Source organism: Paenibacillus anseongensis, from assembly GCF_009757995.1.
In the GTDB taxonomy this organism is placed as follows: Bacteria; Bacillota; Bacilli; order Paenibacillales; family NBRC-103111; genus Paenibacillus_E; species Paenibacillus_E chondroitinus.
Map to the genome: position 1 here is coordinate 403,700 of NZ_WSEM01000004.1, position 57,671 is coordinate 461,370.

Sequence of the window (57,671 nt, forward strand, 5' to 3'; positions counted from 1 at the left end):
AACCGAAGATTAAGGTCAACGGGAGGACGTTATTTTACCAAATCCCATGATATTGAAATCTCTTGGATGCAGTGGGAGACGTTTGGCCGTGAGGAAATTGAGAAAATCATTAAACATGAACTTTGCCATTATCATTTACATATATTAAAACGGGGTTATAAGCACCGCGATCATGATTTCAAAACACTGTTGGCGCAGGTTGGCGGGTCTCGCTTCTGTCAGTCGCTGCCTCAGGCACGTCAGAAAAGGGCTTATAAATACCGGCTGGAATGCGTCAATTGCAAAACGGAGTATTTCCGAAAGCGAAAAGTGGACGTCCGCAAGTATGCCTGTGGAAAATGTAAGGGAAAATTGAAATCGTATACACTTGACTTACAAGCCCCTTCATAATAAAATTATACTTATTCATTCCCTGATAGCTCAGTTGGTAGAGCACTCGACTGTTAATCGAGTTGTCACAGGTTCGAGTCCTGTTCGGGGAGCCATATCTTTGGAGAGATACCCAAGTGGCTATAAGGGGACCCTCTGCTAAGGGGTTAGACTGCGTAAGCGGTGCGAGGGTTCGAATCCCTCTCTCTCCGTATGAATTTGGAAATAAGCTCAGATGGCGTTTGCGCCGTTTGGGCTTATTTTTTTGTGAGTTTTGCTAACAATTGTTTAATACTTAATAAACGATTTTCCCTTATAGTGATGACAAACAACAGACAACTAGACGGGGGCTGAAGAGATGATGAAAGGTTTATCCATTCGAGTGCGTTTGATTTTATTGCTCTTAGTGCCTTCAATCCTGTATTTGGGGACAAGTATTTATTTAATGGAGCAAAACAAAAGCAATACAAGGGCGTTGGCGTCATCCCTATATGAAACAACGGACAAGAGTACTTCGCTCATTTTGAACGCGGACAGGGACATGTATCAGGCGCTAGTGGCCTACCAACTGCTAGTATCAGGCACATTGAATGCGGAGGACACAACGACGCAGCTCAAAGCGATGAAAGAGAATATTGAACAAGCGAATACCAGAGTTGAGCAGGCGGCAAACATTTTAAAAGCGAAGGGTCTTTATCAGGTGGTACACGCAGAAACGAAGCTGACGATCGAGCAGAATGTTGCCGGGTTTCATACCTCTTTTGATCAGTGGGCGAAGGAAGCAGATGCCGTGGTACAGTCTTTGGGAAAAGGGAAAAATGCCAGCAATGACCCTAAGCTTATGGTTACTTTCGAGAAAGGGCGCGAAGGAATGAACCAAATTGGTGAAATTTTGGACGTTTATGCGAATGCGAGTATCGATCAGATCGAGGATCAAAATCGTAAAACGGAGCAAACCGTGTATGCATCTGTCGCATTTATCGTCCTTTTGCTGGCCCTATCCGGTTGGATGATCATTCGTAAAATAATGAGGACGGTCCGGTCCATCATGAAGGTCACTTCTGAAGTGGCGGCTGGAGATTTGCGGCATGAGCCGGGCAACAAGTACGCGAAGGATGAGCTGGGGAAAATTACAGAGTCTGTCGATACGATGGTTATGAAAATAAAAGGCTTGATCGCTGTCATTGCCACCAATACGCAATTCGTCCATGACGCTTCAATCGAGCTCTCGGATAGCTCCAAGGAATCAGCTACGGCCGCCGAGCATGTCGCTACGAACATTCAAGATATGACGCATGACGTTGAGATTCAAGTCAGAAGCAGTGAAGAAACGAGCAGAACGATTGAGGAGATGGCGATTGGTATTCAAAAGGTGGCTGAAAACTCGAGCGTCATGGCGGACCACTCGTCGCTAACTTCTCACCATGCGGAGTTAGGCAATGAACTGCTAGGGAAGTTGCAGCAGCAAATCGCGAGCATCCTGAAATCGGTGGATCAACTCTCACAAACGGTTTTATCATTGACTCGCAAATCCGATGAAATCGGGTCAATTGCTTCGAGCATTACCTCTTTCGCTAATCAAACGAACCTGCTGTCGCTGAACGCTTCTATTGAGGCGGCCAGAGCAGGCGAGCACGGCAGAGGATTTAACGTTGTCGCCAACGAAATCCGCAAGCTGGCCTCGCAGTCCATCGCTTCTGCCGATGGGATTAATCAATTGATTCACGAGACGCGAGTGGAGATTGCAAGTGTGTCCGAGTCCATGCAAGTGACGAAGCAGGAGGCTGGTACGGGATCTGCGATGATGCAGGAAGTAAATCAAAGCTTCCATACGATCATGGCATCCGTCACGCACATTGTGACACAAATTCATGAGACTTCAGCCATCACGGAGCAAATGTCGGCGAGCTCGCAGGAAATTTCTGCGACGATGGAGCACTCGGCTGCGAGTTCGTCGCAGATTCTGATCAAATCGCAGAACGTTGCCGCTGCAACGGAAGAGCAGTTAGCCATGATGCAGAATATCGCTGCAGCTTCCGAGCAGCTTCGCTCGGTTGTGAATACACTTAATGAATCGGTTGCTTATTTTAAAATAGCATAAGGAAAAAAGGCACCCGGTGATTGTGGATATCACGGCGGGTGCCTTTCGTTTTTTGCACAATGCATAGTCAGAACCAATGTTTACGTTTAAAAAAGTACCACATCAAGACACCAATGCCAATCATCAGGATCCAGACATACAGATAGCCATAATCCCAACCTAGTTCGGGAATAATCTTGAAGTTCATGCCGTAGACGCCGACAATAAAGGTGAGCGGCAGAAAAATCGTACTGAAAATCGTTAATGTTTTCATAATTTCGTTCATGCGATCGGATTTCATACTCATTTGGAGCTCAAGCAGCCCAGTCAGCGACTCACGGAAAATATCCAGCGAATCTACGACGCGCGAAATATGGTCCATAACATCCATGAAATAGACATTATCTTCTTCCCGTGTGTACGGAAAAGAGTGGTGAGCAATAGCCGCCAGGGCAATTCGCTCATCGACAATGACGCGGCGGAGCTGGTGCATGATCCTTTTCAGCTGGAAAATATCCTGTGCGATGCGAATCGCGGGATTTAGATAGACGGACTGTTCCATATTGTCCAGGCGATCGTCCAGATGTTCCACGATGACGGTATAATCGTCGACACAGCGATCCAGGATGGCATGTAAAATGACGCCAGGATGGCTGATTCGCTCAGGCACTTCTTGGCATGTGAGGTAGAGCTGATCGATGAAAGGAAGCTTGTCTTTGTACACGGTGATAACAAAATTAGAGCCGATCACGATCGCAATTTCTTGGGGCTCCAGCCCCTCGGAGACAGCGAAGAAGGTCAGGAAGACGTGATTTTTATACGTATCCATCTTCGGCCGTTGGTTTAGCTTAATGGCATCCTCGACGAGGAGCGGGTGGCACTTGAATACATCGCCAAGGACATGCTTGACTTCATCGGGCGACGGGTTCTCCAATCGCACCCAAACAACTTCGTTTGGAGCTGGAATGCGTACCTCTTCCTCGTGGACGGTTGCCTGTGTAGATTCATATATGAGCATGGTTGACAAACCAAACACCTCGGTCAGGTTGAATTGGTTTCAGCATACCATATTTGTCCGGAAGTGATCCAGATTTTGCACTTGTCAATTGAGATATGATCCTTTATAATAACAATTGTCGTCAAAATGGGCTGCACAAGCTTCATGACTTTCGTGGCCCGTTGGTCAAGTGGTTAAGACACCTCCCTTTCACGGAGGTAACAGGGGTTCGAGTCCCCTACGGGTCAGTTTTTTATCCTCTTATGCGGTCGTGGTGGAACGGCAGACACACCATCTTGAGGGGGTGGCGCTCACAAGGCGTGAGGGTTCAAATCCCTCCGACCGCATCCCAGATTTCCAAGAAATTTATAAACCAAGGAGCTAAGCGAGTTGTTCTCGCTTAGCTCCTTGGTTTTTTGTATTACTTAAGGGATAGCAAGGTCTTCCTAAGAGTTTTCCAAGCCGTGTTTATTGGCAATTCGCTCGCTTTGGTTGGGCTGGCCCTTACCCTCCGTAATCAAGCTGCGTAGACTGCCGTTGATATAGGTGCCCCAGGAGTCCGAGCAAACGCTGTAGCACTCATATGATGGGACTAGACCTACGTGCGTAAAGCGAACTTCTGTTGTTCCGTCCTTCTCGGTGATTTCAAAGATAATGTCGGTATCCTTCCATTCGCTCTTGTCCACTACGAAGTTGAAGTAGTTGTCTATCACGTGCCAAACAACCTTCTTACCTGGAATAAGTTCGGTGATTGCGATGGTGCAGCGGTGAATGTCCTGGTAGTGGTGCTTAAATTCGCCAAGTTCGTCCGTTTTGCCTTCAATATCTTCGGACCACCATCCTCGGACGTTATTGATAGCGGCGAAGACTTCGTCGGGGCTTTGCTCCACATTAAAGGCCGTGGTGTAGTTTTGATTCATGCAAGCTATCTCCTCTCAATATTTGGTAATAGCACTCCTAGTATAAAATCATTACTTGCAAATTGCAAGTACAAATGGAGCGAATATGTTAACTTGTAAGATGCAAGTATGGATAGTATAATCGACTCATGAAAAAACGAACCCCTACAGTTTGTCCAATCGTCTATGCACTCGACATATGGGGCGATCCATGGAGCCTCATCATCCTTCGCGATGTCCTTATCCATAATAAGCGGCATTACCGCGAGTTCCTTGCTTCACGCGAGGGCATAGCAACCAATATTTTGAGCGCACGCCTTCAATCCCTCACGGATGCAGGCCTTCTTGTCAAAATAGAAGGCGCTTCAAGCCGCGCACAAACGATGTACCGGCCAACGCAGAAAGCACTTGATCTGTTTCCGGTCGTATTCGCCGTTATGCGCTGGGGCCTAAAATACAACCCCGATACCGATATGGAGATTCCGATTATGCAAGAACTGATATCAGACGAAAAAGGTCTGGAACGACGCCTTTTGCAGAATTTCGACGATGTTACTTCGTAGATGATGAATAGTCGAAGAGGACAACGTTCACCGGGAGTTAAGTAGGTATAAGCCGCTTAACTCCTTTTGCATTTGTCCAAATTGCTATTTATGTATTTTGAATAAACACATAATTCCGACTAAAAACACATGTGAATTTTTTGTAAGTGTTAATATAATGAAAACTATCATGGGCCCATGATAATAAAGTTTATAGAGAGGGGCTACTTCATTTGAAAGCACTTTCGAACAACTCCCGTTTCCTTCGCAAGCGGAGCGCTATCACGATAGTTGGAGCTTTGATGTCTGTTGTTATGCTAGCCGGCTGCGGCAATTCTTCTAATGATCCAAAAGCAACTTCCACTTCAGGTGCATCGGCTTCCGATCCCATTCATATTCTTCTGTCCCATTCCGAATTTGCCTATGCCAAACAAGCCAAAGAAGACGATATCTACAAGAAAGAACTGAACCGATTATCCGGTTTCAATGTGAAGTATGATTTCTTGGGACATAGCGATTATGCCCAGCAGTTATCCCTTCGGTTTGCATCCGGTGATCTGGCTGACTTGATCCGGACGGACAGTATTGTATCTACCATTCACAGCGGTGCTGTCGATCAAGGTGTTTTTCTCGAACTCGGTCCCCTCATTGATAAATACGCGCCTACGCTAAAAAAGAAAATACCCGCAGAATTCTGGAAAAGTCCCCGTATTTCCAAGGACGGTAAAATTTATGGCATACCCGTTACCCGTGGGGTACCGGCTGACCGTTCTATCTTTATCCGCCAGGATTGGCTGGATAAGCTGAAAATGGATACTCCTAAGACACTTGACGACTACTTAGCCTTTTTCGAAGCGGTTAAGAAAGAAGATATGAACGGCAACGGCGATCCAAATGATGAATATGGGTTAGGCATGTTCAACAATATTGTTTGGACGGATATTTTCACACCTGCATTCGGTGTTCATACGAACAAGTGGAGCCTCAAGAACGGGCAGCTCGTTCCGGATATTATCGACCCAAGGATGAAGGAAGCGATCGCTTTCTATAAGCAGTTATACGATAAAGGCTACATCAATCCCAATTTGTTTGTGAAAAAAGAAGATGAACAGAATGCTTCCATTGCCAAAGGGGAAGTTGGGGTATGGGGAGCTGCCGTTTATCAATACCTGGCTGGGTACGGCAAGGATAACGCAGCAAAAACGTTCCTTAACCAACCTAACGCTTCTGTTAGCATGATTGCACCCCCACAAGGTCCACGCGGTGATAAAGGCATGGCGCTGCAATCGGATGAGATTTATTTCGTCTGGGTGATTCCGGCCACAACCAAAAATCCAGAAAACATCATTAAATACCTGGAGTGGGCTTACAGCAGTCCTGACGCTGACCAATTTTTTGCATATGGAATCAAAGGACAAAACTTCACGGAAGAAAACGGACAGATTAAGTACGATATTAATCAGCCGATCAATGTAGAGAAAAATGCTTTCCAAATGTATCAGGTGTCCTTGAACCCGCGTGAGATCGGTTTCGCAGCTCCACTTGTGCTGAAGGCGCTGCCGGAATCCGAGAAGATTACCAAAGGGTATGCCACGTCCAAAGAAAGTCTAATCCCGAATGAAGCGAAATATATGCCTCGTTTGGAATCACTCGCAAGCCATCCGGAATTAAATATTGGCGCTGCTCAAGGCACGCTTTTCCTGGACATGTTTGCCAAAGTGCTTACAGGACGTGAACCACTGGATTCAGCGTTCGACAACTTTGTGGTTGAGTGGAAAAAGCGAGGCGGCGATGCCGCAATTAAAGAAGCGACAGAATGGTATAACAAATTCAATACGAAATAACGGATAGACCCGGTTAAGCGTGGATCGAGCTCAGCTCCGACTTGGACCTCCTGTTGCTCGATCCACATTATTTCACAAAGGGGGAGAACGCCCTGTTTGCACAGATCCGATCCAAAGAGTCCTGGGTGCTGATTCTTATGGCAATCCCCGGTTTACTCTACTTTTTTACTTTCAAATACATTCCTCTGGCAGGTAATCTCATCGCATTTCAGAATTACAACCTATTTCAAGGTTTTATGCACAGCAAATGGGTGGGGTTGGATCATTTTCTGACGTTGTTCCGATATGATGATTTCTGGATTATTATGCGCAACTCCTTAAAATTGGGGCTTTACTCCATTTTATTTGGTTTTCCGGCGCCTTTGATTCTAGCCTTATTGTTGAACGAATTACGGGCAATGTGGTTGAAACGTCCACTTCAGACGATGTTGTATTTGCCGCATTTCCTATCATGGGTCATTGTAGGCGGTATCTTTTCCAATCTGCTTGACGCTAAGGGCTGGATGAATCAATTGCTTCATTACGTTGGCCTCGGACCCTTTGACTTCCTGGGGAACTCGACAACTTTTCTAGGAACGATTATATCTATTAGCATTTGGAAGGAAATTGGATGGGGCACTATCATTTATTTGGCCGCGCTTGCCGGAATCAATCCGAGCTTATATGAAGCTGCCACTGTAGATGGGGCAAGTCGAATTAGGCAAATATGGTCGATTACGCTGCCATCGCTGATGCCGGCAATTATCGTTCTGCTGCTTCTTAGAGTAGGGAATCTATTGGATGCTAATATTGAGCAAATGCTAATGTTCTTAAACCCTCTTGTGCGAGATGTTGGTGAAGTGTTCGATACCTTTATTTATAGAGTTGGCTTGCTAGACAGCCAGTATAGTTACTCTACTGCAATTGGTGTGTTTAAATCCGTCATTGGGTTGATATTGTTGACGTTGGTGAATACGTTAAGCAAAAAGACAACAGGTGAAAGTGTTTATTAGAACAAACAGGAGGGGATTGACCTGAGAATCGCTCGTTCCTTTCAATGGTTTTCAGTTGTAAATATAGCTGTTTTAGTTATAACCAGTTTGAGTATGATCGCGCCATTAATTCACTTATTGGCCGTGTCGCTTAGCCTTCCGGAATATGCGAATGCCAAATTGGTAGGGCTTTGGCCTAAAGGCATGCAGTTTGATGTCTACGGATCTATTTTTGCGTTAGATGAGATTTGGAAAGCTATGGGAGTAAGCATTTATATTACTGTGGTCGGAACGCTTGTGACACTGCTCCTCTGTTCGCTCTTAGCCTACACGCTTACGAGGCCGAAGATGCCGGGGCGCACTATCATTTTGAAGCTTATTGTCGTTACGTTCGTATTTCCTGTCCCTTTAATTCCGAGTTATTTGCTAGTCAAACAGCTGGGCATGATTAATTCGCTTTGGTCTCTCATTATTCCTGGAGCGATGAGCGCATTTTATGTTCTGATTATTCGAACTTTTTTTAAAGCACTTCCTGGGGAATTGTTTGAAGCGGGCAAAATGGATGGTTGCGGGGAACTGCGCATCTATACGCGAATTGTTTTGCCATTATCTATGCCCGTATTGGCGACTATTACGTTATTTCATACCGTCAGTCAATGGAATTCCTATTTTTCAGCAACCATATACATTCGCTCACGGGACTTGTACCCACTTCAAGTTCTGCTGCGTAATCTCATCGTAGACAATGGTGCCAATACTGGAATGAGCGATTTCCAACTGAGTACGCAGTTTACGCCGGAAATGATGAAAGCGGGCATCGTGCTGGTCGCTACCTTGCCGATTCTCATCGTATATCCGCTTCTTCAAAAGCATTTCGTAAAAGGCGCGATGCTTGGTTCGGTCAAAGAATAGATAAGGGTTTCTTGATTCCGTAAAATACGTTATTTTTATAGTAGACAACCTAGAAGCACAGACGGAAGAAAAAGGGGAATGCAGTATGCGAATCAAGACGATGACGATTAAGTTAAAGCTGGTTCTGCTCTTCTTCGGCTTCTTCTGTTTGCCGTTTTTGATCCTCGGTAAGTTCTGGTACGATCGTTCCATGGAAACCATTGAGGATAATGCCATTAATAATAATCAACAGCTTATGCGCCAAATTAACTATAACCTTGATGTCTATTTTTCTGATATAAAAAAGGCGACACTTCCTCTGCTTGCCCATCCACTCGTACAGCAATTTGTCAAAATAGACCCTAATAATCAATATGACTATTATGATTTAAGCTCGCGTATCCGGGCGGATCTCATTCCCAACATGGTCTATAATCGAGATGATATTTATGGACTGTCCATTATTTCACTGAAGGGTCCTTATTATAGCAACATAGCTTTCTCAGATCGTGTTGATAGTTATAGAAAAGAATTTGCTGATAACAACAAGGACAATTTTCGGATTTTGGGCATCAGCATGACAGGAGACGGTACGGAGGTTATTACGGTCTTTCGAAGAATCATCGATAATGAAACGTATGTAACGGCAGGTTATCTGATCATTGACTTATCCTTGAACCGAACGACCGACATCATTAACCAAGCCCAACTGGGTAAAACAGGGATGATCTCCATCGTGAACACGGACGACAAGTACCTGTATCATCCTGATCCGCAAAAATGGCAGCAGCTACTGCCGGCAAAATATAAGAGTCATTTCGAAAACATAAATACGCCTTACTTTACAAATGGGGCAGGAGCAAGCAAGTCTATTGTTGTGTATAACCGCTCAGCATCAACTGGGCTAACAATCGTGTCGGAAGTTCCGCTGCGGGAACTGATGGAAGATTTGATTTATTTTCGAAATCTAACCCTAGGGTTTGTCTTGCTGCTCATTGTATTGGCTTTTGTGACGATTCTCAGTTTTTCACTCTCCATCACGCGTGCACTCTCGCACTTAATGAATTTAATGAAAAAAGTGGAGATGGGCGACCTGAGCATTCGCGCTCCTCTGCGTAAGGATGAAATCGGAAGTCTGAACAGAGGGTTTAATCTGATGTTAGAAGACTTGAATCGGCTGATCAAAATGATGCATACATCCCATCAGAAGGAAAAAGAAATGGCCATTCACCAAAGAGAATCCAAGATTCAGATGCTGCAAGCGAGAATTAACCCCCATTTTCTTTATAATACGTTGGGAGTTATCAATGCCTATGCCATCATCGCCAAGGTGAAACCGATCAGTCAGATGACGGTATGGTTGTCCGATATATTCCGCTACAGCATCGACAATCCGGAGGACACGGTATCGCTGGCTGAAGAAATCCAGCACATGTTCAACTATATTCACATTCAGAAGGAACGTTATCAAAGCTTGGAAGTAGACGTCGATTTGGACTTGAATGGTTTAAAGGATATTCATACACTTCGTCTCACGATCCAGCCGATAGTCGAAAATGCCTTTATTCATGGCTATGAGGATTATTCAATTAAGCCTACGTATATTGGTCTTCGAGCCAGCTTCGATGATGCCGGAATCAAACTTCTGATTATTGACAAAGGCAGGGGGATGCCACCGGATCTGGTGGAGACGTATAACCAAGCTTTTGCCTACATGTCGGAGGAACAAATGCTGCAAGCCAGCGCTCCATTCGGAGGGATCGGCATGTGGAACGTTCACAGCAGGTTGAGACTTGAGTTCGGTGAACCTTATGGCCTTTCCATTGTGTGCTCGGAAAACACAGGAACCATTGTCGAGATTAGAATGCCTTATCGGAAGGAGCGATCCGTATGATGACCGTCGTCGTTGTCGAAGACGAACCGATTGTAAGAATGGGGCTGATCGCTCTGATGGAGACGGAAGCCGAAGGATTCAAAATCGTAGGGGAAGCAGAGGATGGGCAGATGGCCCTCGCCCTGGCAAGGCAACATGTGCCGGACATCATTATTACGGATATTCGTATGCCTGTCATGGATGGAATAGCCTTAATGTCGGCTCTTAAACAGGAAGGCATTTCATCTTCGGTCATCGTAGTATCCGGTTATGGGGAATTTGAATACGCTCAGCAAGCTTTGCGTGCTGGTGCAGCGGATTATTTATTGAAACCGATTAATGAGGAGCATCTGCTGCCAACTTTACATGCCTTGCGTGAGAAGATACTGCTTGAGAAAGCACGCATTGTTCATGACAACAAAGAGCAGTTATGGTCATTCAAAACGAGTGCGAAGCAGCTGGCCCGCGATTTATGGGATCTCCGGGAACTGGAGATTGAGAAAGAGCTGAACTCGTTGCAGCATGAATTAATGAAAAACAAACTGAATACCTACGACATGGAAAGAAAATTGACGGGTTATATCGCTTTATTGGAAGATGAATTTCGCTCCGCTTCGGGTCAAGAGTTACCGTTTCCGCGAGGGTTGGATAAGATCACGCATCACTTCGACACCTTCATTGCCCATATTTATGCCGCTATGAAGACGATTCGAGTGACGAGGAACTGGGGATACGGCAAGGTGATTCAAGCGGGAATTGCCTATGTGGAGAAGCATTTTGGCGATCCTGAGCTTACATTAACGAAAATTGCCCAACAACTGGAAGTCAAACCGGCTAATTTCAGCCATATGTTTAAAACAGAGCTTGGCGTTCCCTTCAGCCAGTATCTGATTCGACTCAGAATGGATAAAGCCGCCAAACAGCTCTCGGATTCGGCTAATAAAGTTTACGAAGTTAGTGCGGCTGTTGGATTTTCGGATTATGTGCACTTTTCCAAAATGTTCAAGCGGCATATGGGCTATACACCCACGGAGTATCGTCAAAGTAAGTGGAAGTTGTAGCAGCTCAACAACTGTTTAAAAAGGAAACTAATCAAAGCCCGTTCAGCCCAATCCGCGCCAATCCGGCTGCGCTCGTTCTTTCCAACGCAAACGGATAGCCGCATAGTCATCAGCTGCCAGATTCCCTTGCTCCAACCACTTCGCATTTTCCTGCCATCTGCCCTGTTTGGCGGTACCTACAATAGCGGTATGCACCCCGGGGACGGATAAAGTGAAACGCAGTGCGTCCCCAATCGCATCGCTGGAGCCTACTTTCAGGAAGTCGTAATCTAATTGCTGAAGTCTGTTCCAATATTCTTGATGCCGATCATTCGCAATTTTCTCAGGTGCGATCCATACCGCGTTTGCAATAGGACGCTTGGCGACTACACCGATGCCTCGTCTGGCCGCTTCCGGAAGCGTCAGCTCGATAGCTTCTTGGTCGGCGATACTGACGGAGGTTTGCAGGGAGTGGAAAGCTCCGCATTCCACGGCATATTTGGCGGCAGCATGATCTCCGCTGTATCCCGCGAATCGAATCTTTCCTTTCTCCTTGGCCCTAAGGAGCACATCAATTACATCGCCTTGACGGAGAATCGCTTCCGAGCAGTTATGCAGATGCACCACATCGAGATAATCCGTTTGCAAGCGAGCGAGGCTCCTGTCGATCGTCTCTTCCAGCAGCGCCGGTTCCCAATCCGGCCGGTCATAACCGGCGACTTTCCCATGGCCGCACTTCGTGAACAAGTGGTAATCATTTCGGCGGTGTTTCACAGCTTTGCCGATTAACGTTTCACTGTCCCCATAACACTCACCTGTATCAATTAAATTGAGCCCTTCGTCCAGCGCACTTTCCAATAAATACGCAATATCCCCAGCATTAGCACCAATAAAACCGATCTCTGCTGCTCCAAAACCCAGAGCGCTGACTTGCATGCCCGTTCCGCCGAATTCACGTCTTTCCATTACCGTATCACTCCCTAGTCAATCGGATCTTTCATTCAATTCATTATCACATAGACAAAGCGGATCGACTGTAGAAAATCCCGACTTGTTTCAGCACAGTTTTCACAACAAAAGTGGTCGGATTTTTGAACAGTCACCATGGCTATTCGTAGACTATGCTGAAAAGGATATACGATGGAGGCGAATAACATGATGCCTGGAGATCACATTCCAGATTGGCAAAATCTAAGCATTCTAGAGAGAAATACAGAGCCGCCGCATGCGGATTTGATTCCATATGACGATTGGGAGAGTGCTCTCGCTAATGAAAGAGAACGCTCGCCCAATGTGCAGTCGCTGAATGGCGAATGGGATTTTACATACGGGGAATCTGTGGCGGAAGTGCCGGCTGATTTCTATATGCCAAGCTTTGAACCGAACGGCTGGGCTACAATACCGGTCCCCTCGAACTGGCAGTTACACGGATATGGGAGACCCCATTATAGCAGCTGTCCGTATCCTTTTCCGATCAATCCGCCCTATGTGCCTAATCATAATCCGGTCGGCTGCTACAGGACGCAGTTTCACTTCCAAGAGACAACGAACAATCGACGGGTCCATCTAGTTTTTGAAGGGGTGGATTCCGCCTTTCACGTTTGGATAAACGGCCATTTCGTCGGCTATAGCCAAGGCAGCCACTTTCATTCCGAGTTTTATGTAAGCCCTTACTTAAAGGAGGGGCAAAATGTCATTGCCGTACAAGTGTATCAATGGTGCGACGGCAGTTATCTGGAGAGCCAGGATAAATGGCGGATGAGCGGGATTTTTCGTGACGTTTATTTATTGTCCTCCCCGCAAGTGTCGGTGAGCGACGCCAGAGTCAGAACTCATTTGGATGAGGGTTATGCCAAAGCGAAGTTAGAGATTCGCGTTGCTTTTGCCGGCGTAACGGAGGCGTCCTTTTCCAAATCGGATTTCTTTCAACTCCGAACGACGCTGTTGGATGCGGATCGGCATATCGTCTGTGATCGGTACCATCATGTGCGGCAGGATGAACCTGTAGCAGAGCTAATTCATGAGGTGCTATCTCCTCGATTGTGGACGGCGGAAACGCCTTACTTATACACGTTACTACTCACCATGTACGACAAGAAACAGCAAATCGTAGAGGTTAAAAGCGTACACGTCGGTTTCCGGGACATTAGGATTGCGGAGGGACAACTGCTCGTTAACGGCAGTCCGATTATTATTAAGGGCGTTAATCGTAACGAATTCGATCCTGAGCTGGGCTATGTGACAACGAGGGAATCGATGCTGCGCGATATCACTTTAATGAAACAGCATAACATCAATTCGGTTCGCTTATCACATTATCCGAATGATTCACGATGGCTGGAGTTATGCGACCGTTATGGTTTATATGTCATCGATGAAACGGATCTGGAGACGCACGGATTTCACTTTTACGGGAATGAAGGGCATCTGGCTCAGCAGCCTGAGTGGGAAGAAGCGTTCGTCCAGCGGGCGAAACGAATGGTGGAAAGGGATAAAAATCATCCATCCATTATTATGTGGTCGCTTGGCAATGAGTCCGGCTACGGGGCCAATCACGATGCCATGGCAGCATGGATCAGGGAAGCCGATCCGACGCGTCCGATTCATTATGAACGTGCTTATGATGCACCCGTCGTTGATGTCGTCAGCTCGATGTATCCTGCGGTTGAAACCGTCATTCAAGAAGGCTGCAAGGACGATAAGCGCCCTTACCTCATGTGCGAATTCGGGCATGCCATGGGCAATGCCGTGGGGAATTTGCAAGAGTATTGGGAGGCGGTCTACACGTATCCACGGCTGCTTGGCGGTCTGATCTGGGAATGGGCGGACCAAGGCATCCGGCAGCAGACTGAGCGAGGGGAAGCCTGTTATGCGTATGGCGGCGATTTTGGCGAAGAGCCGCACAGCGGTCATTTTTGCCTGGATGGGCTGCTTTTCCCGGATCGGTCGATCAAAGCTTCTCTGTTGGAATACAAGAAAGCCATTGAACCGGTGAAAATCGAGGTTATGGATGCAGCGCTAGGCAAGCTGAGAGTCCGGAACAGGTATGATTTTGTGTCCTTATCTCATTTACAGGGATTATGGAGCTTGTGGCAGGATGGCGTCATGGTGGAAAAAGGGGAACTCGCGAGGCTGAACACCCCTGCAGGCCAGTCTGAGGACATCCATGTCCCTATCGATGTGCACAAGCTGAAAAACAAGGGTGAATATTGGCTTAACATTCATTTTATGCTGCGGGATCCGGTCGTATGGGCTGAAAAAGGTCATGAGATTGCCTGGGCGGATATTCCGGTGTTAAGCGTTCCTGAGGTACCTGATCCAAAGGATGCCGTTCAAGAGGCAACTCCTTTGACGCTGCAAGAAGGAGGCAATGAAATTACGCTTACGGGCCAAGATTTCATAGTGGTGTTTGATAGAAATAAAGGCGCAATGACAGCGTGGACGTACAAAGGAGTTTCCTTGCTGACGGCAGGACCCAAGCTCCATTTATGGCGTGCTCCGGTCGATAACGATGTCCACCTCGCCAAAGAGTGGGTGAAAGCCGGCTACAATCGGCTTGTTACGGATGTGCGTGACGTTGCCGTTGACCAGACGGAAGCGGGAGGCAGCCGGATAACGGTCAAGTCCGTTGTTGGGGCGCGAGGCGGGAAGATCGCTTTCGATTCCCGCATGGTCTATACCATCGCCGCAGACGGTGAAGTGACGCTGGACGTGCAGATTGAACCGAGGGAGGAGCTGCCGCCGCTGCCTCGATTCGGGGTAGAGCTTGTGATGCCGGACAGCTTCGACCAGCTGACGTGGTTTGGCCGTGGGCCGCACGAATGTTATGCGGATCGTAAAGAGAGCGGCAAGCTGGGCGTATACAGCGGATCAGTACAGGAGCAGTTTGTGCCGTATATCAAGCCGCAGGAGAATGGTAATAAAGCGGACGTAAGGTGGTCGTCCCTTCGGAATCAAGAAGGAGTCGGGCTGCTGTTCACAGGTGAGCCGACCTTCGACACGAGTGTTCATCACTACACGACGGAGGACTTGACAACAACGAAACATGTTCATCACCTCACAAAGGTGGACCAAACCATTGTCAAACTGGATGCCAGACAGAGCGGTCTAGGCAATCATAGCTGCGGCTATGCGCCTACGCTCGATAAGTATTTGATTAAAGCTGAGCGGATGAATTTTACGATACGTTTGAGACCTGTTTCACCATTAACAGCACAATAAATGGAGGGTTACCTAATGACGACAAGAGTAGCACATTGTAAAACCGAATATATGACGAATCCGATTGGCCTTGACGTCCTGAAGCCTCGGTTTTTCTGGCAGTTGGAAGCTGATAAACAAGAAGTCGTACAGAGCGCTTATCACATCATGGTGGCTTCTTCTCGGGAAAAGTTAGCGAATGATCAAGCGGATATGTGGGACAGCGGCAAAGTGAATTCGAATGCATCGACTCATGTCTCGTATGAGGGGCAACCTCTTCAATCTGAAGGGGAATATTATTGGAAAGTGCGCATCTGGGATCGAGCTGGCGTGGTTACGGAATGGAGCGAGACAGCGTTCTGGATGATGGGGATTTTGTCACGAGGCGATTGGAAAGCGCAATGGATCGGACGCAAATCCGAGCCGGACGCGCTCATGCAGCCTTCTCCATTTTTCAGAAAATCGTTTGAGGTCAAGAAAAAGGTGCGTCGGGCAATTGTGTACGCGACAGCATTAGGCGTCTATGACTTGCATGTGAATGGTGAGCGAATCGGTGACCGTTTTGCTCCGGGATGGACGGATTACAACATTCGCGTACAGGTTCAGGCCGTCGATATTACAGAGAAACTGAAGACTGGTGATAATGCGTTCGGCGTTATTTTGGGAGACGGCTGGTACGCGGGGACTGTAGGATTTCTCGGTGATAAAGTTTACGGAGAAAGACCGTTTTTCCTCATGCAGGTTAGCTTGGACTACGAGGATGGAACGAAGGAAAAAGTGATCACGGATCGTTCCTGGACGACGGCCAGAGGGCCGATTCAATATTCCGATATGATCAAAGGGGAAGCCTATGATGCGAGGGAGGAATTAACCGGTTGGCATGAGCCGGGTTATGTGGACGCAGCCTGGGAAGCGCCGGATGTGCGCTCAGGGTATAACGGACTTCTTGTGGCAGCGATTGAGCCGCCGATCCGCATCACCAAGACGATGAAACCGATCAGCGTGAAGAAAACGGCAACGGGTACTTATATCTATGATATGGGTCAAAACATGGTCGGTTGGACGGCTGTAACGGTGCAAGGTGAGCGCGGAACGATGATTACATTAAGTCATGCGGAGATATTGAATCCGGATGGCACACTATATGTGGATAACTTGCGAGAGGCCTGCCAGCAGGATCACTATATTTTAAAAGGAGAGGGACTGGAAAGCTACGAGCCCCACTTTACGTTCCACGGCTTCCGTTATGTGGAATTGATCGGCTACCCGAGAGAGCCTGATCTGGATACTATCACGGGAAAAGTTGTTCATTCCGATACACCGGTTACCGGGAAGCTGGAGACATCCGATGCGATGGTGAACCAGCTGTATTCGAACATTACATGGGGACAGCGCGGGAACTTCCTGTCGGTACCGACGGATTGCCCGCAGCGGGATGAGCGGCTTGGCTGGACGGGAGATGCGCAAATTTTTGCCCGTACAGCGGCATACAACATGGACGTCTCCCGATTTTTCAGCAAATATGTCTGGGACATGGTGGATTGCCAGCAGCCTTCAGGGGCATTCACGGATGTCGCTCCGGACGCGGGTTGGATTCGCCATAAAAACTGGAATACAAGGCTGAACTGGTTCGCCCCGGACAATTCCGGTTGGGGAGATGCCGGCGTCATTATCCCATGGACGATCTATCTCATGTACGGCGATGTGCGTATCCTCGAAACGCATTATGAGGCGATGGTCAAATGGGTGCACTACCTGAAAAACACCACTGAGGAGCTGGTGCGTCCGGGGTATGCCAATTACGCCGATTGGCTGTCCATCGGGGCTGACACGCCGAACGAAGTGCTCGCAACAACCTACTTCGCTTACAGCACGAAGCTGCTTGCTCAAATTGCCGGCGTATTAGGGAAAAACGAGGAAGCAGAGCAATATCAAGCCTTATTTGACGATATTGCTGCGGCATTCCGCAAAGCTTTTGTCGCTGAGGACGGGCGCATTCACGGCGATACGCAGACGGTTTACGTATTGGCGCTGCAGTTCGGGCTGCTAACGGAAGAACAGCGCGGGCAAGCACGGGAACGCCTGGTGGCGGACATTCAGGGGCGCGGCAACCGGTTATCAACGGGGTTCCTCGGCGTAGGCTACTTATTGCCGGCGCTGACGGATAATGGCTGCTTGGACGTCGCTTACAAGCTTTTGACGCAAGAAGCGTTCCCGTCTTGGATGTACTCCATCAACCACGGGGCAACCACGATCTGGGAGCGCTGGGATGGATGGACGGAGGAGCAAGGCTTTCAGACGCCGTCGATGAATTCCTTCAATCACTATTCCCTTGGCTCTGTTGGCGAATGGATGTTCCGGTATATGGCCGGCATTGAAGCAGATCCTGCGGCTCCAGGCTTTCAGCACGTCATCATACGGCCGAAGCCGGGCGGTAACTTGAGCTGGGTGAAGGCAAGTTATGAATCTCTTTACGGCGTAGTAACGGTAGAGTGGCATTTATCCGAGAATGGGGACTTCCATCTTCAAGTGAATGTGCCTGCGAATACGACAGCAACCATTCATGTCCCAGGGCCATCTGCAGCTGTGCACAAGGTAGGTTCAGGAAGTTATGTGTTTGAAAACGTTTCTATGCTAAACTAAAGGCAAGTCAAGCAGACCGGAATCGGATAGAGGGTGGGCGGGTAGCTCAGCCTTCTAGCCAATTCCGGCTGTTTTCGCATAGATAGAAAGGCGGGTCATCAAGATGCGTTGGATGGAAAGCTTAAGGAAGAGATTAGAGACCTTATTTCCTAGAATTCGTACGATGCTGTTATTGAGTTATTTCGTCATTATTCTTTTCTGCATTGCCTTGATTGGAACCGCTTCATTTTATATCTCCTACAATTCCATGGCGGAACGTGTAGAAACCGCCAGCTCGCAAATCGTCCGGCAGATCGAATTTAACATGGATAATGATTTTCATAATAAAAGAAATCTGCTCCTCGCTCCCTACTATACTCAGGAATATATTGACAACATTAATGCATACCCGACAATGGACAGCCAAAATAAATTTCTATTCCGCCAGAAGCTTGGGGATCTGTTTTTGAAAAGCTTCAACATTACGCCGATACCCGACTTTATCCGTTTTCAGATTTATTACAGCGATGGTGAACTGCTGAATTCCTCCGATAATACCTCCTTCGGCAGCCCGAGCCAGGTGTTGAACGCCGAATGGTTCAAGCAGACGATTGCCAAAGACGGGCTCGTGAATTTCTTCGCTTCCCCCCCGGTAAGTGGGCAGGAGGAAAGTCCGACAGCCTATTCGACTTCGATGCTTATTCGCGATTTCTCGAATCCGACTGGATTTATTGTGGTGCGCGCCGACTATAATTACGGTTTGTTTAAAGGCATTGGTCAGCGTGCAGACCTGACGAAGAACAGTCGCTTTCTCATCTTAAATGAGATTAATAATCCGATCTACGATTCCGCAGAGGGGCATGCAGCCGATATGGATCCAGAGGCTTTATCCCAGATTAAAGGGGACAGCGGTAAGTTTTGGACGGGCAACGGCGATCAGACGATGCTGGTTTCGTACACCCGCTCCCAATACTCCAATTGGAAAACCGTGCTCATCATGCCGAAAGAAGAAATATTCAGCCCGCTGGATTCCATCAAAACGACAGCTATCTGGACAGCTTTGGCCGCTTTTCTGGTGACTGCGATTCTATCGCTGTTGTTCGGAAGAAGCATTACCAATCCGATTCTGGATTTATATAAAACCGTTAATCACATTAAACGTGGCGATTTTTCCGTCAGAGTGGATATTAAACGCAAAGATGAAATCGGCCGAATCGCGATGAATTTCAACGCTATGCAGGATGAGTTGCAGAAACAGATCGAGACGAAGTATGTCTATCAAATTAAGCTGCAGCAGGTGGAGTTGGCAATGCTCTATTCGCAGATTAACCCGCATTTCCTGTACAACACGCTGGATAGCATCAAAGCTATGGCTGATTATCATCACGTAGAAGAGATTGGCCAAATGTCGCAATCGCTAGCCGATATGTTCCGTTATAACACGAAAAATACGGATGAAATCGTTACGTTGCAGGAAGAGCTCGTACAGATTGACGCGTATATCAACATTCAGAGCATTCGTTTTGAAGGCAAGATTGACTATCAATTAGAAATCGAAGATGACCTGTACCATTTTCCCATGTTAAAAATGACTCTGCAGCCACTGGTCGAAAACGCGGTTTTCCACGGGATTGAGCGCAAAAGAGGAAAAGGGACGATTCGCCTCAAGGCTTGGAGGGAAGCGGAATGGGTGTATATCCAAGTCAAAGACGACGGTGTCGGCATCTCGGAGAAACGGCTGGAGCAGATTCTGGCCTCGCTAAGACAACCGCTTTATCAGGAAGAATATAAGCTGTCTGCCGCAAGCGGAGGGATTGGCGTCCAGAACGTATATGCCAGGTACACGATTCGTTACGGCGAGCAGTTTCAATTCCAAATTGAAAGCAGAAAAGGAATAGGGACGGAAGTGACGCTGAAACTGCTTCAGCAACTTGGTTGAGATTAGGATGTAGGAATATTCAACATAGAAAGTCGTTATCGTGCATGGGTCGCAAGTAAGTGGTTGCAATATAATCTAATCTGTAAGGAATATTGAAGGAGGGGTACAGAAAATGAAGAAAATGAAAACGGTAACACTGTCTGCTTCGGTTGCGGCAGTTATGGCATTAACGGCTTGTGGAAGCGCAGGCACAAATACAATGAGCAGCACACCGGCAGCTGCAACGCCCGCTGCATCAACAGCCGCAGCAACAGCGGCTCCAGCGAAAAAAGATCCGGTCACACTGACGTTTGCGATCGCTAATACGGTTGATGCCACACCTTTTAATAAAATCTTCAAAGAGTTCGAAACGAAAACAGGCAATAAGGTCGAGCTGCAAGCACTGCCTGGCGGCGATTTCGACAACATGATGAAAACGCGCTTTTCCACGGGCGACTTCCCGGATCTCTTCCTCATGCAGCCAGGCCCTAAGCAGTACGTTAAGCTGAGAGCTTCTGAAACGCTTCGCGAGTGGTCGGGGGATCAGGCGGTATGGGATCGCATTATTCCGACGATGAAAGATTTTCAGGCGGATGCGAACAAGAAAATTTATGGTGTCCCTTTCGGTGCTACCGGCATGATGGGCATTTATTATAACAAGGATGTATTTAGCAAAGCGGGCATTCAGCCTCCCAAAAATTATGCGGATATGATCGAAGGTGCTAAGAAGATCAAGGCAGCAGGCATCACGCCTTTCTATGAAGGTGTCAAAGACGGCTGGCCGCCGCAAGTGTTCTACTTTACCGGTTGGGTATCGAATGTGGACCCGGCGATCGGGGATGCAGGGGTTCAAAATTTAGAGAAAAATGCGCTCAAGTTGGCCGATATTCCAGCACTCAAAGACCTTTTCGCCAAACAAAAGGAACTGAAAGATCTTGGATTGATTCAATCCAATCCGTTGGCCGGCACATTTGATGAGCTGCAAAATTTGATGGGTGAAGGCAAAGTCGGCATGGCTTTCATGCTTGACGGCATTATTCCGCAATTGGAGAAGAAATTCGGAAAAGAGTTCGTGACGAATAAAATTGGCTTCTTCCCGTTCCCGTCCGCTGCGGATGCAGGAACAGCAATGATCACGCCGCCGAACCAATTGATGATTCCGAATAAAGCGAAACATGCCGATGTGGCTGCTGAGCTGGTTAAATTCATGATTTCTCCTGAGATGGTGGATCTGTACTACCAAACGAGCCCAGGGATCCCGATTTTCCAAGGCGCTAAGAGCAGCTTGTATCCTGTACAGCAAACGGTAAAAGATCTGATCGATGCGAATAAAGCGAAAATTAACGTGCAAAATCGTCTGACACCAACCTTCGCTGATTTCCAAAAAACGCTGCAAACGTTCTTCATCGATGGAGACGTCGACAAAGCGCTGAAGGAATTCTCTGCGAACTATGAGAAAGATGGCAAAGCCAAGCTGCTTGACGGCTTCAAATAAGGAGATTTCGTTCCAAGTCTGTCTGTCCGGTCGGAGCTTGGTTCCGGCCGGAACACTTTATAAAGAAGGAGGGGAGACGAGATGGGAAAGACGAAATACCCGCTTTATTTTTCATTCCCGGCTCTCGCCGTGTTTCTACTGTTTTTCATTACCCCAACGCTCATTGGGTTTTATTACAGCTTTACGGACTGGAACATTAATGCGGTGCAGATTCGCTTTAACGGGCTGGACAACTATATTGAGCTGTTCAAAGAACCCAGATTGAAAACGGCTTTGATCAATACGTTGATTTTTGCGGCGGTTGTGACCTTGATGCAAAACTTTTTGGGATTAGGATTAGCTTTAATTTTGAATGAAGCACTTAAACTGCGAAATTTGCTGCGCATGATCTTTTTTCTGCCCTATGTGATTGCGCCGATTGTCATAGGTTATATTTTTCGAGCGATTTATCACCCTGAGCATGGCATTGTCAACACGGTGCTTGATGCAGTAGGGCTGCATGTAATGGCGCAGGACTGGTTGAATGACCCCAAATATGCTTTGTTTTCGATAATCTTGACCGATCTATGGCGTGTTGCCGGCTTCTCGATGGTTGTTTATTTGGCCGGCTTGCAGTTTATTCCGAAGGATCTGATTGAAAGCTCGTCCATGGATGGGGCGCAATATTGGCAGCGTTTCCGCTCCATTATATTCCCGTTGTTAGCTCCGGCACTTACCGTCAATGTCCTTCTCTCCATGATTGGTTCCATGAAAGTGTTTGAAATGGTCATGGTCCTGACAGAAGGTGGACCGGGTTATACCACAGAAGTATTTTATACCTACATTCGCGGGATGTTCAGCACAGGGTTATTCGGTTACGCGACGGCGGTTAACGTTGTTTTATTCGTCCTAGTCACCATTGTTGGCGTTCCGGTACTGATGGCGATGAAGAAGAGAGAGGTCGAGATGTGATGAGAAAAAAGTGGACACTTTGGATACTGGAAATCGTCGCAGTTTGCTTGGCCTGTCTGATTCTGATTCCCTTTCTGATGATTCTGGTCAATTCATTTAAAGGCATTCGGGAATCGGCGTTATTCGGCCTATCCCTTCCTTCCGAATGGCATTTTACCAATTACAAAGAAGTCTTTCAGCAGGCAAACATTTGGCGGGGCTTTAAAAATAGTATTCTTATTTCCGTCCTGGTTGTCGTCTGTGTGAATTTATTTGCCTCCATGGCTGCTTTTATCATTCAACGAAGAGACGATCGGTTTCTGCAAGGAGCTTATTACATGTTCATTATGGGGCTGATTGTTCCGGTCTCCATTGTGCCTACGATTAAGCTGTTAGGTGATCTTCATATTAAAGGTACGTATTTCAGTTTGATTATGTATTATACGGCGGTGCTGCTGCCATTTGCTGTGTTTTTGCTTGTAGGCTTTATGAAATCGATCCCGAGAGAATTGGATGAAGCGGCTTTGCTAGAAGGCTGCAGCTATTTCCGATTGTATTGGCAGATGATTTTACCGCTATTGCTTACCGTGCTTGTAACCGTATCCATTGTGGTAATGGTGTCGGTTTGGAACGATTTCTTCGGACCTTTCTATCTGATGACAGATAGCACGAAGTGGACGATTGTCCTGCAAATCTTTAATTTTGTCACGATGTACAGCACGAATTGGGGCGTTGTGTTTGCCTTCATGGTGCTTGTCATTGCACCGATTCTGATCATTTATTTATTGCTGCAAAGATACATTATTGACGGGCTGACAGCGGGTTCCATGAAAGGTTGAGTCAAGCGAAATCTAAGTCTTTGAGGAGGTACAGGAAATGCGAAGAGTCATCATTGTAGACGATGAAAAGTGGATACGAAGAGGATTAATTCAGTCTATTTCCTGGAACGAATGGGGCTTGGAGCTTGTTGGCGAAGCAAGTGACGGGGGAGAAGGCTATGAGATGGCTTTGGACAAAAAGCCGGACCTGCTCTTCCTGGATATGCGGATGCCGGGCCTCGACGGTAAACAGCTGCTGGGCATGCTCAGCCAAGAGCTCCCGGACTTGCTGACGATTGTGATCAGTGGATATTCGGATTTCGAATATACGAAGGAAGCCATCCGCCACAAAGCATTTGACTACTTGCTTAAGCCGGTGAAAAAGGAAGAGCTTGCTGCGGTGGTGGAGAAGGCCCTTCTCGAGTTGGATCGACGCGAAGCGGAGAAACGCAAAGCCTCCCGCGTCCAGGGAGAGGATTGGCTGCGGCAGCTTCTGCTGCATGCCGAGGAAGGAGAGGATGCCTTCGTTCCTTCCAGTTGGCAAGCCGGTGAATATGCCGTGATGCTCGGTCACACGGACACCTTCCAAGAGCACTGCGATCATGCTCGTCTGCTGCCGGTGATTCATGAGCAATTAAACCGAATGAAGCCGTTCCTTTTCGGGGGGCGATGGGAGTACGAGGTTACGACGCTGCACGATAGCAGCCGGGAGATTGCGATTGCGCTTTGCGGGGCTCGGTTGGACGCCAAAGATTTTAGCCGGCTGCACACAAGTGTGTTAGCTGCCATTAAGCAGGCGGGGAGCGATAGCATCAGCTTTGGCATGAGCACTAAGAAGCTGGAGGCTGTCAAGCTGGGGGAGGCTTATCACGAAGCGAGAAAAGCTTTGTCCGGGAAACTCCTGTCAGCGGTGAACGCCTTGCTTTTTGCAGAGAACAAAGCGGCGCCTTTATCCGGCATGTATCCGCAGGACCAAGAGAATTCGTTCTTATGGGTGCTTCAATCCGGGAATAAGCAGGCTGTGGAGCAAGAATTCGAGCGGTTGTTTGCGGCATTCGTAAGTGACGTTACGACGGTGGGACATTTGCAGTGGAGTGCGGATTTACTCCTTCATGCGGTGGAGAAGCAGCTTCAGGCGAAGGATGTTCGATTAGAGGAGATCTGCGGCAAAAATACGCACATGTATTCGGAGTTGATTCACCAACGTAACGACGTAGACGCGATGAAAAAGATTTTCAAAGATGACCTGCTGCCTGCTGTGCTCTGTTTCTACGGCCAATCCGGGGAAAAGCAGGGAGAGAAGGTCGTCAGCGAGCTGAAAAAATGGATGGAGAGCAATTACGATCAGTCTCTCTCCTTGCATCAAATTGCTAGCAGCTATTATTTAAATGCAGACTATTTAAGTCGGATTTTCAAGAAAATGACGGGGAAAAATTTCGTCGATTATTTAACCGATATCCGTTTGCACAAGGCCAAAGAGTTGATGAATAAATCGAAATACAAAAACTACGAAGTCGCGCAAAAGGTGGGCTATGAGGATTACCGGTATTTCAGCCAAATTTTCAAAAGAAAAATCGGCATGACCATCGGTGAATACCGCAAAGCCATCGGTCAAGCGGACCAATAAGGAGAGAACACGTATGTCGAAACGTTTAATTCCCGATACGCTTATGCTCGAAGAACGCGCCGCACACGCCATCAATGCCATGATCGGCATGGCGGATCGCGACCATAACTATATTCCTTTTTTTGCAGCTGATTTGATGCACAAACCTGCCTTTATGACGCATGGAGATTGGGACTACGGTTCCTCGCACGGACGGATGATCGATGGATTAATTCTTGCCCGCCACATGTCGGGAGAAGAGTTCGGCAAAGAAGTTGAGGAGCGTTATCGTGCCAACCTGTTGTCTTTTTTCAAAGAAGACGGGATGAGCTATAGACAGATCAATCCAACCCGCAATTGGGAGCCGAATGCGAACCTGATTGACCAGCGGGCGGTTATTTTATCTTTGACGACTTGGTTCATGGAATCAGGGGACCCGAAGGTTAAAGAAGCGGCCGACCGCCACGTGGCGGCTTTGAAACGAATCGCGATCAAAGAGCGCGATGTTTGGTATTATCCGGCTTCGGAATACAAAGAAACGGGCTGGCCGTCGAATAACGCGATCCAACTGCGTTTGGCGCCCGATCCGGCAGCTTTCTGCGGCCGTTTGGTCATGCCTTTGTTGAAATATCATGAGCTGACGGGCAATCAGGATGCTTATGAACTATGCCAATTTTTTACGGCATTAATTATGGAGCGCAGCGGTGTATTCAATCAAGACGGCAGCTTCAACGACTCGCTGGCTTATCGGAGCGGGCACTTCCATACGCGGATTGGCACGCTTGATGCTATCGCGAGGTTCGGCGTCTACACGGGAGATGCGGCTATGCTCGCTTGGGTCAAGAAATGCTACGATTGGGCGCTGACTAAATGCACGAACTTCGGCTGGACGCCGGGCGATCTGCACGAGCAAGCTTATGAGCATGAAACATGCTCCTTGGTTGATTTAATCGCGACAGGCATTACCTTGGCACAAAGCGGCTATGTGGAATATTGGGGAACGGTGGAACGGTTTTTGCGCAACCATCTGGCGGAATCGCAGCTGCTGGATCTGGATTGGGTGGAGGAAGCGGATGACAAGTCAGCGGACATTCCTGCGAATAAAAGCTTCTATAAAGTAGCGGAGCGGACACGGGGTTCTTTTGCAGGCTATTCGGCGCCAAATGATTTCGTTTGCGATGTGAATGAGGGACGCGGTCATACGAACGATTTGCAGATTTGCTGCCTAGGCTCAGGCACACGCGGGCTCTTCATGGGTTGGAGTAACACGATTACAGAGAAAAAAGGGACGATTAGCGTCAATTTCCTTTTGAACCGCGGCTCCAAATGGTTGGATGTCAGCTCCTACCTGCCGCATGAAGGCAAAGTCGTGCTCGATATTCACACGGATATTTCTCGCCTGCAGATCCGAATCCCGGAGTGGGCCGGCTTTACGAAAATCAAGTTTGTGCGTGAACGCAATGGAGAAGTGATGGAAGGCAAAGGCAGCGAAGCGAGCAGTTGGGTGAACAAGCACTTCCTCTTGCTGGGGGCTGCTGTCGCAGGTGAGAAAATTACGGTGACCTTCCCGCTGAGCTTCCGCAAGACGTTGGAGAATGCGGTAGGTCAAACCTTTGAGACGGAATGGCGTGGGGATGATGTTGTAAATATTACGCCGAAGGGTACGAAGAAACCTTTGTACAGCGGGCGGCAGGTATTTGAGGAGGCTCCTATGCGGACTGGGGAGTATCGCCGGTTGGATAAGGAATTTGTTTGGTAAGTGTGTGAATGCATAGATGAGTGAATGAGTGAATGAGTGAATGAGTGAATGAGTGAATGAACAAATGAGCAAATGAGTGAAAGACAATCCGCTTCCACGTGAAAGCGACTAGGAGGAGTTCCATGCAAACCGTTGTTGCGATTTATACAGGTCAGGGCTTGGCCGATCCTTTGAAAAAGGTGTTTCAAGAGATGCTGCCGGATATTCGGCTCGTGAATATTATCGATGACAGCCTGATTGGCGATGTCGTGCGTGCCGGGCACATACCCGAAGTCGTGTCCCGCCATTTGGTACAGTATTATCGGCACGCGGAAGAGCTGGGGGCTGATGTGATTCTTAACACATGTTCCTCCGTTGGCGATGTGGCGGATGAAGCTGTGGAGGCCATCGGCATTCCGATCGTGCGAATCGACGAATGGATGGCGGCCAAAGCGGTAGCCGGCTACACGCGGATTGCCGTGCTGGCAACACTGCCATCTACCTTGGAGCCAACCTTGCGGCTCATTCAGCGCAAGGCGGATGAAGCCGGTCGAGAGGTGCAGCTTGTGAGCGGGCTCGCGGAGGGCGCCTTTGATGCCTTGATCAGCGGCAAGCCGGAAGAGCACGACCGTTTGCTGCTGGAAACGGCGAAACGGGCAACAGATGCCGCCGATGTGCTGGTATTGGCGCAAGGCTCCATGGCGCGCATGGAGCAAGCGTTGGCGGAAGCAACAGGCAAGCCAGTGCTTTCATCCCCAAGATCCGGCGTAGAACATGTGAAGGCTGTTCTTGAAGCAGCCAAAGAAACGAAGACAGGGTCCTAAAGCGATTTGGCATAGAGGAAGGAGAGAAACCATATGGATCAAGATCGTGTTACAGCCGTCTATCTGGTGGAAACGGCATATTCGCTGGAGCGGGCTGCCGCATCCATCGCCGGCGAGCAGTCCACGGGGACGTTCACAGCTGTCCCTGGAGAGACGGATGCCGTGAAGGAGCGGCATGGCGCAAGAGTGGAGCGTATCGAGCCGTTGGACGATACGGATACTCCGTCCTTGCCGGGAGCGAAGACGCCGCCGGGTCATGACGGCAAATATCGGCGTGGGCGAGTGACGGTATCGTTTCCTCTTCATAATTTTGGGCCATCCATACCGAATTTAATGTCTGCTGTTGCTGGCAATTTATATGAGCTTCAAGAATTGTCGGGGCTGAGGCTTTTGGATTTGGAGCTGCCGGAGGCATTTACGGTGCGGTACCCTGGCCCGAAATTCGGGATAGAGGGGACACGGAAGCTGACGGGCGTGTATGACCGGCCGATCCTTGGGACGATCGTGAAGCCCAGCGTAGGTTTATCCATGGAGGAGCTGTCGGCTTTGGTGGAGAAGCTGGGGAGAGCGGGCATGGATTTCATCAAAGACGATGAATTGAATGCGAATCCCCCTTATGCGCCATTAGCGGACAAAGTAAAGGCCGTCATGGAGGCGGTTGAGCGAGCGGCAGATGCGACGGGTAAGAAGCTGATGTACGCTTTTAACATCACAGGGGATTATGACGAACTGCACAGGAACCATGATTTGGTTGTAAAAGCCGGCGGAACCTGCGTGATGGTTAGCATACTTAGCGTCGGGCTGTCGGGACTGACGTATTTGAACCAATTCAGCGAGGTTCCCATTCACGGGCATCGCAATCAATGGGGGATGCTGACGCGGTCTCCGCTGCTGGGTATTGAATTCACGGCTTATCAGAAGCTATGCCGATTAGCCGGGGCCGATCATCTGCACGTTAACGGGTTAAATAGCAAGTTTTATGAAAGCAACGAATCGGTGGTTCGGTCGATTGCGGCTTGCACGTCTCCGCTGCTCGGCGGCTACAAAGCGATGCCTGTCGTTTCCTCAGCCCAGTGGGCGGGGATGGCTCCGGCTACCTATGCGGCAACAGGGACCGTAGATGTGATGCACTTGGCCGGCGGAGGCATGCTGGCTCATCCCGATGGCCCTGCGGCCGGCTTCGAGAGCATGAAGCTGGGCTGGGAAGCGGCGGTTCAGGGAATACCGCTGGACGCCTATGCGGCGCAGCATCCTTCCCTGCAAAGGGCGATCGAGAAATACGGGAAGGGGTGAAGGTCGATGGAAGATACCCCTTTTAAGCAAGTATCGGCCTCTGGGCGAACCGCCAGAAGACCGCTCTGTTACTACGGTGATGATTTTACCGGGTCTACGGATGTATTGGAGTCGCTGTTTCAGGCAGGTCTGAAAACCGTCCTGTTTCTGGAGCCTCCCACGCCCGAGGTGCTACAGGAGCAGTTTCAAGACGTCGATTGTTTCGGCGTCGCCGGTGTGGGACGCTCCTTAACGCCCGAGGAGATGGAGCGGGAGCTGCGTCCGCTTTTTATGACGCTAAAAGTTGCCGGAGCCGCCGTCGTGCATTATAAAATATGCTCGACCTTCGACTCCTCGCCTGGCACGGGCAGCATCGGCAAAGCGGCGGAAATCGGGCGCGAGGTATTTGGCGGCCGGTACATTCCGCTGCTTGTCGGCGTTCCTTATCTGGGCCGGTATACGCTGTTTGGCAACCATTTTGCAGCTGGCGGCGCGGGAGGAACGGTGCATCGCTTGGATCGCCATCCAACGATGTCCAAGCATCCGGTTACGCCCATGGCGGAGTCTGATCTTCGCAAGCATTTGGCGCAGCAGACAGCGCTGAAAACGGCTTTGCTGGATATTAAGGCGCTAGACGGCTCGTATGCGGATGTTCGGGAGCGCTTGGAGACGGTTATCCGCCAAGAGCAGCCGGATCTGCTGCTATTTGACGTATTGGATGAGCAGCGCTTGGAAGCGGCCGGGAGAATGATTTGGGAAGAGGCGGCGGAGCATGATGGACTGTTCGTCATCGGTTCTTCCGGTGTAGAATACGCGCTCGGAGCTGTATGGCGAAAAGATGCAGGGAATTCGGATGCCGCAGCGGACAGCCGCAGGTTACGAGCGGAGGCATCACAGGCTGGGCCACTGTTGGTGGTTTCAGGCAGCTGTTCGCCTATAACCGAGGTTCAGATCGGACATGCGCTGCAAGCCGGTTTCGCAGGCATTCGCGTTCCGATGGAAGCTCTGCTTAGCCCAGAAACGCGGGAATCGGCAAAGATTGCCTTGCAGCAAGAAGCTCAGCACTGGTTGGCTGGCGGCAGGAGCGTCATCGTATACTCGGCAACGGGGCCGAACGATGAAAGCATTGGACGCATGCGAGAGGTGCTGTGCACCCGGGGGATCAGAGCGGAAGACAGCAGCCGTCTGCTTGGCCAGGCGCTAGGGGAGTTGACCAAAGAGCTTGTTCGTCAGCTTGGTATTTCGCGTGTTTTGATAGCGGGAGGAGATACCTCGGGGTATGTGACTAGAGAGCTTGGCGTCTACGCACTAGAGTGCATTTCCATTCTTGACCCTGGCGGACCGCTATGCCGGGCTTATGCCAATGAGCCTTCGTTTGACGGTCTGGAGCTTGTGCTCAAGGGCGGCCAAGTTGGCGGCGTGGATTTTTTTGAGCGGGTCGCCGGGTATAGGTACGGGGGTTGACTTCGGTTAGCTGATTTCTAAGCATGAAGACTATTTTCTGCAGCGTTGCAGGGATAGTCTTTTTCTGCTTCCCCGGCTTTGGGATGTCATCTAAATGGGCTATAATAGAAGTTGAAATTCACAATAGGGAGAACTAACATGACTCAATATAAAAGAAATAAATTGGTTGAAGTGAGCGGGAAGTTGGCTAAAGTCGCTATGGGCAGCGCTTATGCGGATGTTGTCATTAAGAACGGCACACTGGTCAATGTGTATTCAGGGGAATTAATTGCGCATATGGATGTCGCTGTGGCCGAGGGACGAGTGGCATTTGTCGGGAACGCCGACCACACGATTGGCAATCAAACGATTGTTATTGATGCAGCTGGGAAATACATAGCTCCAGGATTCCTGGATGGCCATATGCATGTTGAAAGCACGATGCTTTCTGTAACGGAGTTTGCGAAAGCGGCTCTGCCCAAAGGAACAACGGGGATCTTCATGGACCCTCATGAGATTGCCAATGTGTTCGGTTCCGAAGGAGTAAAGCTGATGCATGAAGAGGGGCAGCAGCTGCCGCTCAAAGTGTTCACGACGTTTCCATCTTGCGTGCCTGCGACAACAGACTTGGAAGATGCGGGTGCCAGCTTGGAAGTGAAGGATATTGAAGAAGGATTGCAGTGGGAAAATGTAGTCGGACTTGGTGAAGTGATGAACTTCCCTGGTGTCGTCTACGGGGATCCGAAAATGTGCGGAGAAATTGAAGCGACGATTAACAGCGGCAAAGCCGTCACGGGGCATTTCCCAAGCGAAGATGACCGTATGCTGCAAGCTTATATCGCGTCCGGCGTGACCTCCGATCACGAAACCGTAACACGCGAGCAAGGGCTGCACAAAGTCCGCATGGGCATGCATTTGATGATTCGCGAAGGCTCCGCTTGGCATGATGTCAAAGAGGTCATCAAGGTGGTTACCGAAGATAAAGTGAACACCTCTAACATCTCCCTTGTCACGGATGACGTCAGTCCGCAAACATTGGTGGAAAAAGGACATCTTAATCATGTGGTGCGCCGTGCGATTGAAGAGGGCGTCGATCCTGTTACCGCGATTCAAATGGTGACCATTAATGTGGCACGCTATTTTAACCTGGAGAAGGATCTAGGCAGCATTACACCAGGTAAATGTGCAGACATTTTACTGCTTGATGATTTGCAAAAGGTTGAGCCTGTCACTGTCATGACGGACGGGAACATTATCTTTGACCAGGGCCAAATTGTTGCAGATTTCCCTACGTATGTGTATCCGTCGCATATTCGCAGCTCCATGAATGTGAAGCGGGAGCTGACGGCGCAGGACTTTCAGCTTGCAAGCCGCGGTAACGATGAGCGAACAAGCGTCAATGTCATTCAGGTGATTGAAAATAGTGCAAGAACAGCGAAAATGACAGCCACGCTAAGTGTCGAGGATGGCATTATTCAACCGGATATCCAGCAGGACGTTGTCCGTCTGGCTTGTATTGAGCGTCACCGCGGCACAGGTGAAATTTCGCTTGGTTTCACGAGCGGATTTCAATTGAAATCCGGCGCTGTAGCGTCTACCGTTGCGCATGACAGCCATAATTTGATTGTTATGGGCATTGATGAGCAGGATATGGCTTTAGCCGCAAATGAGCTGATCAAGTTGGGAGGCGGCACTATCGTCGTAGAGAACGGCCGTGTGCTGGCTCAAGTGCCGTTAACGATAGCAGGCCTTATGTCCGAAAAATCTCTGCTTGAAGTCGTTGACGAAGTTGCCCAGCTCGAAGGAGCATGGAAACAAATCGGCTGTCCGTTAAACGCACCGTTTATGACTTTTTCATTGATCGCACTGCCGGTTATCCCTGAAATTCGGATTTCAAACCGTGGACTAGTCGATGTAACTCAGTTTAAGCTTATTGACGTGGAACTGGTTTAGGTTATTGAAAGGTGCCCCTTAGGGTGCCTTTTCTTATTTAAGGGAGGGAACTATAGGCAACTATTCCCCAGAAAAGGGGCATTTCCCACATGTAGAGGGAATGACGGTCCACTATTCTGCCGATTTCACCCGGAAAACCTGCCATGAAGGCAGAATAAGGCCCTGTAGTTCCGCTCGGAGAGGAATCAGCTCGTTTTCCTCACAATAGTGGCCTCCAGTTCCCCTAGCGGTGTTCTCGCTGGGTTTTGAAAATTAGCAGAAGACCGTCAGGGCTCAGGGCCTTGGCGGTCTTCATGTTTTTTTAGCGTAAATAAGGAAAATACGGAATTGGGATGGGCGCACTGTTCGTATTGGCAGGTTTAATCGTGATGTCCGTCGGAACGGTTTTCCCGGGTGGCAATTGAATGATACCGCTTCCATCATAATACACAGGTTTATTCGATTCTGCCGCCATTCCTGTTTCCTCCTACAAAGGGGATTTTTTTGGACTTCTGCCGATACATTAATGTATGACGGTAAAGGGAATTAAACAACGGTTTTCTTCCAGAAATTGTTTGACAAAAGATAGGCGCCGAGTTACGATAAAATGGAATGAGTAATAGTTAGTAAATTATTTTTAATAAGTTATTACTTAGGAGGCGTAACTTTTATGGCCAAGTCAAAATGGGCAGTAGATGCAAGTCACAGCAGTATTGACTTCTCCGTCAGGCACATGATGATTGCTAAGGTTAAAGGCACATTCCACTCGTTCGAAGCACAGATTGAAGCGGATGCGACGGATCTCTCGTCGGCCGATATTCACTTTCAGGTGGAGATAAGCAGCATTGATACTCGCAATACGGATCGAGACGCACATCTGCGTTCAGCTGATTTTTTTGATAGCGAGAAGCACCCTACGATGACATTCCAATCCACTCAAGTTACAAAAACTGGAGATGGAGAATACGCGCTAACCGGCGATTTGACGATACGCGGCGTTACGAGGCCTGAGACGTTCGACGTTACATTTGAAGGTACGGGCAAAGATCCCTGGGGAAATGAGAAAGCTGGTTTCAGTGCGGTGGGAAGCATCAAACGTGCTGATTTCGGCTTAACCTATAATGCCGCATTGGAAACTGGCGGAGTCTTGATTGGCGACGAGGTCAAAATTTCAATTGAAATTGAGGCTGTTGGGCAGCCTTCATAAAATAAAAAGCAGGTCGGGAAACTTCCCGATCTGCTTTTTTGTATGGTAGAAAGGAGCCGCTGCTAAACGTCGACCGTCGGCAGCTTAAAGCTGAAGATGGAGCCTAGGCCAATGGCGCTTTTCACTTCCAGCGAGCCGCCGTGATCAACGGCGATCTTTTGGCAAATGGAGAGGCCCAGACCTGTCCCGTTTTCTTTGGTGGTATAAAAAGGATTGAAGATTTGCTCCATTTCGCTTTCGGACATGCCTTCACCGGAATCTTCGATTTCAATGATCGCGAGTTCATTTTCCTGTTTTATGCGCACGTGAACATCGCCGGGATGCTTCATCGCTTCGAATGCATTTTGGATCAAATTCAGCAGGACTTGTACAATTTTATCCCGATCGATGAAGATATAAAGAGCCTCTTTCGTATCCTCGAAAATGATGGTGTGTCCGCGATAAAGCGCATCCGATTCCGCTAATGATAGAACCCGATCCAGACACTCCGTGATGGACTCCGGCTTCATGTTGCTGATATGCGGTTTGGAGAATTGCAGGAATTCCGCGGTCAGCTCATTCATTCTACGGATTTCACTCATAATTAATTCATGCCATGGCTGGATATTGTATTGGCTTTTGGTCGCGATTTGCATGAAGCCTTTGATCGTTGTAAGTGGGTTTCGAATTTCATGCGCCATCCCTGCCGCCAATTCGCCAATCATCTTCATTTTCTCGGAGCGGAATAAATGCTCCTCTCGTTTGAGCCATATTTCCCGTTTGCTTTTGAACAAGCGCTCCTCGGCCAAGGAGATGAGTTCTTCCTTCGTTGCAGCCTCAAGAGGGTGCTCGGCAAAGCTGTAAGTCACTTGAAAGCCTAAAATATTCGAATTCAAGGATTCGCTAATATTAGAAATAAGGTTCTCTTTCGCTGGTAAAATGATGGCAAACCGGTCTCCCGCGTAACGGGATATGGCATAAGAATCATAGAAGATGCTGCCCAGCAATAACGCGATCTGATTCAAGGTTTCATTTCCGTTATGGATATTCTCGTAATTGACCGACTTGAAATCCTGAAAGTCCAACAGTACCAAAACAAAACTGAAGCGCTTAACCATTAAGTTTTCAACGGTGGTTACGTAGCCTTCGTAGTTCAATAGCCCTGTCAGCGGGTCATGCGTCGTGAGATAATCCTTTTCTTCGCGTAAACGCTTCTTTTCTGACTCAGATCTAATCACATATTGGACAAGCAGCACGAACATAATGGCGCTTGCAATATCGTAGATCGAAACTAAGAGATTGTAAGTGGTAAATGGCACATAGGATAAACGTATGCACGTATATAAACCGATGTACATGAGTGCTTTCTGCATGGTGTAGGTATACTTCTGCCCATTTTGTATAGAAAAGCCGATCAGCATATAATACAGCAGCAAACACCAATTCAGATGACTGGACCAATGAAACAGCGCGAGGAAGATAAACTGGATGTTGGGTAAAAAAGGGAGCTTTCGCTCGAGGGCGATGCTGAGGTAAAAAGCGCAGCCTAATAGGATGACTGCTGTGGTATTTGGTGCATTCCCCATTGCTATGGATGATACCATGGTCAAGCAACAAATAAAGGGGATACCTATATGTTTGATTATCTTGATGACCAACGGATAACACTCCCGACTCTTGTATAGAATTGGCAATCTTCATATTTTTAGATTATAAACGAAGTTGGATTCAATATATGTCGGTTTATGTCACGAATTTCGTTAATTTTTGATGATTTTTTTTAGCGTTTTTTAAGCGTTTGAGAGAAGGATGTCGATTTAACGACACCCTTGTTACCGGTGATTCCGATACTCCTTGGGAGACATTTGAAATTGCTGCTTGAATACGTTGGTAAAATAGTTCGGCTCGTCGAAGCCAATGGCGCAAGCGATTTCGAATATTTTCATATCCGTGTTCCGCAGCAGCAGGGCGGCTTTATCCATGCGCAGACGGGTCACAAAGCGAGTAAAGCTTTCCCCGGTTGCTTTCTTAAACAGCACGCTAAAATAGCTGGAGTTGAGGTGAAGATGAGCGGCTACATCCGTTAGACGGCACTCCTCGTTGTAGTGCTCCTCGATGTACTTTGTAGCTTTCTCAATAACGTTGTCGCTCTTGGACGCTTGCCAGTTATTGAACAGAAGCAGGAAGTTGTTCACCTGTGCGTCTGCCCAGCGAAGGACTTCCTCCACCGTCCAATGGGCTTGCGGCATATCGGTCGGTATTCTTGCCGTCGCTTCATGACCGTCGGGATCAAACTGTTTCTGAATGGTTCCCAGCAAAGCAATCGAGAGCGTTAACGCCTGAATTTTCATATCTTCAGGCGGCTGATGGGACAGATCGGCAAGCAGCTGATTGAGAAGCTGCTGCAGCGCGTTTTCCTGCGGGATCAGAATAGCGGACATCAGCTTCATTTCCAACTCATTGACTTTCGCCTGATTTAAGGAGAGTGTCATGCCTGAGCCTGTACCCGCTTCTTTATCGATTCGTTCGCCGTCAGAATCCGAGGGGGACTCACTACTCTTGAACTGGCCATAGAATTCAGCCAGCTGCTTATAAGGGGGAGCCGCACCCATAGGTTGAACGTTCACACGAATGTTCAAGTATTCGAGAGAAGCATCCTGCACAGCTTGGATGAAGCTTTCGTCCGGCCCAGGATGGTCGGCAACCACGACGAAACGATCATGTTCAACCAAGAGGAGCCTGGCGGGAAGGCCGGCGCCCTTCAACAGCTCCTCGGCGATATTGGAGAAGGCGAATTGGATTAAGCTAAGGTCTGCTTTGCCATAGTTTTTGAGGGCCAAGTCTTCGCTGTTCAGCTGAAGCAGCCACAGCTCCTTCGTCAGAAGAACCTCATCCATGTTTTTCATGGCTGCGTAAGACGAAGGCAGATCTAATAAAGCTGCACGCAGCTCTTGGTCCTGCTGCAATTTGCGCTGGGCGAGAAGTTGCTGCTGTTGCGCGTATTTCTCATAGTACCGCTCGGAAGCCTTATTCATGACCTGCATGACATCTTGCTCCGTGCAAGGCTTGATCAGCAGATCGAGGGCTCCGAGTCTGACGGCTGCCTGGGCGTACTCAAAATTTTTGTAGCCTGTAAGAATGATGACCAGCAGATCCGGATAATGCTTCCTTAGGTGCCCTACAAATTCGATCCCATCCATGACAGGCATGCGAATGTCCGTAAGCACGAGATCAGGCTTGACCCGATCTACCAAGGCCAGCGCGTCTTGCCCATTGCTGGCCTCCCCGACAACGTTCCAGCCAACTTGCCCTTCTTCGAACATTTTGATCAAGCCCCTACGGAAGTTGGGCTGATCTTCCACGATGACCACGTTACCCTTCAGCATGCTGGCTCAGCTCCTTTTTAGTTGGGTGATTAGGCAGGATGAGGCGCATCGTCGTTCCGCTATTCACAACGCTCTCAACTTCGAGCCGGTAAGGCTGCCCGTGAACGAGCTCCAGCCGTCTAACAACACTGCGAACGCCAAGGTGTTCCCGTCCATCCGAGCGCTGAGGCAGAGAAGTCCCCTTCGGCCCCAGCAGGATTGCGATCGCGGATTCATCCATACCGCAGCCGTTATCGGTCACTTCAATTTCCAAATGTTCAAGATGCTGACTAGCTCGAATAACCAAGATTTTATGTGACACCTTATTCCGAAAGGCATGTACGAATACATTTTCTACGAGAGGCTGGAGAAGGAAACGCATCATCTCGTTGTCCAGCACTTGCTCATCCGCTTGGATAATCGTTTCCAAATCAGGTTCGAATAGTTCGGTTTGCAGCTTCACATAATTGCGAATTTGTTGAAATTCTTCCTGCACGGTTGTCAGTGTCCGAACGGGCATCAGGGAGTACTTGAGCATTTCCGAAATGGTGGCGATTAAGGCAGCGGTGTCCTTTTCATTTTGCAAATAAAGCTTCCAATAAATTTCATTGAACATATTGTGTAGAAAATGAGGGTTAAGCTGAACCTGCAGCGCTTTGAGCTCTGCTTCTCTTTCGCTTAGCTGCGTGAGATAGACTTCCGTAATCAGCCTGCCGACCTGCTCAGCCATGGCATTGAAGCTCTCGCCCATATAGGCGAGTTCATCTTTGGTACGGATTTCAATGCGGGCGCTGAAGTCACCGGAACGTACTTTGCGAAGCCCAAGCAGCAGATCCTTGATTGGTCTCAAGAGTTTGCCTGTTGAGATGACGATAAGGATGCTCGTTAACAAAATACTGATGAAGCCGGTATACGCAATACGTTTGGATAAAATTTTATTTTTAACTTGAATGTCGGAAAGGGAGGTTGAGCTGACAAGCTTGAAGGATGTCGCTTTGGATATCCCCTGTACATAGAGATGATTGTTCATCACACGGGTTTCGCTCATATCCTGCAGCATCTGGGCTTTCTCCGCTGTTTCAAGCGTGGAATTGCTGTAGAGCAATTCCTTGTTTTCGTTGTACAAATAGACTTCGCCTGTACCGTCTTTGATTAACTCTTTCAATATCCCGGCAAAAAAGGATTCATCCACCGCCATGACGAGAACACCATAGGTTTGCAAAGCGCTATTTTTCATCAGCCTGGCGATAATAATGGTTTGCCTGAAGCCGCTCGGTTCAATGGAGCTGGGCAGAGGCATGCTCATCCAGGCCAGATTCCCATAGGTATCGTTTAGTTTGGACTGGATCGTTTGAAAGGTTGGATCATCCAAGTTTTTAATCGCAGAAGTCGTATAGCTGAAATAAGAAGGATTTCCGTTTAAGTCATACAGATACATCCCTGTAATATAAGGCGCGTCTGATTTGATTTGGAAAATCTGCTCTTCAATTTGCTTTTTATCATAATACAGATTAAAGGCATCGGCATCCTCTTGGGAATTGATGCGTTTGATGAGCATTTCAATTTGCGGATTGAATACTACGGTCTGGGATACGCGCACAATTTCCTGAACCTTCATCTCAATTTTGGCCAAAGCCTCTTCATTCGTGCGGGAAAACTGCTTGCTGATCTCCTCTTCGAATAATTTCAGATTATACTGATAAGTCAAATAACCGGTAATCCCGAAGGCAAGTAAAATGATGGCGGACAGGCTAATAATGAGTCTGATTCGAAAGCTGCGGTTGATACCTATGAGTAGTTGTCGCCAGATTTGCATCTCAGATTCCCCAATTTGCTTATAGTTTGCAAGCCATAACGTTGCTGAGGACATTATACAATATTTCTGTCATTTAAAAATCGCTTTCAAACATGACCAAATGAATTTATAGAATCTTCTATAATTTTTTAAGGGTTTTGATACACGAACCCGGGTATGATAGGATGCATACCAACGAATTAGGGAGTGAGCAAGCATGAGCAGTCGAATCGGAGAACCCCCTGTCACTTCATCATCAGTGAACCTGCACAAGACAGCTTCTTTAAAGCGGAGCAGGCGATTGAAACAAAATATTCCTTTGTTCATCATGCTGATTCCAGTTATCGCTTATTATGTGATATTCAAATATTGGCCTATGGGCGGACTTGTTATCGCTTTCAAAACCTATAACTTTACAGATGGCATCTGGAATAGCCCTTGGGTGGGACTAAAGAATTTTAACCTGTTGTTTTCCAGTTCCAACACGCTCCAAATCATTTGGAACACATTTTGGCTGAGCTTTCTAAGCTTGGTGCTCGGATTCCCGGTTCCCATTTTCCTCGCTGTTTTGCTCAATGAGGTCCGGAAGTCGTGGTTCAAAAAATGGGTGCAAACGATCATTTATTTACCGCACTTCTTCTCTTGGGTCATTGTGTCAGGTATCGTATTATCGTTATTTGCAACCGATTATGGTTCCATCAATAAGGTGCTCAAGCTGTTCGATTTGGAACCCATTACTTTTTTATATGAGTCGCATTCATGGATAAGCATTTTTATCGGATCTGGCATTTGGAAGGAAATGGGCTTCAGTACCATCATCTACTTGGCTGCTCTAACGACCATTGATCCGTCGCTTTATGAATCAGCCTGTATGGATGGAGCTACCAAGTGGCGTCAGATGTGGCATGTAACGCTTCCCGGCATTCGGCACACCATTATTTTATTGCTAATATTAGCGATGGGCAAAATTATGGAAGTTGGATTTGATCAGGTCTATAACTTACAGAACGCTGCCGTTGCGGACGTGTCGGAGGTTATCAGTACTTACATTTATAAAATAGGGCTAGGCAGCTCGCAATTTAGCTTAACGACGGCGATGGGACTATTCGAATCGGTCATTAGCTGCAGTCTCGTGTTGATCGCTAACCGGATTGCCAAAAAATTTGATCAAGCCCTGTTCTAGAGAGGAGGACATGTAGTGAAAGCGACAAGAGGAGAAAAGATTTTCTATACAGTTAATTACGTACTGCTTGCACTCATTGCCTTAACTTGCATCCTGCCGTTTATTCATATCATAGCGTTATCGCTCAGCGATCGGTCATCTGTAGATTCAGGTCATGTCTTCCTTTGGCCGGTAGGACTGCAGTTCACGGCCTATAAAATTTTCTTCATCGCAAGCCCGGCTTTCAACGCCTTCAAAAATAGCATCTTCATCACCGTGGTTGGCGTGGTATTAAGTTTATTGGGCACCATTTTAGCGGCTTATCCGTTGTCCAGATCCTATTTGTTCGCTCGTCGCTATCTGGTTCTCGGCATGGTATTTACGATGCTATTCGCCGGTGGTTTAATTCCAACTTATCTCGTTGTTAAAAACATGCATCTCATCGATTCCTATTGGTCCTTATGGCTGACAGGATTCATTAGCACTTACAACATGCTGCTGATGAAAAGCTATTTTGAGAATATTCCTTATGAAGTACAGGAAGCTGCGCGCATTGACGGATGCAGTGACACCGCACTGCTCATTCGCGTCATTTTACCCTTATCCTTGCCGATGTTGGCGACTCTGGCATTATTTTATGGCATTAACTATTGGAACGCGTTCATGAGTGTTCTAATGTATATCAATAAAAGCGATATGATGAATTTGACGGTCGTTGTGCAAGCCATGCTGCAAAAAAACGATTTGTTGAACTCTCCTTCCCTGAATACAGAGGAGCAAGCAGCGGTTGCTACAGAGATGGTGAAAGCCGTGGGTGTTGTTGTGATGGTTGTGCCGATGCTGGTGATTTATCCTTTCTTGCAGAAGTATTTTGTCAAAGGCGTCATGCTTGGATCCGTAAAGGGGTAAAAATCGTTGGTGTTCCCGTTTAACAAAACTTCACTATAAAATTTTGCAGGGGGAAAATGCGCATGAAAAACTTGAAACTGTGGCTTGGAATCACCGTAGGGGTTGTCGCGCTTGGTGCAACGTTAGTTGGCTGCAGCAGTGACAAAAAAGAAGGGACAGCAGCGACGACAAGCAGCAAACCGGGTGAAGAGAAACCGGCTAAGCGTGGTGATGTGACGGTATCCATGTACGATCGGGGTGCGGTACCTGCATCCGAAGGATCGTATGAAGAGAATCGCTGGAGTAAATGGATTAATCAAAACGGACCTGTCAACGTGAAGTATGTTCCTATCCTCCGCAGTGATTCAACCAAGAAATTGAACGTTCTGTTTGCGTCGGGTTCCGCTCCGGATATCGTCAACGAGTACAACACACCGTTTCGAGGAAGTTTGTACGATCAGAAACAACTGCTTCCTATTGATAACATTTTGCAATATATGCCTGAATACAAGAAACTGCTGGATCAATATCCGCAATTGAAAAAAGCGGGGACGAAACCTGACGGGAAGCTGTACGAGATCGGTAAGGTGAAAGAGGCGGTTCCGGCCCATATTTTGCTGATTCGGACCGATTGGTTGAAGAAATTGAATCTGGCGATGCCGACGACAACGGATGAGTTATTGAAAGTGGCTAAGGCATTCGCTGACCAAGATCCTGATGGGAATGGTAAAAAAGATACGTATGGCCTGAATATGAGCACGTATTCCGAGCAAGCCATCAATGAGATGTTCGGCGAGAGCTCCTCGAGCTCGCTGCTGGCTTGGGATCTGAAGGATGGCAAAGTTGTCCGTGCGTGGGACAAAGAGCTTGCTTCTCTCACCTTCAAGAAGCAGCTCTACGATGAAGGCCTGATCGACAAAGACTATATCAACGATAAAGATGGCGCCAAGGCGAAACAGGACTTTTTGAATGGGAAGATCGGCATTTATGTGAAGTTTACAGGCGGCTGGTATGACTTTATCATGAACGATCTTACGACACTGCAGAAAAACGCGCCTGGGGCGGAAGTAGCTCCATTAGGTTATCCGAAGTCACCGCTTGGGACATTTACTGGCGCCATTGATAACCCTGTTCAAATGACAACCGTTGTGAACGCTAAAGCGAAAGATCCGGAAGCCGTTGGCCGCTATCTTGACTTTATTATGAAGCCGGAAACCGCTAATAAAATTGTCAATGGAGACGAAGGCACACACTGGAAGAAAGCTCCCAATGGTTGTCCGCAAGCGATAGATCCTGCAAAGTCCAAGAACGAAGTCAGCTATGCGTACGACTATACCATGTTCTTCTCATCGGGCGTTGATAAATGTACGTATGTACTGAATGGTTTCAATGCTGAAGTACCAGCGCAAAAAGCAGGAATGGATATGTATAAAGAAGTGCAGAAGCTCTATTTTGATCCGCAAAGAGAATATCCGGGAATTGCTTTAGGCGACCACATGCCGGTGTACAGCGCAGATCTGCAAGTCATTAACACCACGATATTGAAAGAAAAAGGCGACATATTCGTGAAAGCCATTCTTAGCGGTGCTAAGTACACGCCGGAGCAAGCAATCAAAGACTCACAAGCGGCTTGGGCGAAAGCAGGCGGTCAACAGCTCGAGGATTTCATGAACAAATGGTACCAAGAGAATAAAGATACAGCATTCCTGGCTAAGGATGCGATGATTATCGCGAAACAACAGATGGAGACAGTTAAGTAAGTCATTCTTGAAGAAGGGCTGGATACCGATGAAGCTGCCTGCGCGTTCAGGCCTCTCATCGGTGTCCAGCATCTTGCATCATGGGGGAAATTATAATGAACAAAGTTAAAGTAGCTATCATCGGTTGTGGCGGTATCGCAACGGGGAAACATTTGCCTAGCTTGAGCAAGGTTGCGGAAGCGGAAATCATCGGTTTTTTCGACATCTTCCCGGCAAGCGCACACCAAGCAGCAGCGAAATTTGGCGCTCCCGGTGCTAAAGTATACGACGATTACCGCGAATTATTGGCAGATCAAGCGATTGATGTTGTACATATTTGTACGCCGAATGATACGCATGCGGAAATCTCGATTGCTGCTTTGGAAGCAGGCAAGCATGTCATGTGCGAAAAGCCGATGGCGAAAACAGCTGCGGATGCCCGCCGTATGGTGGAAGCTGCCAAGCGGACAGGCAAAAAATTAACGATTGGCTACAACAATCGTTTCCGCGCAGACAGTCAGTATTTGAAACGGGTCGTTGAAAACGGAGATTTGGGCGAGATTTATTTCGCGAAAGCTCATGCCGTTCGCAGACGCGGCGTCCCTACTTGGGGTGTTTTCCTGGATGAAGATAAACAAGGTGGAGGGCCGCTGATCGATATCGGTACGCATGCTCTTGATTTAACCCTTTGGTTGATGAATAACTACGAACCTAAAGTGGTGCTTGGCACTGCTTATCATAAATTGTCACGCAAAGAGAACGCCGCTAATGCATGGGGACCGTGGGACCCGAATAAATTCAAGGTTGAGGATTCGGCATTCGCTATGATTGTCATGAAAAATGGGGCGACCATTATGGTGGAGGCCAGTTGGGCGCTCAATACGCTCGATACCAAGGAAGCGAAGTGTACGCTTTGCGGTACCGAAGGGGGAGCGGATATGCAGGACGGGTTGCGCATTAATGGCGAGAACCATAGCCGTCTATATGTGAACCAGTTGCAGTTTGAGGCCAAGGGCGCAGACTTCTACGAAGGCAAGAAAGAAAGCATGCAGGATAAGGAAATTCGTCTATGGATTGATGCCATTATGCATGATAAAGAGCCGATCGTAACGCCAGAGCAGTCCTGCATCGTATCGGAAATACTTGAAGCGATATATGAATCGAATCGAACTGGAAAAGCCGTATATTTTGACTAAATGATCGAAAAAAGATCGGAAAAGGAGTCTCAAACGATGATTAGAGTTGCGATGTTGAGCTTTTGGCATGTTCATGCCAAAGATTACGCACGTATGGCAAGTCAGCATCCCGACACCGAAATCGTGGCTGTTTGGGATGAAGATGCGCAGCGTGGCAGAGAGAATGCCAATGAGTTCAGCGTCAGGTTTTATGAGAAACTGGAGGAGCTCTTGGCAAATCCTGAGATCAATGCGGTTATTGTGGATACACCCACAACGGCGCACCGCGATGTAATTATCGCCGCGGCTCGTGCGGGTAAGCATGTTTTTACAGAAAAGGTTGTTGCCACTACAACAAAGGAATGCAAAGAAATACTAGCGGCGGTTGAAGCTGCTGGGGTGAAGCTCACCGTCTCTTTGCCGCGGTTATACACCGGGTTTACCCAAAGCATCATGAAGGCTATTCATGAAAGCCATCTTGGCACGATCTCAACGGTGCGCATCCGGCTTGCTCATAATGGCGCACTCCCGACAGAGAAAAATCCGAATGGCTCGTTGCCTTCGTACTTCTTCGATTTGAAGTCATGCGGGGGAGGAGCCTTGATGGACCTTGGCTGCCATCCGATGTACTTAACCCGCTTATTTCTGGGTTTGCCGGAAAGCGTCAGCGCAAGCTTCGGCTACATCACGGGGCGCGAAGTAGAGGATAGTGCTGTAGCTACGTTGCGTTATCCAAGCGGAGCACTAGGGATTGTTGAAGCGGGATTTGTAAATAGCTACTCGCAATTCGACATTGAGGTGCAGGGGACCGAGGGAAGCATAAAGTATTCTCGCGCCGATGATCGGGTCTATATCCGCAGCTCCAAGTTATCAGGTGAGGCAGCAGCAGAATGGCAAGTGGCCAAGGAACTTCCGGCGAGTCCGCCGACTCCGTTCGAGCAGTGGGTGTCACATATACAGAACCAAACAACAGCTTCAGAGAACATTCAATTAGCGCTTGATTTAACACGTTTAATGGAAGCATCGACGCAATCGGCACAGACGGGCACAGCTATTTATTTGCGAGATCTTACCGAATAAGGCGGCATTTCCGCAGAAAGGCCAGTTCATCCCCTGCATATGGAAGAAGGGTGATCTGGTCTTTGCCATAATAGAAGGAGGCATAAGGATGATCGACAAAGGGGAATATTCATTTTCAACGTGCTGGAATATTAAGAAACATACCGTTGGCCGGGAGATGGTGGAGGAAATTAAGGGGCTCGGCTTTCGATATGTAGAATTGAATTACAATGTGACTGAAGAGATGATGAAAACCATTGAACCCATGATTGAAAAAGGGGAAATAGGCGTTTCGAGTGTGCACAATGTATTTCCGTTCATCGACGATAAGGATTATGATACCGATTCCGTGATGTTGGGCTTTGATGACGAAGAGAAGCGCAAACGCTCTGTTGAGCTGCTCATTCGATCCATGGAGTATGCTAACCGCTATGGAGCGAAAGCTGTAGTCGTACATCCTGGCGAAGTCCCTTTTGAGTATAATATTGATCTGGATTTGAAGAAGCTTTATCAGGAGCATGGAAGGGCGTCGGCGGAGTATCAAGGGCTGTGGCAGAATATGCTGGAAAGGCGCGAGAGGCTCAGTCCTCGGTATACGAAACGGATTCAGGAAAGCTTGGACGAAGTGAGTGATTATGCAGCGAAAAAAGGATGGAATATCGCGATTGGCATCGAAACGCGCTCGAGATCGTATCAGATGCCGACGCTGATGGAAGCCAAGACGATTTGTGACAACCTGGGGGGAAGTCCCGTTCGCCTTTGGTACGATATCGGTCACGCCATGATGATGGATCGAATGGGTTTGTACGACAATTTGAAGGAGCTGGAGGAAGTTAAGCCGTATATTTACGGTGTTCATATTCATGAAACACTCGGGCTTTCCGATCATTGGTGCCCTTATGTACATAGCAAAGATCTGCATTTCTTTGACCATTTCCTTGAGGCTATCGACATTGCCAAGGTTAAAGTGTACGAGTTGAAGGCTGTATGTCAACCAGATGAGATTGAGGAGAGCCACAGACTGATCACAAGTAAAATAGCGGCCGGGAAAGGGCAATAGGTGATACACATGGACTTCATATATAAGCGGTTGGTGGAAAATAACGACGATCTGGCAGCATCTGCGCTTCAAAGCCAAGTGCTTGATCCAGCATCCAAGTATTACGGCGGAATTATTGATGAGACGGGCATTGCGCGTGCTAGTCATCATAGTACACCTGTCTATATTGCTGCCTGGGCAGCGGCCTTGGTGAATCCAGACTCCCGATTCTACCATAGCGAGACATTAGCAGCTTCCTTGGAACTAGCAGCAGCGTTCATGCTGAACAGGCAGCATCCGGACGGGACGATTTCGCTGGGGTCAACCAATTACAACTCTCCGCCTGACACCGGTTTCGTAATTGGCGGCGTAGCGCAGATTTATCAGCTGCTCGCTGGTCATGATTGGTCGGTCCTGCAGCCAATAGCGGACAAATTAAAGCTATTTCTTGAGCGAACAATACCAGCCATGCTGACGGGCGGCTGCCATACGCCGAATCATCGATGGGTGCTTACGGCTGCCTTAGCCCAGTTGTATGATATTTTCAAAAAGCCCGAGCTCCTCGCACGAGCGGATGAATGGCTCGCAGAAGGCCTGGACATTACGGCAGATGGCGAATGGACGGAGCGGAGCAACGGCATTTATAATGCCGTCAGCAATGTTGCGCTGTATCATACGGCTCGCGTCTTGCATCGTCCCGAATTGTTGGACAGCGTGCGCCGGAATCTGCGGATGATGGTCTACCTCATCCATCCGTCAGGTGAAGTGGTAACCGACTATTCGGGCCGGCAGGATTTTGGCCAAACCTATGATATGGCTACCTATTATACGATTTATCTCTTAATGGCTGCACATGACAAGGACCCGCTCTTCGCCGCCATGTGCGATTATGCCGCTGGTTTCGTCAAGCGTCCTGACGGCGTAAATAATAACGCTCTGCTGCACGTGCTGCTTTACCCGGAAGTAGAAGAAACCATCCGTGACTTGGAACGCGTCGAACTTCCCGATCAATATGCTTATATGCTGAATCAGCATCATCCTATGAATGAGCACCTGGGCTTAATTGATGCTGTCGGCCATCATCTGAAAATTCAGCACAGCTCTATGCATCTAGCATTCGGAGCACCGGTGGTGCGTATTCGCGAGAAGGAGAAGAGCATAACGATTATGCCGCAAACACCGTCCTTTTTCTCGCTTCGTCATGGGAAAGTCAGGCTGCTGGGCATTAAGCTGTCCACGTCCTTTTCTCCGGGTATCGTTAAATTTGATCAGCTAACCGCCCAAGATGGCGTCTATCGGCTAAGTGTCGTTATGGAAAAAGGCTACAATGGACCTATTCCACAGCAGCATCTTCCCCTTTCAGCGAAAGGGCCGGTAAGTCCGTGGTATTTGCTACCGCATCAGCACCGGCCGATGACGCATCTGCAAACCCATGAGCTGCAGGTGGAAATTAAACAAAATTCGTCCGACTGGACGGTGCGCATACATTCCGATGAGCGGGAAGACATTTTTACGCAGCTAACCTTTATTCTGGGCAATGAAGGAGCAGTAGAAGGAGAAGATCTGCATGAAGCAGGCGACGGGAAATATTTCCTCAAAAGCGGATCTGTGACCTATCGGGTGGAGGAAGACAGCATTGAAATATCTTCAGGAGCTTTCGAACACTTATTGCCTATCCTTCGTGAAGATCAGCACCCGGCAGGCTGCCAATATGTCCATGTGAACTTGGTGACGCCGTTTGACCGAACCTTCACAGTAAGACTGCTGTAGAAAGGAGTGTGGAGAGATGACCACCTATTTCAATGAACAAGAGAGCATCCAGTCCCGTTTAGGCCAAGATGAAAAACGCACGCTGAAAGTGCTTGCTGATCGCTATATCGGAGCCAATCCGCCTGTACCGTTTGCCTTTAGGGCGTTCAACCGAGCAGGTATTCTGCAAAATGACGAGGGCTTATTCGATCTCAATCTTCGTCACAGATTCCCAGAAGCAAAACAGGGGCAAATTTCTTATGCTTACTCGCTAGTATGGAGTGATAGTGACCGGAATCTGGACGTGTTGATGCGTTGTTTGGGTCCGATTCAGTTTTACTTTAATGATGAGCTATCCTACCGTTCAAACGTTATAGATGAGCTGAAACCGGATGCGACCGTCAAGTTGAATCTCAATTTCGTCAAAGGCTGGAATCGTCTTTTCATAAAAGCGAGGGTGACGGCAGCGGGATTCGGATGTCTATTCGGATCGGATGAAGCCAAAGTTAGAATTTTGAATGTGCGTTCTCCTTTTGCCGAAAGAGCGGGCCAGGCAGGGTGGGTATATTCCGTTCCGATCGATGCTGACCTGTTCGAGGAAATTCCGCTGCCGGCAGCGATCTCTTCCGAGAAGGAGCAGGGCGTCAAGTGGCTTCCGGAATCCGACTGGAGGGAAGAGGAACTGGCTGTACAGGTTTGCGAGCGCTTATTCGGCCTTCAGCCAGGCAAGCGGGCTTACGCTTGGACCCAGTTGAACGCTACCGCCATCGGCAAAGCTCCTTATGTGTTAAAAGGGAGCACAAGCGGACCGCTGACGGTTTGGCTGAATGGCCATCAGGTCACTTCAGTTCAGACGGCGGGCAGCTTCGAAGTGGAAGTGCCGCTTGCCTTCGGCAAACACGATATGGTCATCCGCAGCGAGTGCGAACAGGCGTCGCGCTCGTGGGGCTTCACCGTGCAGGCCTATGCAGGCGGAGAGCAGGTACCGTTCCATGCGCCTGTGGACGTGCATGGCTCGGATGAGGTTTGGCTCTATTTGGGTCCTTTTGAAGCCAATGTGGAACTGAACGAGAATGAAATCGCTACGACGAAGCGAGTTTTTGCAGGCAATTATTGGCGCTTAGACCGTCCGGAGACGTGGATTCGTCCCTATTATGAGAACGCCATGCTGAGCAATAAATGGACCGTTGGCAATGTGACTAACTTTGCCCGCTGGGACTATCCGCTCGGGGTGACCATCTACGGGCTGCTGCAAACCGGCCGTTTACTGGAACGGCCAGATATTCTCTCGTACGCGTTGGAGCATGTTCAAAGCTGTACGGATATGTTTGAGTACTCGCTATGGGACCGCGAGCAGTACGGGTTCCCGGCCATCAATCAGCAGCTGGTCATGATGAAAATGCTCGACAACTGCGGATCATTCGGATCGGCCATGTTGGAATCGTATAAAGAAGATCAGCATGCGAGTTACCTGCCGATTGCCCACAGGATTGCCGAGTTCATGCTTCAGCAGCTGGAGCGGAAAGAAGACGGAGCCTTTTATCGGGTGTGTCAGGATGAGTATTCGGAGAATACCATGTGGGCGGACGACCTCTATATGAGCACGCCGTTCCTGTGCCGCTATGCGGCGGTAACGGGAAATCGCGAAGCGCTGGATGAGGCGGCGAAGCAGTTCCTGTTATTCCGGAACTACTTATTTATGCCGGAGCAGCGGATCATGTCCCACGTATTTGATTTCAAATACGGGATGCCGACAAGGATTCCGTGGGGGCGCGGCAACGGATGGACCTTATTCTCCCTGACCGAGGTGCTGGAGGCTTTGCCGGCAGATCATGCGCTTCGCGCTGAGCTTGTCCGCTTCTTTAACGAGCTGTGCGCAGGCTATGCCGAGCTGCAGGCAGCAAGCGGACTGTGGCATCAGGTGTTGAATGACCCTGATGCGTATCAAGAGGCTTCTTGTACGGCGATGTTTGCGTATTCGTTTGCCAGAGGCGTCCGCTTTGGCTGGCTTGCCGAGCCGCAGCGGTACATCCAGGCTGCGCTTAAAGCCTGGGACGGCTTAACGCGGTATGCCATTGACGCGCAGGGTAACGTGCACGGCGTTTGCAGCGGCTCACGGTACGCTTTTACAGCGGATTATTACAAAAAGGATCTGCTTACCGTTACGAACGATAATCACGGGGTAGGCATTATGATGCTGGCGGGCACGGAGATCGTTAAGCTGAAGGGCTGGTTAAGGGAGTCAGCAAGATGGGATTGAAGACGTCCTGTCACGGCGGATTTTATATTCAAAAAGTTCTATTTTCTTTGTCGATTTCTGACAGGAAATAGCTCTCGAGAGAGATTCTCTCGATGTATTAGAGGTTTTTTTGTATTTTCTACAATTTCCTACAGGTAACCTACGCAAATAGTGCTAAAGATACATAGTATAGGAGTATGGCAGTCATAAAACTTGCTAGATTCATAGAACATGTACGCCATTATACGAATACATTGCGAGGTGAGTAGGAGGATGCTTCCGATTAATGCAAAGGCTAGCCAGAGAGCCGTTGATGTTTTGAATTATTTGTATGCGATATCAGGTTCCAAAACATTAACAGGTATTCATAACTGGCTGGAGGACCCGAGTGGTTATGTCAATGAAATTAACAAGCTGTACGGTGATTACCCGGGTATCGCCGGGTACGAGATGGGGCCTATTTCCGGCCAGACAGCAGCGCAGGTCACATCTCAAAGGCAAAATGTAACGAATGCAGCAAAGAAATATGTTCAAAGTGGCGGTCTCGTGACCATGATGTGGCATCAGAATTATCCACTCACAACCTACGCCTGGTCCAACGTGCAAAGGAATACGACGGATGCGGAGTTCAACCGTGTGTGCACGCCAGGAACAGCAGAGTACAATTGGCTGATCTCGGAGTATGACAAGGTTGCGGTTTTTTTGAAACAGCTGAGAGATGCCGATGTTCCCGTTCTATGGCGCCCGTACCATGAGATGAACGGCAACTGGTTCTGGTGGGGGAAGAAGCAAAATTTTAAACTCCTTTGGGACATTATGTATGACCGGTTTACGAATTATCACGGCTTAAATAACTTGCTTTGGGTTTGGAATGCGAATGCGCCTAAGAGTTCAGACATCAACCCTTACTTGACACATTTCGTAGGGACAAGCAAATGCGATATTTTAGGAACGGATTTATATATGTATGGCAGTGAACCCTTTAAGCAGGAATATTATGATGGTCTCGTCGCTATTTCAGGTGGAAAACCGGTTGCTATTGCAGAAATCGGCCAATTATTCCCGAGCTCAACCTTTACGAAGCAACCCAAATGGGTATGGTTTATGGAGTGGGCAAATTATTTATATGACTATAATACCTCATCTCAGCGAAATGCCTTATACTCGACTTCCGTAGAAAGAATGTTGAATCGAAGTAAGGTCAATATCCCCACAACACCGACTCCGGATACGCAAGCACCGACAATGCCGTTGAATTTGGCGGCGTCTTCCAAGACAATGACTTCGGTTACACTGACATGGACGGCATCCACAGATAATATTGGCGTTACGGGGTACGAAGTTTACGTGAATAACACAATCTTGGCGGGAACTACGACCACGACTAGCTTTACGGTCACGGGTCTGACGGCGAATACGGCGTACCGTTTTCTAGTAAAAGCAAAAGATGCTGCGGGGAATAATTCTGCTTTTACGCCACCGCTCACGGTGACAACGGATGCCATTTATACGGGTTTTGTTCGTGGGATTAATTTCGGAGGAGCATCTGTCACGATGGATGAGCAAACATGGTTAGCGGGAGATTATGTTCTATTCACGTATTCCTCCAATAGCAAAACTTACGTCAATTCGCCGGCAATTACACCGGTTCCAGCTGTTGACAGCGTTTCAAGCGTAATGCTTAATTCTAAAATTTATGCTTCAGAATCCAGTTTTACGGTTGCTCAAGCGCTGTCCAATGGCAATTATCAAGTGTATGTTTGGTCTCTTGAAAGTGCTCAAGCAAATTCATCTTCTTTTGATGTGGTTCTTGAAGGTGTGCAGGTAACAACAGTCCCTATCGGTTTATTAGCTTTAAACAACTGGGCCAGATATGGCCCTTACAGTATCACCGTGAAGGCCGGCGTACTGAGTATGGAGGTACGACGGGTTACTGGCGATCCGGGCCTGGCAGGGATGGCGGTCTACACAGCCGCCGTGTAAAGCAGAAAGTCCGACATCCACTTAACGTGTGTGTCGGACTTTCTGCATTCATTGCTCTGTTAGCATGTGAAGGACTCGATAAAACGTAAATCGATTCCGAAGAACATCCAGGAGAAACCATTCCAACGGAAGCCGGCAATGGAATTACGACCGACGAAAGTCGGATAATACCAGAACTGCTGGCCATTGCTTAGCCATACATAGGTAAAGCGGAACATGCAGCGTCTAATGCCACCCGGATCTACTGCGAATGTAGAACCAGCCAAAGATTGCGGCTTTTGCGGGGTATACGCAGGCGGAGCCGATGTGGGCGCTTGCTCATTGCCGCCTGGCACGCCAGGTTGCCCCGGGAATCCAGGCTGCCCTGGGAATCCAGGTTGCCCTGGGAATCCAGGTTGCCCTGGGAATCCAGGCTGCCCCGGGAATCCAGATTGCCCTGGGAATCCAGGTTGCCCTGGGAATCCAGATTGCCCTGGGAATCCAGATTGCCCTGGGAATCCAGGCAAGCCCATGCCAGGCAAGCCGGGAAGGCCGAACATGCGTGTGTCATATACAGGTACCCAAGCGTAGGCTTGCGGTACAGGATAGCCGTATGCATAAGGCGCGGTTTGAGGATAGGCTTCCGCATACGCAGGGTTAATTTCGGGCTGCTGCAATACGTCAGTTTCCCGTTCCGATTGCCGAGTCTCTTGTTTTTTGTTTGAAGTCATGGATGTAAGTTCCTCCTTAGGTTAAAGCGGATTAGTCGATACTTACTATATGCAGGAGGCTAGACGAATGTCACGGTTAGAACTGGTCTAGAGGAGAGATTTTGCCAAACTATACCATTAGTCCTAATTATATTTTGATTTATGAAAGCCCTAGGCTTTTTCTCCTAGTAATATAGGAAAAATACGGGATTTACCTCCCATGGTTGGAACCTAATTTGTCGTATATAATAGAAATTGGTTATATTTTGAAATAATTGGGGCGGGGTTAATTGAAAGAACTTACGGGGAAAATGTTGAAATACGATGTAACAACGAGCTATGGGCTTGTACTGGCACCAAGCTTAACCGTTCTTACGGCAGAGCATTTAGATTTATTTAGACAGCATCGTATTGACTTCATGGACATTATTACGACAAATCCCCAAGAGCAACTGGAACAGGAACTAGTCGTCGCCGACACCCAAGATTCTTCAGAAATCCTAGTACAGCAAGCTTCTCAGCTAGCCAAGAAAATATTCGAGCAAATGGAATCAGAGAATAAAATCCCATTGCTTGAAATTAAGAGTCAACTCATTCCTATTGTTCAGCAAGCTGCCGAACATCCTGATTTATTCGAATTACTTGAAGCTGTTAAAGCCAAAGATGAGTACACGCATCAGCACAATGTCGGAGTAGGCGTACTTTCGACACTAATCGGTAAGTGGCTTAAGATGGATGATAAAGAGATAGCCTTGTTGACGCTAGCAGCTACTTTGCATGATGTTGGTAAAATTAAAATATCGCAAGACATTCTCCAAAAGCCGGGGAAATTAACAAAAGATGAATTTAACACCATGAAACAACATACCATTCGGGGCTATAACATGTTGAGGGAGACCGTTGGAGTCAACTACCGGGTTTCACTTGTTGCCTTGCAGCACCATGAGCGAGCAGACGGAAGTGGATATCCTATGGGTTTAAAAGATAGCCAAATCGATCGCTTGAGCCGGATTGTTGCTGTTGCCGACGTCTTCCATGCCATGTCCTCGAATAGACCTTATCATGAGATGATGCCGTTCTACGAGGTTGTGCGACAGATGCGCGCAGGTCTTTTTGGAGAGTTGGATCCACATATCGTATCCGTGTTTCTTAAGAATATCATTCGAAGTTTAGTTGGCAGGAAAGTGAAATTGACGGATGGTCGATGGGCGGAAGTCGTCTATATCAATCCTACAGATGATACAAATCCACTTGTAAGAGTCGATGAAGCATTTGTAGACCTTAGCCGAGAACGCCACATTCATATAAAGGAAGTTGTTGTATGATGCATAATTCAAACGCAGAGAATACAGTTTTGCAACAATTTTTCACGAATTATGGGCTGACGCAGCGAGAATCGGAAATTCTTTCCCTGATCGCAACTCACGGGTACACAAACAAGGAAATTGCTGAAAGCTGTTGCATCAGCGAGAAAACAGTCAAGATTCACCTAGCGAATATTATGAGCAAAATTGGCATTGGCTCGATGCGCCGGCTGCTGGCACTACTTTTGCAGCAAGCATTGATGGTTTCAGGGCTTACAAGTGAGAAGAATTTAGTGAAATCCGTAGGGATGAATTAAGAAAAAGAGAAGGCCTTTCGAGGTGCTTTTCTTTTTTTTTATGCGCATTTTAAGTGATACATTTTGGAACTTAGAAATGGAATATTTTGTTGACATGATACGAAAAGTATCTTAAAGTAGTAATAGAATTAAGATACAAATAGTATCATTGAATTTCGAAAAAGATGACTTCTCACGGAGGGGAAACATGGAAATTAATTTAAAAGATTATTTGATGATTATAAAGAAGCGTTGGTGGCTAATTGCATTAATTGTATGTGGTTGTACCCTTCTAACCGCCATGTATACGACAGCCAATTACGTTCCGATTTATCAGGCTTCGACAAAATTGATTGTCAACAAAACATCTGAACAGGGTCAACTAGGCACGGAGCAAATCGATTATGGAGCCATCGGTGTTAATATGGCCCTCATTAATACCTACAAAGAAATCATTAGAACCCCGGCAATTATGGATAAAGTCGTTCAACGCTACCCTGACCTCAACGTATCCACCGACCAATTAATTTCTATTGTTAATGTGTCGAACCTCAATGAAACGCAAGTGATGTCGATTACGGCCCGACATGTTTCCCATGATCGAGCGGTGAAGATTGCGAATGCCGTATCGGATGTTTTCCAAACAGAGATCCCCAAAATTATGAAGGTCGATAATATCACCATCCTGAATAGAGCCAAAGTTCAGGACAATCCTATACCCGTGAATCAAAAGTCAAATCAATACATCATTCTTAGTTTTGTTGCATCGCTCGCTGTTACAGTTGGTATCATTCTTCTGCTGGACGCTTTAGATGATACTTTGAAAACGGATGAGGATGTTCGAGAGGCTTTTGAACTCTCAACCTTAGCTTACATACCGAAAGTGAAAACCAAAGCACTAAGGGCGGCGCAGAAAAACAAATCCAGAAAAAAAGTAGAGGATATTGCATATGCCAAAACTATCCACTGACTCTTCCATAACGATGCAAAAGAATCCTAACTCTCCGGCATCCGAAGCTTATAGATCTTTAAGATTTAATATCGATTGTTCGGTATTCGGGCGTGAAGCAAAGACGATTACCGTCACATCTTCAGGCAGAGGTGAAGGGAAAACAACGACGGCTATTAATTTAGCCGTTGCGTATGCACAAACGGGCAAGAAAGTGGTGCTCGTAGATGCCGACCTGCGAAATCCATCTATTCACTTAACGTTTCGTGAGGATAATGCTAAAGGGCTGACCAATTATCTGGCTAATCAAAGTACATGGAACGAGATCGTACGGGAATCTTATATTGAAAATTTATCATTCGTAACCTCGGGTCCTGCGCCTCAAAATCCTTCCGGCCTATTGGCATCCCATCAAATGGATGTCTTGCTGGCAGAGCTTAGTGCGACATATGACATGGTTATTGTGGACACAACCTCCATTCTAACAGTAACGGATGCCAAAATTATGGCAACAAAGTGCGATGGGACGCTCCTTATCGTCAAATCCGGTAAAGTCAAACGCGGGATCGCCAAGAAAGTGAAAGAAGAGCTCCATCTGGCCAATGTGAATTTAATTGGTGTCGTCATGAATGAAGTGAAAAGCGATCATGCGTCGTCGTACCTTTAATCGTTGCGGGAAATCAAAGTAAGGGGAGAGAGTCTATAACGTATGAGAAAAAAACGGCGGAAGCAGCAACCGAAAGTCGTGAGAACCCTTTGTATTTTGACTTTAAGCATTGGCATATTGGCCGGGTGCTCGGATACGGCAGTGAACAATGCAGACAGCAATTCCATGTACAGTGATCAAGCGCCGAAAAGCATTAAAGCTTTCAAGGTCATTAAACAAAAAATCGGTGATCCGTTGGAACGTGCGGCAGAAGCACAATCATCAGCTCAATTTGATATTACATCCAAGGCATCCGGAGATATTGATCAAATTTTGAAAAAACGCGGAGATATGGTTCAAGAAGGCGATGTGATTCTCCGGTTGAGATCCGGCGATCTCCAGACACAGAGAGAAACCGCGGCTATTGCTGTACAAACGGCTCAGGATGCAATAGAAAAAGCGAAAATAAGAGCTAAAAAAGAGACGCAAAACCAAAAGTTAGATATGAGCAATGCCATTCAGAAGATGGAACTGTCGATGACTGGTTTAATGCGAAATTACAATAAAATGAAAAACGATTATGATATCGGACTGGTTACGAAAGCTCAGCTCTACCAGATGGAGACTCAAATGATGAGTGCCCGCATGGATCTGGATCAGCTTAAACAGAAGCTAAGCGCTGTAGAGCCGCAGGAAGTTTCTCCTGAATTGGACGCGCAGCTCAAAAATGCTCAGGTTAACCTGCAGCAGCTTGACCAATCGATGAAAAACCTTGAAGTGAGAGCTACAGTAAGCGGCTTATTGACGGAGATGCCGATGGAAGCAGGGATGGCGCTGCAGGCAGGATCTAAGGTCGGGATTATTCAAAGGCTGGACCCGATTAAAATTAAAGCACAGCTATCAGAAGCGGAAACGAACCAAATCGGTAATAAAACACAGCTTTCTTATTTCGTCGTGGGAGCAAATGAGAAATACAAGGGAGCCATCAGCTATCTCTCCAAAGTGATCGATCCGGAAACGAAGGCCTATGAAATTAATCTTGAAGTGCCAAATAAAGATTTGGCATTGAAACCTGGCATGAAGCTGAAGCTTCAACTGACGGAAGAGCAGGACCAGATTGTAGTGACCGTCCCTACCTACAGTATTGTTAAAGAAGGTGACAATGCTTTCGTATTTGTGCTCAATGGAGACACCGTAGAGAAGCGCAGCATTCAACTAGGCAGATTGAACGAGCCTAATCAAGAAGTGCTCTCGGGCCTCAAAGAGGGAGAACTGGTCGTAAAAACGAGTCCAAGTCAGTTAAGCAATAAACAAAAAGTTCAAATGACGGCTATTGAAGAGCAATAAATAAAATTGGAGTGACTTGACTTGAAAATAAATTGGAAACATACGATGGTTATGTTCATTTTATCCGTTTCACTCGTGATTCCATCAGCAGCTTTTCATGTAGCAGCCGATGAAAAATATGCATCAACAACGACGGTGAAAAGCTATTCGTTGACAAGTGATATCAAGGTAGAAGTGAAAAGTATTTTAAACGAATCAACCCCCGATGGAGCTAGAATCGGCACGGTTGTACGTTTGTATAACGCTGGGGATCGCCTGACGGGCGTACCGGAGTATGAAGTTCGTGCCAAGACGCAAGAGGGCTTGGAATATATCATGCGACCAAGTCAGGCTAATGCCAAAAACATTCAGCCCAAAGAGACGGTAGAACTTAGTTATATGACGGTCATCGAGCGCTTTGATGTTTTTTCATTAACGGATCTTTCCTTCTATGATGTAGATGAATTCGTTTATCCCAAGCAAGAAAAGAAAATTATATCCCTGCCGATTTCAGACTTAGAATGGAAGGGTGAAAAGGCAGTCCTTACCGATCCTTCTACGACGAAGACGTGGGAAGATTCGTTTACGATCCCGGTGCTGTCCAGCACGCTGTCATACAAGCCGGTCAGTCTTGCTGAACAGAATACACCGGACGGGCCTATGACCATTGTGGCATTGCTGGCTAAGAATACGGGGGATAAGAAAACCAACATCCCTGACTTCCGGATCAATGGCAAATCAGAGAATAAGATTTACAGCGGAAAGCGAATCGAGAAAG

General features: G+C 47.8%; 44 protein-coding genes and 4 tRNA genes (2 of these 48 running past the window's edge). 40 read left to right on the plus strand and 8 right to left on the minus strand.

The genetic code is table 11. The features are described 5' to 3' along the window. The 4 genes from GON05_RS03820 to GON05_RS03835 form a co-directional block, all read left to right on the plus strand. A protein-coding gene (locus GON05_RS03820) for a SprT family protein (RefSeq protein ID WP_127457251.1) crosses the window boundary here: on the plus strand, positions 1-390 show its 3' portion. It extends 84 nt beyond the left edge of the window; 390 of the gene's 474 nt are visible here — the last part of the coding sequence; its start codon lies beyond the left edge, outside the window; its stop codon occupies positions 388-390. 19 nt (positions 391-409) lie between these two features. Then, a tRNA-Asn gene (locus GON05_RS03825) sits at positions 410-485 on the plus strand. Positions 486-492: 7 nt separating this feature from the next. Further along, positions 493-581: transfer RNA gene (locus GON05_RS03830), tRNA-Ser, on the plus strand. Positions 582-727: 146 nt separating this feature from the next. Beyond that, entirely contained in the window at positions 728-2,470 is a 1,743-nt protein-coding gene (locus GON05_RS03835; protein ID WP_157317883.1) for a methyl-accepting chemotaxis protein, read from the plus strand. A gap of 67 nt (positions 2,471-2,537) precedes the next feature. On the opposite strand, the gene corA is transcribed toward GON05_RS03835, so the two are convergent. Beyond that, positions 2,538-3,467 (minus strand): magnesium/cobalt transporter CorA, encoded by a 930-nt coding sequence (corA, locus tag GON05_RS03840; protein ID WP_157318063.1) that lies wholly within the window; start codon positions 3,465-3,467, stop codon positions 2,538-2,540. 155 nt (positions 3,468-3,622) lie between these two features. On the opposite strand from corA, the gene GON05_RS03845 reads away from it, so the two are divergent. Further along, positions 3,623-3,694 (plus strand) — tRNA-Glu (locus tag GON05_RS03845). Positions 3,695-3,711: 17 nt separating this feature from the next. After that, positions 3,712-3,793, plus strand: a tRNA-Leu gene (locus GON05_RS03850). Between the two features lie 99 nt (positions 3,794-3,892). Here the strand turns inward: GON05_RS03850 and GON05_RS03855 are convergent. Continuing rightward, a complete protein-coding gene (locus GON05_RS03855; RefSeq protein ID WP_157317884.1) occupies positions 3,893-4,366 on the minus strand; it encodes an SRPBCC family protein in 474 nt (157 codons plus the stop codon). 128 nt (positions 4,367-4,494) lie between these two features. Here GON05_RS03855 and GON05_RS03860 point away from each other — a divergent pair, with 128 nt between their 5' ends. The 6 genes from GON05_RS03860 (at position 4,495) to GON05_RS03885 (ending at position 11,527) form a co-directional block, all read left to right on the plus strand. Continuing rightward, positions 4,495-4,908, plus strand: a complete 414-nt coding sequence (locus GON05_RS03860) for a winged helix-turn-helix transcriptional regulator (protein ID WP_127457248.1) — start codon at positions 4,495-4,497, stop codon at positions 4,906-4,908. Between the two features lie 212 nt (positions 4,909-5,120). After that, positions 5,121-6,731: an extracellular solute-binding protein gene (locus GON05_RS03865; RefSeq protein ID WP_127457247.1), complete on the plus strand. Its 1,611-nt coding sequence runs from the start codon at positions 5,121-5,123 to the stop codon at positions 6,729-6,731. Between the two features lie 137 nt (positions 6,732-6,868). After that, entirely contained in the window at positions 6,869-7,723 is an 855-nt protein-coding gene (locus GON05_RS03870) for an ABC transporter permease (protein ID WP_157317885.1), read from the plus strand. Between the two features lie 93 nt (positions 7,724-7,816). After that, entirely contained in the window at positions 7,817-8,614 is a 798-nt protein-coding gene (locus GON05_RS03875; protein ID WP_157317886.1) for a carbohydrate ABC transporter permease, read from the plus strand. Between the two features lie 85 nt (positions 8,615-8,699). After that, positions 8,700-10,487: a sensor histidine kinase gene (locus GON05_RS03880; RefSeq protein WP_157317887.1), complete on the plus strand. Its 1,788-nt coding sequence runs from the start codon at positions 8,700-8,702 to the stop codon at positions 10,485-10,487. Then, the gene (locus GON05_RS03885; protein ID WP_157317888.1) at positions 10,484-11,527 is read left to right on the plus strand and encodes a response regulator transcription factor; all 1,044 of its coding nucleotides are present in this window, start codon (positions 10,484-10,486) and stop codon (positions 11,525-11,527) included. Before GON05_RS03880 ends, GON05_RS03885 begins: the two co-directional genes overlap by 4 nt. A 42-nt stretch (positions 11,528-11,569) precedes the next feature. On the opposite strand, the gene GON05_RS03890 is transcribed toward GON05_RS03885, so the two are convergent. Continuing rightward, entirely contained in the window at positions 11,570-12,472 is a 903-nt protein-coding gene (locus GON05_RS03890) for an aldo/keto reductase (RefSeq protein ID WP_157317889.1), read from the minus strand. Between the two features lie 189 nt (positions 12,473-12,661). On the opposite strand from GON05_RS03890, the gene lacZ reads away from it, so the two are divergent. The 12 genes from lacZ to ade all read left to right on the plus strand — a co-directional run bounded on the left by lacZ (position 12,662) and on the right by ade (position 32,325). After that, positions 12,662-15,727, plus strand: coding sequence for a beta-galactosidase, LacZ type (gene lacZ / locus GON05_RS03895; RefSeq protein WP_220138887.1), 3,066 nt, complete (start codon positions 12,662-12,664; stop codon positions 15,725-15,727). A 15-nt stretch (positions 15,728-15,742) separates the two neighbouring features. Beyond that, positions 15,743-18,349: a glycoside hydrolase family 78 protein gene (locus GON05_RS03900; RefSeq protein ID WP_157317890.1), complete on the plus strand. Its 2,607-nt coding sequence runs from the start codon at positions 15,743-15,745 to the stop codon at positions 18,347-18,349. A 103-nt stretch (positions 18,350-18,452) separates the two neighbouring features. Next, positions 18,453-20,267 (plus strand): sensor histidine kinase, encoded by a 1,815-nt coding sequence (locus tag GON05_RS03905; RefSeq protein WP_157317891.1) that lies wholly within the window; start codon positions 18,453-18,455, stop codon positions 20,265-20,267. 112 nt (positions 20,268-20,379) lie between these two features. Next, positions 20,380-21,741, plus strand: a complete 1,362-nt coding sequence (locus tag GON05_RS03910; RefSeq protein WP_157317892.1) for an ABC transporter substrate-binding protein — start codon at positions 20,380-20,382, stop codon at positions 21,739-21,741. An 81-nt stretch (positions 21,742-21,822) separates the two neighbouring features. Further along, positions 21,823-22,692 carry a carbohydrate ABC transporter permease gene (locus GON05_RS03915; protein WP_157317893.1) on the plus strand — a complete coding sequence of 290 codons (870 nt, stop codon included), beginning with the start codon at positions 21,823-21,825 and terminating at the stop codon, positions 22,690-22,692. Continuing rightward, entirely contained in the window at positions 22,692-23,510 is an 819-nt protein-coding gene (locus tag GON05_RS03920; protein ID WP_157317894.1) for a carbohydrate ABC transporter permease, read from the plus strand. Before GON05_RS03915 ends, GON05_RS03920 begins: the two co-directional genes overlap by 1 nt. A 37-nt stretch (positions 23,511-23,547) precedes the next feature. Further along, a complete protein-coding gene (locus GON05_RS03925) occupies positions 23,548-25,116 on the plus strand; it encodes a response regulator transcription factor (RefSeq protein WP_157317895.1) in 1,569 nt (522 codons plus the stop codon). A 13-nt stretch (positions 25,117-25,129) separates the two neighbouring features. Next, positions 25,130-26,854, plus strand: a complete 1,725-nt coding sequence (locus GON05_RS03930; protein WP_157317896.1) for a glycoside hydrolase family protein — start codon at positions 25,130-25,132, stop codon at positions 26,852-26,854. 122 nt (positions 26,855-26,976) lie between these two features. Beyond that, entirely contained in the window at positions 26,977-27,657 is a 681-nt protein-coding gene (locus tag GON05_RS03935) for an aspartate/glutamate racemase family protein (RefSeq protein WP_157317897.1), read from the plus strand. Between the two features lie 33 nt (positions 27,658-27,690). Beyond that, the gene (locus GON05_RS03940) at positions 27,691-28,950 is read left to right on the plus strand and encodes a ribulose-bisphosphate carboxylase large subunit family protein (RefSeq protein WP_157317898.1); all 1,260 of its coding nucleotides are present in this window, start codon (positions 27,691-27,693) and stop codon (positions 28,948-28,950) included. A 6-nt stretch (positions 28,951-28,956) separates the two neighbouring features. Next, on the plus strand, positions 28,957-30,393 hold the full coding sequence (locus GON05_RS03945; protein ID WP_157317899.1) for a four-carbon acid sugar kinase family protein: 1,437 nt from the start codon (positions 28,957-28,959) through the stop codon (positions 30,391-30,393). 138 nt (positions 30,394-30,531) lie between these two features. After that, positions 30,532-32,325 carry an adenine deaminase gene (gene ade, locus GON05_RS03950; protein ID WP_157317900.1) on the plus strand — a complete coding sequence of 598 codons (1,794 nt, stop codon included), beginning with the start codon at positions 30,532-30,534 and terminating at the stop codon, positions 32,323-32,325. 301 nt (positions 32,326-32,626) lie between these two features. Here the strand turns inward: ade and GON05_RS03955 are convergent, their stop codons facing one another. Continuing rightward, a complete protein-coding gene (locus tag GON05_RS03955; RefSeq protein ID WP_157317901.1) occupies positions 32,627-32,779 on the minus strand; it encodes a hypothetical protein in 153 nt (50 codons plus the stop codon). A 195-nt stretch (positions 32,780-32,974) separates the two neighbouring features. On the opposite strand from GON05_RS03955, the gene GON05_RS03960 reads away from it, so the two are divergent. After that, positions 32,975-33,511, plus strand: coding sequence for a YceI family protein (locus GON05_RS03960; protein ID WP_157317902.1), 537 nt, complete (start codon positions 32,975-32,977; stop codon positions 33,509-33,511). A 62-nt stretch (positions 33,512-33,573) separates the two neighbouring features. Here GON05_RS03960 and GON05_RS03965 read toward each other — a convergent pair whose 3' ends face one another. From GON05_RS03965 to GON05_RS03975, 3 genes are all read right to left on the minus strand, one after another. After that, a complete protein-coding gene (locus GON05_RS03965) occupies positions 33,574-35,094 on the minus strand; it encodes a sensor histidine kinase (protein WP_246238791.1) in 1,521 nt (506 codons plus the stop codon). Positions 35,095-35,322: 228 nt separating this feature from the next. Then, positions 35,323-36,876, minus strand: coding sequence for a response regulator transcription factor (locus GON05_RS03970; protein WP_157317904.1), 1,554 nt, complete (start codon positions 36,874-36,876; stop codon positions 35,323-35,325). Further along, a complete protein-coding gene (locus tag GON05_RS03975; RefSeq protein WP_157317905.1) occupies positions 36,863-38,725 on the minus strand; it encodes a cache domain-containing sensor histidine kinase in 1,863 nt (620 codons plus the stop codon). The genes GON05_RS03970 and GON05_RS03975 overlap by 14 nt, the downstream gene beginning before the upstream one ends. Before the next feature lie 142 nt (positions 38,726-38,867). On the opposite strand from GON05_RS03975, the gene GON05_RS03980 reads away from it, so the two are divergent. The 9 genes from GON05_RS03980 (at position 38,868) to GON05_RS39630 (ending at position 51,683) form a co-directional block, all read left to right on the plus strand. After that, complete coding sequence (locus GON05_RS03980; protein WP_157317906.1) at positions 38,868-39,833, plus strand: ABC transporter permease; 966 nt, start codon at positions 38,868-38,870, stop codon at positions 39,831-39,833. 15 nt (positions 39,834-39,848) lie between these two features. Further along, positions 39,849-40,721 carry a carbohydrate ABC transporter permease gene (locus tag GON05_RS03985; protein WP_181646631.1) on the plus strand — a complete coding sequence of 291 codons (873 nt, stop codon included), beginning with the start codon at positions 39,849-39,851 and terminating at the stop codon, positions 40,719-40,721. 62 nt (positions 40,722-40,783) lie between these two features. Beyond that, positions 40,784-42,460, plus strand: coding sequence for a type 2 periplasmic-binding domain-containing protein (locus GON05_RS03990; RefSeq protein ID WP_246238792.1), 1,677 nt, complete (start codon positions 40,784-40,786; stop codon positions 42,458-42,460). 95 nt (positions 42,461-42,555) lie between these two features. Next, a complete protein-coding gene (locus GON05_RS03995) occupies positions 42,556-43,635 on the plus strand; it encodes a Gfo/Idh/MocA family protein (protein ID WP_157317908.1) in 1,080 nt (359 codons plus the stop codon). A gap of 36 nt (positions 43,636-43,671) precedes the next feature. Further along, entirely contained in the window at positions 43,672-44,694 is a 1,023-nt protein-coding gene (locus tag GON05_RS04000) for a Gfo/Idh/MocA family protein (protein ID WP_157317909.1), read from the plus strand. Between the two features lie 88 nt (positions 44,695-44,782). Next, a complete protein-coding gene (locus GON05_RS04005; RefSeq protein ID WP_157317910.1) occupies positions 44,783-45,733 on the plus strand; it encodes a sugar phosphate isomerase/epimerase family protein in 951 nt (316 codons plus the stop codon). Between the two features lie 9 nt (positions 45,734-45,742). After that, entirely contained in the window at positions 45,743-47,482 is a 1,740-nt protein-coding gene (locus GON05_RS04010) for a hypothetical protein (RefSeq protein ID WP_157317911.1), read from the plus strand. A gap of 16 nt (positions 47,483-47,498) precedes the next feature. After that, positions 47,499-49,721, plus strand: a complete 2,223-nt coding sequence (locus tag GON05_RS04015; RefSeq protein ID WP_157317912.1) for a glycoside hydrolase family 88/105 protein — start codon at positions 47,499-47,501, stop codon at positions 49,719-49,721. Between the two features lie 252 nt (positions 49,722-49,973). Further along, a complete protein-coding gene (locus GON05_RS39630; protein WP_276509475.1) occupies positions 49,974-51,683 on the plus strand; it encodes a glycosyl hydrolase in 1,710 nt (569 codons plus the stop codon). Between the two features lie 59 nt (positions 51,684-51,742). Here GON05_RS39630 and GON05_RS04025 read toward each other — a convergent pair whose 3' ends face one another. Continuing rightward, positions 51,743-52,195 (minus strand): collagen-like triple helix repeat-containing protein, encoded by a 453-nt coding sequence (locus tag GON05_RS04025; RefSeq protein ID WP_157318066.1) that lies wholly within the window; start codon positions 52,193-52,195, stop codon positions 51,743-51,745. Positions 52,196-52,662: 467 nt separating this feature from the next. Between GON05_RS04025 and GON05_RS04030 the strand changes: the two genes are divergently transcribed. From GON05_RS04030 to GON05_RS04055, 6 genes are all read left to right on the plus strand, one after another. After that, a complete protein-coding gene (locus GON05_RS04030) occupies positions 52,663-53,697 on the plus strand; it encodes an HD-GYP domain-containing protein (RefSeq protein WP_157317914.1) in 1,035 nt (344 codons plus the stop codon). After that, positions 53,694-53,993, plus strand: a complete 300-nt coding sequence (locus tag GON05_RS04035; RefSeq protein ID WP_157317915.1) for a response regulator transcription factor — start codon at positions 53,694-53,696, stop codon at positions 53,991-53,993. Before GON05_RS04030 ends, GON05_RS04035 begins: the two co-directional genes overlap by 4 nt. Positions 53,994-54,180: 187 nt before the next feature. Further along, complete coding sequence (locus GON05_RS04040) at positions 54,181-54,942, plus strand: YveK family protein (protein ID WP_127455414.1); 762 nt, start codon at positions 54,181-54,183, stop codon at positions 54,940-54,942. Continuing rightward, entirely contained in the window at positions 54,923-55,588 is a 666-nt protein-coding gene (locus GON05_RS04045; protein ID WP_157317916.1) for a CpsD/CapB family tyrosine-protein kinase, read from the plus strand. The genes GON05_RS04040 and GON05_RS04045 overlap by 20 nt, the downstream gene beginning before the upstream one ends. 42 nt (positions 55,589-55,630) lie before the next feature. Continuing rightward, positions 55,631-56,914 carry an efflux RND transporter periplasmic adaptor subunit gene (locus GON05_RS04050; RefSeq protein WP_157317917.1) on the plus strand — a complete coding sequence of 428 codons (1,284 nt, stop codon included), beginning with the start codon at positions 55,631-55,633 and terminating at the stop codon, positions 56,912-56,914. Between the two features lie 21 nt (positions 56,915-56,935). Continuing rightward, positions 56,936-57,671, plus strand: the beginning of a protein-coding gene (locus GON05_RS04055) for a hypothetical protein (protein ID WP_157317918.1). The gene runs 986 nt beyond the window's last position; the window shows 736 of its 1,722 coding nt (coding positions 1-736); it begins with the start codon at positions 56,936-56,938; its stop codon lies beyond the right edge, outside the window.

Excerpts from the sequence above, each read along its gene's own strand:
- GON05_RS03835 (WP_157317883.1), top strand. The coding sequence starts at position 728 with ATGATGAAAGGTTTATCCATTCGAGTGCGTTTGATTTTATTGCTCTTA.
- corA (WP_157318063.1), bottom strand. The coding sequence starts at position 3,467 with ATGCTCATATATGAATCTACACAGGCAACCGTCCACGAGGAAGAGGTA.
- GON05_RS03855 (WP_157317884.1), bottom strand. The coding sequence starts at position 4,366 with ATGAATCAAAACTACACCACGGCCTTTAATGTGGAGCAAAGCCCCGAC.
- GON05_RS03860 (WP_127457248.1), top strand. The coding sequence starts at position 4,495 with ATGAAAAAACGAACCCCTACAGTTTGTCCAATCGTCTATGCACTCGAC.
- GON05_RS03870 (WP_157317885.1), top strand. The coding sequence starts at position 6,869 with ATGGCAATCCCCGGTTTACTCTACTTTTTTACTTTCAAATACATTCCT.
- GON05_RS03875 (WP_157317886.1), top strand. The coding sequence starts at position 7,817 with ATGATCGCGCCATTAATTCACTTATTGGCCGTGTCGCTTAGCCTTCCG.
- GON05_RS03880 (WP_157317887.1), top strand. The coding sequence starts at position 8,700 with ATGCGAATCAAGACGATGACGATTAAGTTAAAGCTGGTTCTGCTCTTC.
- GON05_RS03885 (WP_157317888.1), top strand. The coding sequence starts at position 10,484 with ATGATGACCGTCGTCGTTGTCGAAGACGAACCGATTGTAAGAATGGGG.
- GON05_RS03890 (WP_157317889.1), bottom strand. The coding sequence starts at position 12,472 with ATGGAAAGACGTGAATTCGGCGGAACGGGCATGCAAGTCAGCGCTCTG.
- lacZ (WP_220138887.1), top strand. The coding sequence starts at position 12,662 with ATGATGCCTGGAGATCACATTCCAGATTGGCAAAATCTAAGCATTCTA.
- GON05_RS03900 (WP_157317890.1), top strand. The coding sequence starts at position 15,743 with ATGACGACAAGAGTAGCACATTGTAAAACCGAATATATGACGAATCCG.
- GON05_RS03905 (WP_157317891.1), top strand. The coding sequence starts at position 18,453 with ATGCGTTGGATGGAAAGCTTAAGGAAGAGATTAGAGACCTTATTTCCT.
- GON05_RS03910 (WP_157317892.1), top strand. The coding sequence starts at position 20,380 with ATGAAGAAAATGAAAACGGTAACACTGTCTGCTTCGGTTGCGGCAGTT.
- GON05_RS03915 (WP_157317893.1), top strand. The coding sequence starts at position 21,823 with ATGGGAAAGACGAAATACCCGCTTTATTTTTCATTCCCGGCTCTCGCC.
- GON05_RS03920 (WP_157317894.1), top strand. The coding sequence starts at position 22,692 with ATGAGAAAAAAGTGGACACTTTGGATACTGGAAATCGTCGCAGTTTGC.
- GON05_RS03925 (WP_157317895.1), top strand. The coding sequence starts at position 23,548 with ATGCGAAGAGTCATCATTGTAGACGATGAAAAGTGGATACGAAGAGGA.
- GON05_RS03930 (WP_157317896.1), top strand. The coding sequence starts at position 25,130 with ATGTCGAAACGTTTAATTCCCGATACGCTTATGCTCGAAGAACGCGCC.
- GON05_RS03935 (WP_157317897.1), top strand. The coding sequence starts at position 26,977 with ATGCAAACCGTTGTTGCGATTTATACAGGTCAGGGCTTGGCCGATCCT.
- GON05_RS03940 (WP_157317898.1), top strand. The coding sequence starts at position 27,691 with ATGGATCAAGATCGTGTTACAGCCGTCTATCTGGTGGAAACGGCATAT.
- GON05_RS03945 (WP_157317899.1), top strand. The coding sequence starts at position 28,957 with ATGGAAGATACCCCTTTTAAGCAAGTATCGGCCTCTGGGCGAACCGCC.
- ade (WP_157317900.1), top strand. The coding sequence starts at position 30,532 with ATGACTCAATATAAAAGAAATAAATTGGTTGAAGTGAGCGGGAAGTTG.
- GON05_RS03955 (WP_157317901.1), bottom strand. The coding sequence starts at position 32,779 with ATGGCGGCAGAATCGAATAAACCTGTGTATTATGATGGAAGCGGTATC.
- GON05_RS03960 (WP_157317902.1), top strand. The coding sequence starts at position 32,975 with ATGGCCAAGTCAAAATGGGCAGTAGATGCAAGTCACAGCAGTATTGAC.
- GON05_RS03965 (WP_246238791.1), bottom strand. The coding sequence starts at position 35,094 with ATGGTATCATCCATAGCAATGGGGAATGCACCAAATACCACAGCAGTC.
- GON05_RS03970 (WP_157317904.1), bottom strand. The coding sequence starts at position 36,876 with ATGCTGAAGGGTAACGTGGTCATCGTGGAAGATCAGCCCAACTTCCGT.
- GON05_RS03975 (WP_157317905.1), bottom strand. The coding sequence starts at position 38,725 with ATGTCCTCAGCAACGTTATGGCTTGCAAACTATAAGCAAATTGGGGAA.
- GON05_RS03980 (WP_157317906.1), top strand. The coding sequence starts at position 38,868 with ATGAGCAGTCGAATCGGAGAACCCCCTGTCACTTCATCATCAGTGAAC.
- GON05_RS03990 (WP_246238792.1), top strand. The coding sequence starts at position 40,784 with ATGAAAAACTTGAAACTGTGGCTTGGAATCACCGTAGGGGTTGTCGCG.
- GON05_RS03995 (WP_157317908.1), top strand. The coding sequence starts at position 42,556 with ATGAACAAAGTTAAAGTAGCTATCATCGGTTGTGGCGGTATCGCAACG.
- GON05_RS04000 (WP_157317909.1), top strand. The coding sequence starts at position 43,672 with ATGATTAGAGTTGCGATGTTGAGCTTTTGGCATGTTCATGCCAAAGAT.
- GON05_RS04005 (WP_157317910.1), top strand. The coding sequence starts at position 44,783 with ATGATCGACAAAGGGGAATATTCATTTTCAACGTGCTGGAATATTAAG.
- GON05_RS04010 (WP_157317911.1), top strand. The coding sequence starts at position 45,743 with ATGGACTTCATATATAAGCGGTTGGTGGAAAATAACGACGATCTGGCA.
- GON05_RS04015 (WP_157317912.1), top strand. The coding sequence starts at position 47,499 with ATGACCACCTATTTCAATGAACAAGAGAGCATCCAGTCCCGTTTAGGC.
- GON05_RS39630 (WP_276509475.1), top strand. The coding sequence starts at position 49,974 with ATGCTTCCGATTAATGCAAAGGCTAGCCAGAGAGCCGTTGATGTTTTG.
- GON05_RS04025 (WP_157318066.1), bottom strand. The coding sequence starts at position 52,195 with ATGGGCTTGCCTGGATTCCCAGGGCAATCTGGATTCCCAGGGCAATCT.
- GON05_RS04035 (WP_157317915.1), top strand. The coding sequence starts at position 53,694 with ATGATGCATAATTCAAACGCAGAGAATACAGTTTTGCAACAATTTTTC.
- GON05_RS04040 (WP_127455414.1), top strand. The coding sequence starts at position 54,181 with ATGGAAATTAATTTAAAAGATTATTTGATGATTATAAAGAAGCGTTGG.
- GON05_RS04045 (WP_157317916.1), top strand. The coding sequence starts at position 54,923 with ATGCCAAAACTATCCACTGACTCTTCCATAACGATGCAAAAGAATCCT.
- GON05_RS04050 (WP_157317917.1), top strand. The coding sequence starts at position 55,631 with ATGAGAAAAAAACGGCGGAAGCAGCAACCGAAAGTCGTGAGAACCCTT.